Genomic DNA, 57,671 nt, shown 5'->3' with positions numbered 1-57,671 from the left:
CAAAGCGTGATCGGAGAACGTTATTAGACTTGTGATTGCGTTTTCACCCTTTCAGTTCTGTGGACTTTCAATCCCACTGAGAGGGCGATATTTTTTTATGTTTCGATTTCCTCGGACTGAGAAAAATCGATCCATTCTCTTGGTATTTCCTCCTCATTTAGAATTTCTATTTCAATCAACCATTCGCTACATTCGAAATCTAGATCATCACCCTTTTTCCCGAGGGGTCTGAGTCCTCTGATTTTACCAGAAACAGGATAACTTAAAATCGCTTTTGTGTTGATAAGAATCCCGGAAATCCGATCTGACCAATATTTATAAAAACGATCGTAAGTCTTAAGGAATACGGATTTCTTATGTATATAAATGATGTCCATCGGATAGGTAGACTCTTCATAATCCAATACCAATCGATAGTGAAATAATGAGGAAATGGACCGTAAGGCTTTTCTGTTCATTGCAGCAGTATAAGAAATTTCGATGACAGCAGAAAGACGAAAAAATGAAAATTTAAAGAATCGAACGAGGGCAATATTTAATCGAGATTCTCCGCACAGCCAGAAGGGTTCCAAACCCTCTGAACGGAAGCAGGATACTTTGCTAATTTTAGCTCCGGACGTCTAGGTCGTACAACCAACTCCCCGCCACAATTTGGGCAGATAAAATCTAGTTTAGTCCGTGCACATTGTTCGCAGAATGTGCATTCAAAAGAACAAATTCTCGCATGAGGAGAATTCGGTGGAAGATCGATGTCACAACATTCACAACTAGGTCTCAATTCTAACATTTAATTAAGTTCCTATTTTGATTCCTTATTAAAAACCAAGTTCTCTGAGATGTTTTACACCAACTAATTCTAAGTCTGCGAACACGCCATGCGTTTCCTTCAAATTTCCATGAGGCAAATATACCTTGGAGATGCCGATCCCTTGCAATTCTTTCAAACGTAGTCCAATCTGGCCCACACTTCTCACTTCACCTGACAAACCAACCTCTCCGAGAAATCCGATGGACCTGGAAATAGGTTTGTCTTGGTAAGAGGAAGCAATAGAAGCCGTGATGGCTAAGTCTAAACTAGGTTCGTCGATGGAAAGTCCACCGGCTAAATTGCTAAAAATGTCGCATTCCGATAAGGGCATCGTCAGGTATTTTTCAATCACCGCAGAAAGTAATATGACACGCCGATTGTCTAATCCCTCTGCCATTCGCCGCGCTTGGCCAAAAGCAGATTTCGCTACCAATGCTTGTACTTCCACACTGATGGCACGAGAGCCTTCCATGACAGAAGACAACACACTTCCCGATCTTTCCTCAGACTCGGGAGAAATGAAGAGTCTATGCCGGTCGAGTACTTGCTTAAGTCCATCAGAAGCCATCTCGAAAATGGCGGTGTCTCCAACGGCACCAAATCGATTTTTAACGGCACGTAAAATGCGATAATAATTGAGCCGATCACCTTCAAAGTAGAGAACGGTGTCAACTAAATGCTCTAGAACCTTTGGCCCGGCAATTAACCCTTCTTTGGTGATATGACCAATCAAAAAGATTGGCACGCCTGTTCTCTTCGCTGTTTCGAGAAATACTTGAGAAGCTTCTCGGAGCTGTGTCACAGATCCTGCTTGGTTCACCAAACTTTCTTTAAGGATCGTCTGTATCGAATCTATAAACACAACGGCAGGTTTCAAATCTGCTATCATTTGTGCAATGTTCTCCGCATAAATTTCTGAGGACAAAAGCACATTGTCAGTATGAAGACCCATCCTTCTTGCGCGCATTCCAATTTGGGAGGCTGACTCTTCTCCCGATATATAGAGCACCTTACCAGCCTTAGAGATCCCACGTGCAATTTCGAGTACAAGAGTAGATTTACCGACTCCTGGTTCTCCACCGATTAGAAGCAAGCTCCCCGGCACAATCCCACCACCCAAAACCAAATCCATCTCGGAATAGGAAGTGGAAAGCCTCTGGAAGGTCTCCTCTTCCACTTTGCTAACAGATACAGGTGTTTGGTACTTTCGAGGTGAGGAGGTATCGATTTGTTTTGCCTCAAACCTACCCCCTCCCCCAGAAATGAGTTCCTCAATGGTATTCCATTCATTACAAGTATCGCATTTTCCAGCCCAGCGTTGGAACTGAGCACCACAGACCTTGCATTGGAATACTTTGGCAGGAGGTTTTTTCGCCATCAATGCTCGAAAAGATTATAAACTTCTAAAAGATCCAGTTCCACCTGAGTTTCGATGAAATGGAAACATTTTTGGGCAATCGCAAATCGATTTTCACGTATGAGCATTTCTGTCAAAATCTGTTCAAGGGAAATTAAAAAGCGAACATCTGTTCCTGCATAGTCAACTTGGTCCTTTGTTAAGATCTTTTTTCCCCAATCGGAGGATTGATTTTTTTTATCGATATTTTCTTCAAAAAATTCTCGTATTAATTCTTTTAATCCATGTTTGTCGGTATAGGTGCGAGCAAGTTTACTTGCGATCTTTGTACAAAAAACATTTTTCAGATGGATACCAAGCCTCGCAGTCAGAAAGGTCATATCCATGCGAGCAAAATGAAATATTTTCTCAATCTCAGTGGATTCAAATAATTTTTGAAGCTTCGGTGCGTCTTTCTGTCCCGGAAGAATTTGAACAAGTGAGATTCTATTTTTGGAATCACAAAGCTGAACGACACAGAGTCGATCCCTTCTGGGATTGAGGCCCATCATCTCGCAATCGACTGCAAGTCTATCATCTTTCTTATAGGCATCAAAGAATTCATCACTCAAATCGCCTTGAAAGACAACAGGTTTTATAGTTGAACGTTTTTGGGTCATAATGGCTTACTATGGAAAAGGTTCCTCTTAAATCATCAAATAGATTTTTCCGATGAAAATTCAATACCGCATACACGACCACATTTTTCTTTCCCCATTTTTACCCTTAAAACCAGGCGTTTTCCAAAGTGAATGCAAGAAATTTGAGCTACATCTCACATCTTCTTCGCCAAGTAAGGCGGAAACGGTCATCCAGCCCAAGCTCATATGGCGTGAAACGACAAGACCCGAGGTTGGTTTTAGCGTAGATTTTTTCGAACTGGATCTATCCGAAATTCCACATGGGGAAGGGTATCAGTCTTTCCAGCATGGCTATCAGTCTTGGTCTCTCTCTAAACGCATGCAAGCATCCGAGGCGGATCGATCTCCTAGACTTGCTTTTTTGCAGTACACCCAAGAAAACATCTATTCCAAACACAAAGGCGAAGCTGGAGAAGTCATCTCGGAATATTTCACGATCCTTTATCAACAATCGAGCTCCAGAGGCCATTTGTATGCTTCCCTCGATCGCGGCGAGTTTGGGATGAAGTTTAAAACCCACATAACGCCTGAAGGTGCCATCACGAAGGTGTCTGCCATTTATGATTTTTACTGTCTACCTGATTTACGTCCGAATAGTAAGATCATCATTTCAAAGGTTCTCATTGAGTCCTTTACCGGTATTCCAGAAGTCATTCTTGCCAATTATTTCAAAAAATTGGGCGAAAAACTAGGAACCCCTACCCTCCCCAAAAAAGTGCCCACCGGATGGTGCTCTTGGTATTATTATTACACGAAAATAGACCAAAAAACTATATTTGAAAACCTAAGCAAAGTTAGAGAACTAAATCTTCCTATAGAATTTTTTCAGATAGATGATGGCTACCAAAGAGAAATCGGAGATTGGCTTGTTCCCAATGACAAATTTCCCGGCGGGATGCGCATTTTGGCGGACGAGATCAAACGGATTGGATTGAAACCTGGAATCTGGCTTGCTCCCTTTTTAGTTCGAAAGAAATCAGAATTTTTTCGTAAGTTTCCTGAGGCCATTCTTAAAGATGAAAACGGGAAACCAGTTCCCGCCATCTATCAACCATTATGGGGCAGAGGGTATACTTATGCGCTTGATATCACTCATCCCACAGCACTTGCCTACATTGAAAAAGTTTTTACTACCATTGTTAAAGATTGGGGCTACCCATACTTAAAATTAGATTTTCTTTATGCTGGTCTTTTACCTGGCGATACTTACAAAAAAAATCTTTCACCTCAAGCGCGCTATATGGAAGCTCTCGCCTTGATTAGAAAAATTGTTGGTAAAAATACTTTTTTACTTGGTTGTGGCGCACCCATGTTACCATCCGTCGGTTTTTTTGATGGGATGCGAATTTCTTGTGATGTTGCTCCTTATTGGGGACCAGAACGATTACGTGTCTTTTTGAAAGATAGAAATGCACTTTGCACTAGAACTGCACTTTTAAATGACCTAACACGTGCTTCAATGCACAGAAATCTTTGGCTGAATGATCCAGATTGCCTTCTAGTACGTAAGAAAAAGAACCAAATGACAGAAGCCCAAACTAAAATTATGGCATCGGTCATGGGAGTGTCCGGCGGCATGTTACTTGTTTCAGATGATTTGACAAAACTGGAACTCGATCGCTTAACTCTGCTTAAAAAAGTATTTCAACTCAATGCAGAATGCGAAACAGAAACTCCGATTCCACTTGGTATCTTTGAAAATGATTTTCCCCAAGGTCTATACAATCCTGCCGGTTATATCGGTATCTGGAATGTCACCGAATCACCTGCTAAAATTTCTGTCACTTTACCAAAACCAATCAAATCTAAAGGGCCATATATTGATTTCTGGACAGGTAAAATTATTGATTTGGAAATTTCGCAGAAAAAAGACAAAGTTGACATAGAGCTGCCAGCTTTCGGTTCTGTCGTCTTTGCGATCTAAACAGAAATCCCTTGAAAAAACCTTGACCGAAATTTAAGATACTCTAAACTAAATGGTAATTTATTTTTTGAGGGAAATATGAAACAAAAATTACTTCTACCAATCAGTCTCCTCCTATCACTCGCTATTGTATTCTCGCAATGTGCATCTCTCGATACAGCTTCCGGCTCTCTTTCTAGATTTGCATTTTCTGCATCCGATTCCACATCTGCTTTATTAAAATCATTGAGCACCAGCGTTTCTTCCATTTCCGATTCGATTTCAAGTGAGTCGAAAGGTGAGAAAGAAAGTGCGTATCGCCAAGACATAAAATCATCGATTGTACTTTTTCATAAACACCCTGCTACGCAGATGGATATGGAACAGGATCTTGCTATGATCGCAAAAGAACATGGCATTACGAACTGGAAAAACAATGCAAATACATATTATGGAATAGGCCAAGGATTAAAAGCAGCTAGCGCCAACCAAAAGGAATTTGACATAATTGTAGAACGAGTCGCACAGAACAATGAAACTATGGCGAATCTTTTGAAAGAAGGATATCTATCTTTAAAATAATTTTTAAACAACTCATCGTTGTTTATCTAATATCCTTTGTTACTACTTCCGTCGTAGCAAAGGATCAATCTGAACATATCTCTTTCCTGCACATCCTATCTAACTCTGGTCAATCGAGTGGTGGTCATACAGCTCTTCTGATCGGCAATAAAGTCTATCATTTCCAATACAATTTTAATGATAAAATCTTACATTTGATCAGAGATCCTTGGGAAGAATTCCGATTTCATTACACTGTCTGGGAAAATCGAAGCATCCATCTATTAGAACTAGGTATTCCTACAGAAGCAAAAGATAAATTTAAATCACACTGGGACGAGGCCTACCTGATTCAAAGAAAATGGATCGAAAATCTGGAGGACATAAAGTCAGATCTTGCCTTTATCAGCCATTTACATTCATTAGCAGAAAATGAATCAACAGACTATCCGATATCAGGACTAGGTTACTTCAATCTAGAAGAAAAAAGTGAACATGTACCGATTGATTTCACAGATAACGAATTGCAGAAGATGCAAGAGGATCTGACTCGCTTACAAAAGATATCGATAGATTTTTACAAACTTTATAAGCAGAATGAAAATCATTTTAAATCAACCGAAGTCTCGGACAGGCGTGATCTCAATGTAACTCCACCTACTAAATACAATTCGCTTTTCAAAACTTGGGAGGAAAAGGAACAAAAAAAATTTGTTCGTGAATTTTTGATTTCTGGTAAATCCTTTGAGCCTAGTGCCTTTATCATTCTCAATCAAAATGAAGTATTTTCTCTGCAAGAAAATGACAAGACCCACCTAATCTCCGTTCGTACAAATTTACAAAATCAACTTCGAACATGTCTCTTCATAGAAAATAAATGTAATGGAATGGAAGAGATTGTCCTTCTCGTGAGAAATCATGCCATAGAGGAAAGTTTAAAATTAGGCTATTTCGTGATTCCAAAAAAGGCAGTATACAATCCATTTTATTTCGAAGATGCCGAAGAGATCCCAGATCATGTTCTCGAAGAAAAAAGAAACGAGTCACTGCGGTTGTTCGAACACGCAAAGAGACAATTTTTTGGTTCCTCAGGAGATTTCGCTTTTTCAGATTGGGAAAAGGATATGGCAAAAATTGATTCTTTACAGAGAAAAAAATTCGATATCGTAAGCTTTGAGCCTTACCCTTCTTTGCCAGGCAAAAGAAAATTCGAAAGAAACCCTTCCTTTTACTTCGTAAAACCAGAAACAATCGAAATGATTCGACAACAGAACGGGAAATACGAGCAATTTGTTCAGCAAATTTACCCATATCATATCATTTTGCAGAATTGTACGGGAGAGATCTTTCGATATCACAATCAATTTTATAAAGAGGCAAGCGAACAAAAATACGTGTTTGGTGGAACCATCTCCGAAAAAACGAACACCTTCTCGTTTGTGCCTTTTCTCGCCGCCATAAAAGTAAGAAATCATTTTCGAGTGGTCCAAGAGAAAGAAATCCTATCTTTTAGATTGCAGAAACTAAAATCAAAGTCTTTATCGCCCATTATGCGGACCAAAGAGGATATCGTTCCTATCTCTAGTTATTATCAAAAAAATCCTTATGACCAGGAGTTTTTCCTTTTTACGGATGATACAGTTGCCCTTAGACCCGTCTATGGTCTCACAAATATTATATGGGGGTTGGGGCACACTACGGCAGGAATATTTACATCTCCCTGGGACCGGGGTAAAAAATTTACGAATGGTGTTAAGAGCATTTTTTTTAGTTTCCCAGAAGTTTTCTTTTTTAATATTAGAAAAGGATACTTCCCATACGTTACTGAGAAAGATTTGCCAGAAAGTTATTACGAAAAGGTATACGAATGAACCAATTTTTTTTTCTCAGCATCCCGTTTATTTTAACCCTACTCTTTAGCTTTCTTCCCACGAAACTGTGGTTTGACTATCTGGATCAAACGATCGTGATTTCGGTTACTTTGTTTTTTTTTAGCTTTCATGCTTTGACTTTCATTTTTCAACGTCCGCTTGCCAATACTCTTTCTAGCTTTGAAAATGTATTAAATCGAAATAGAACATTGGTTTTGCTTGGATTCTTCCTTTTCATGTTATGTTTCCCCTTTCGAAATTTAAACTGGGGAGATGGGATCATTCTACTAGAAACAAACCTCTTAGAGACTGAGCTCTTCGGATCCCAAATTGCAATGGATGAGATTTTAGAAACCATTTCACATAGTCTCGCATTTCGAATCTTATCGATCTGGAATTTCGATGATGACAATAGGTACGCATATCAAATCGTCTCTTTCTTGAGTGGTGCTATATTTTTAGCCTTTCTTGGTTGGAAGTTGAATTCTGGTCCTCAAAAAAGAACCAATCTATTTGAAAGCATCCTCTTTTTAGGATCGTCTGGTTTCTTGGTTTTTTTCGGATATGCCGAAAACTATAGTATCCTCAGCCTATTCATCTTTCTTTTTATCTTTTATGTCAGACAGTGGATCCAAACCGACTTATCACCAAACGTTCTCCTCATCAACTCGACTCTCCTCGTAACTCTTGGAATTTACCTACATCTTGTTTCCGGATTTTTAATCATTTCATTGTTTTATCTATGGATAGAATTTTCACCAAAAAACAAGCGTTGGAATGACTTAATCAAATGTAGCTTTATTGGAGGTATCATCCTCCTATTGGGTTTCTGTTATTTACTCTTTCTACATGATCCAACTTTGGATCGTAAAAGCAGTCATTTACTACATCCACCTATTTATCCATGGAAAAGATTAATTTCTCTTAACCATCTCACAGAAATAACGGCCGTCATGTGGTACAATTCGAGAGTCCCCCTTTTAATTCTTGCTTATTTTTATTTTTTTGAAAGATCTATTCTAAAATCGTTTTTTCAAAAAAAAGAAAACAAATTTATTTTATCGGTAATAGTCTCTTTTTTGGTGAATGGATTTATCATTAATCCAATGTTGGGTTTTCCTTCTGATTGGGATATGATCGGATTTTATTGGATTCCGTTCGCTTTTCTCGGCTACCATTTGCTAACGGAACATCGTTTTCTAATCATCAAATTTGCTAGTGTACTGCTCTTTACATTTACGATTCAGATTCTTCAGGCTCGACATCTAAACTATTTAGATGAGGCTAAAAACAAAGAGGTATTGCTCACACAAAAAATTGTTCATGAGTATGTATCCGAGAATCGAATAAAAATAAGCGGGTTACCTAGAACCGAAAAAAAGTTTTATGCAAAAACTGATTTTTTCTTTTATAAATCGATTCAGATATCGAGAAGGATTTGCGAATTTACTGGTAAAAATGAATTGATCAATACTCTCCAAGCACTTCAAAAAGAATTCCAAGAGGGAACCGACACTGGGAAATTAAATGATAAAATTTGGATTAAGGATTTTTTAACGAAAGCTACGATAACAAATACTGCTTATATCAAATCTCTAAAAGAATATAACCTATGTCATCTTGAGCTTTAGAGTACGTTTTCAGAAAATCAGTAAATGTATTGATTTCATTTTTCATTCTCATAGTCCTGTCTTCACCTGGAGCGATCTGCAACAAGGATTGTACTAAAGGATGAGAAGTTGAGCCGAGAAGCCCATCAGAATAAATGAGAAGTGTATCGCCTGCATTAGCGGAGATTTCCTTTTCAGAAAATGTAATGGAATCTAAAATTCCGAGAATTTGCCCTGAATTTTCCTGTAAAACCTCAAATTGATCAGAATCTTTCTTAAATAATATCGGAAAAGGAAAACCTCCTCTCGCATAACGAATCAGTTGATTCTTATGATCCACGAGGAGACTGATTGCCGTCATACTATGAGTACCGATTTCATGGCATAATTCTTGATTCAGTCGGGTCAGAATATTACCAGGATGGATTTGACCAGATCGAGAAATCTCTTTATGAATCGTAGTCATCAAAATACTAATTAAACCTGAAGTAACTCCGTGACCTTCTATGTCTCCCATGAGAATGAGAGTCTGATCCTCTTCAAGACCGATTACTTGATAAAAATCTCCCGACACAAAACTGAGAGGAATGATTTCTCCGAGTAGTTGATGGCTGAGTTTGGGTAAATTCATCGTTTTGGATTGGATACGAGAAGCCAACCGAAGGTCACGAGTGAGTGCCTCTTCTTGAGATTCCTTTTCTTTCAGAAAACCATAATATTCAATAGATCTGGCAATGGAATTTTCAATCGATTTTATTTCGAATGGTTTGAGTATAAAATCTGTCGCCCGATGGTAAAGAGAAGTGACAACCGTTTGAATGTCCCTTTCTCCCGTGATCATGAGAACCTGTGTTTTTGAATCAATCCCTTTGATTTTTGGCAATAGCTCAAGACCCGACATTTGTGGCATATTCACATCTAAAAAAACAATCGGATTCAATTCTCTTTCGAAATACTCAAGGCCTTGTGCAGGATTTGTAAAATAGCGAACGTAATATCCCAGTCCATTGACCAGTAGCTCAAGAGTTTCACAAATTTCCGAATCATCGTCAATGATGAGAATTTCAGGTTTAAATGAATAATCTGGCATATTTTTTTTTGCTCTATTCTGGAGTATCCTTTAGCCGGAACTTCAGTTTTTGCTTTATATCATCCACCTTTTTATAGTAACTCTCATCGAAAACCTTCTTTTCTAAGTAAATGTCCGTGCAGGATATCATTTCTCCATATTTCCATTCATAAGCTTCCCCATTTTCATAACAAACTTTGTTTTGGTGAATATGAGAAGATAGCAAACGGAGATTTACGCCTCGAAATGACTGTATCAATGCGCGAAAACTGCCTTCTTTTTCCGGATCAATGAAGCGAAATTTTCGGGCAAATAGTACGGCATCATGAAAATACTCAGGTACGTTGAAGGCACCAGAAGTTCCTAATTTTTTAGCAAGCATTCGTATAAAGTTTGTTAGTTCAGTAAAAACATTTAAACCTGGGTATTCTTGTCCAAAATAGAGTTCTTTTTTGATCTTATCCGTGGTAAAATTTAAGTTCTGAGTGAGTAGCCAATCAATATAAACCATAGGGAAATGCTCATCATCCCCTTTTAAGTGGAATTGAGAAACTTTCAATCGCATGTGAATTAAGATTTTCCCTTTTTTTGTTTTTACATAAACTCGATTGTCATAATCATTTAACACTTCGATTGAGAGTTCAGAATTTGGAAATCCTCGCGTCTGTATGGCCTTAAAAACTCCTGCCTCATTAAAAAGATCTTCAACTTCATCCTTTCGAAACCTATTGAACAATCTCGGTTCCATATTCAGTGAAGTATTTAATTCTCTCGAAACATCAACAAGCGTTAGTTCATCTAAATTTAGCCATTCAGAATTTCCTTTCTTTTTATCTGTAGATGAAAAAATTCCCATCAAATTTCACCAAAGGCAGCGATGGTATTAAAATGAATTTCGACCGTATCTCGAAAATCTCTGGCATATCCTCCTGCAAGTGTAATGACACAAGGGATATTTTGATTTGTACAGTAAGAGCGAACCATCTGGTCTCTTTCCTTTAATCCTTTCATACTGACTTTCAATTCTCCAAGGGAATCATCTTCATAAGGGTCAGCACCTGCCAAATAATAAACAATATCAGGCTGGAATGATGCTTTAATTTTTTCAAGTGAATCCCTAAGCAATGTTAGATAACGATCATCTTTTATTCCAGGCTCTAAGTGCACATCCAAATTCGAAATTTCTTTTCTAGGATATATATTTCCTTGGTGCATAGAAAATGTGAAAACATTGTCATCATATTGGAAAATATAAGAATTACCATTGCCTTGGTGTAAATCTAAGTCGATGATCAGTGCTTTATGATTTTCTGATGTTTCTTTTGATTTTTTTATTGCAATTGCGACATCATTCAAATAGCAAAAACCTTCTGCACGGTCAGGAAAACTATGATGGTAGCCTCCCCCCATATTAAAAGCAAACTTGTATTTACTGGTCAGCTCCATGGCCATGACAGTCCCACCAACGCCGTAACAGAAACTACTAACAATGTTTTGATTTAATGGCAGCTCGGAATATATGGTTCTATCGGTGTGCTCATACCCAAAGAGGTCATCGAGGTATTCCTTGGTGTGAACTAACTCCAGATCATGATCGAGAGCTCTTTCGGGTCTGAGGATATCCCAGGAGGCGAAAACCGGATCTTTTTTCACTCGATTGTAAAGATGCGAATATTTATGTGCAGGAAAAATATGCCCTGGCAGATCGAGATTGTACTGAGAGTGGTAAATTAACGCTAAGTCTTGTAAACCCATCTCTTTCATATTGAGATGAAAAAAATTTCAAGTCAACCAATCTGAGCAATTTGCTTGCAGGATCTGAAAAAAAGAGTAAACTTTGGGACATGCCTGAAGAAAGAAAGCTCCCTCTCAAACGCACGAAAATCATCTGTACCATTGGCCCTGCCTCGGCAAATCGCGAAACCATACTAAATTTAATCTATGCCGGCATGGATATGTGCCGTATGAATTTTTCTCACTCTACACATGAATACCATAAAGAGATCTATGAATTGATTCGCGAATGCGAGCAAGAGGCCGGTGTCTCCATTGGGATTCTTGCTGATTTGCAAGGTCCCAAAATACGTACGGGAAAGCTGACTCATGGACCCTTGGAACTAAAAACAGGAGACCAGATTTATATCAATAATCGAGGAGATTTTTTAGGGACATCTGAAGAGGTCGGGTGCACCTACCAATACATCTTGAATGATATTGATGTGGGACATAAACTTCTGATTGATGACGGGAAACTATCCTTTGTCGTAAAATCAAAAACAAAAGAGCGTGCCCTCCTCGAGACTGTGATAGGCGGGACTCTCAAGGATAATAAAGGCATCAACCTTCCTGGAACACCGATCTCTGCACCTGCCCTGTCAGAAAAAGATATTGAAGACTTGTTATTTGCTCTCGGGTTGGGAGTTGATTATATCGCGCTATCATTTGTTAGACGAGCGGCGGATTTATTGCAAGCCCGCCAATTCATGAAAGATAGTTTCGCTGGACTTATCGCAAAAATTGAAAGACCCGAGGCGATTCAAAACATCGATGAAATTATTGATGCTTGTGATGGTGTGATGATTGCTCGCGGAGATCTCGGGGTTGAACTCGATACACAATTTGTCCCCATCATCCAAAAGGAAATGATCACGAAACTTAACCAACGTGGCAAACCAGTAATCACTGCAACTCAGATGCTTGAAACGATGATTGATAACCCAAGGCCTACCCGCGCAGAGGCAAGTGATGTCGCCAATGCCGTCATGGATGGTACTGATGCAGTTATGTTGTCAGGTGAAACGGCATCCGGTAAGTATCCCGTTGAAACAGTTGATGTAATGACTAAAATCATCCAAGCTGCCGAAGAATCTCACATCCACCTAATTCATCTTAGACAAATGGATCGCACAGCCTTTGAAGTAGAGAGAACTGCGCTAGGAAACGCGGCAGAAAGCATCGCACGCGGGATCAATGCGAAGGCAATCATTAACTTTACTCGGTCAGGGTATTCTTCTCTGCTTTCATCTGAATTTCGGCCGATCAAACCGATTTACTCCTTCACTCCATTTCTAGGAACTTCCCGAAAGATGAAATTGTATTGGGGAGTTGTTCCTTATGTGATGCCTATCATGGAAAAATTCCCAGATATGATCGCGTTTATGAGTAAGGTTCTAAAAAGCGAGGGTAAGCTTGCAACGGGAGATCAAGTAGTAATCCTTTCTGGAGCTCCTGGATCTGTGGCCCAAACAGTAGATTTCATCCAGATTCATAAAATCAAATAACCAAAGAAGCAATGTGCTTGGCTGCGAGTGTCGCCGTTGTCCAAGCATTTTGAAAGTTAAAACCTCCAGTAATACCATCGATGTCTATCACTTCGCCCGTAAAATATAAATTTTCAATCTTTCTACTTTGCATGGATTTGAAATCAATATCCTTTCTTGAGATTCCACCCGCAGTTACAAATTCCTCTTTGAAAACGCCCTTCGCAATCATTTGAAATTTAGAACGACACAATATCTCTGTTAGACTTTTGATTTCTTGTTTGGAAACATCCGCCCATTTTTTTTCAGTCGAAATATGGCTTTGAATTAGGAACCACTCCCAGAGTCTGTTCGGAATCTCATTCAATTTTTGATTCATCACTTTATTTACTCTCGCACTTACTTTCAAATCTAACAACATCTGTTCGACTTCCACCGATGTACGATCGCCTAACCAATTTATTTCTAAGGTTACCTTATACTCGGCATCAAATAAAACTCTGGCCTCAAATGCGGAAAGTCGAAGCGCTGCGGGTCCGCTAAATCCCCAATGTGTGATGAGCAGAGGACCGATTTGTGCCTTCCCTTTTGGTAGGATACGAATGGATGCATGGGGAACTGACAATCCAGATAGTGTGATGATATCAGAGTTTTCAATTCCTAATGTAAATAGCGAAGGCACAGGCAGCGTAATGCTGTGACCTAGTGCCTCCATCCAATTCCAAACTTTCCGATTCGAACCCGTGGCAATGAGCACGATATCAAAAAATTCTTCTCTATCATCTGCAAATCTTAACCGAAACCTTCCTTTTGGATTTTCCGCATCCGTGTGAACAGATACGACATTTTCATCTAACAAAAGCTTAATGTTTCGATCCTTAATCTCTCCGATCAGGCAGTCGATTATCGTTTGCGAATCATCGGATACGGGAAACATCCTTCCATCGGCTTCCACTTTGAGAGGCACATTTCGCTGTCCAAACCACTCAATCGTATCTTTAGGTTGAAATGTTTCAAAAGCCCACCGGAGTTCTTTTTCTCCACGAGGGTATTTTTTTGCCAATTCTTCTGGATCAAAAAGTTGATGTGTGACATTGCATCTACCGCCACCAGAAACCTTTAGTTTCGAAAGTGGTTCCCTCGATTTTTCAAAAATGGTGATTCGAATATTCCCGTTTGAAAACGCATGCGCTTGGATTGCCGCAAAACATCCGCTTGCCCCTCCACCTAAAATGGCAAGGCGAACCTGCGTTTGACTTGGTTTCATTTAGTAAAAATCTTATCTCTTAAATCCGTGCCAATTTCCTGTGTGATTTGTCCCAAAGCTTGGTTCCAACCTGCTACCAAATCGCCAGCTTCTTTTGTTTGAATGTCTACTGACTTTTTATATGATTTCTTAAAAATGATATTGGGGATAGAATTTGTTTCCGTGTAGACAAATAATTCCATATTTAAAACGGCTTTCGGATTGCTTCTGAAATCTCCATATAAATCAGAAATTGAGATTTCTATATAATGAGTCGGATCTATGCGAGTGTTTTGACCTGCATCCCATTCAAAGATCTTTGAAGCCAGAAGTGCCTTTGTAAACTCTTCCCGTAAATTTGATGAAGGTGAAATGAAAAATGAATTATAGAAATCTGATTCAAAGTTAACATTATCTTTGCGATATACAAACTCTTTTCCTTCAAACCTTTGAGAGATAGAAAAGCGTCGGATTTTAAAACTAGACCCCTTAGGTGCTGAAATCGTCTGCACTGGATTTTCTACCTCGATCAAAAAATATTTCTTTTCGGGATAAGTTTTGGTCATACCAAAACATCCAAAGAACAGAATTAGATTTAAAAAAATTGAAACGACTCGAAAGATCATACGTATATTAAATTTCATTTCCATAATTTTGATTTGTTTGGTGCTTCACCAAAAAGAAGTTGGGATGGATATTTTTTAGCATTGGCAGTTACTTCTTTTAAATCTTCTGAAGCGATTCTTAAATTTTCAATCGCTGAACCGATATCACCTTGGTTGGAAGCAAGGATCGTATCAAGTCTTTTGATCGTACCTTGCAATTGCGTGATCGTCTGGTCTAATTTTTTAGGAGTGTTCTGAAGTTCGGGTTGGGCAATCAAACTCTTAACTTCCTGGTTGGTTTTTCTTAAATCCGAGAGTAACCCAACGGCCTCTTTAGAAATCGCCCCAAGGTTTGCTTGCGTGACTGTAGCATTTAAATTTTTGATGAGGTCATCTACACCCTCTAAAATTCGACTGACATCTGCCTTCTCAAGTTTGTCAAAAAATTTATCAACCGAGGCCGTGAACCGAGAAATCGTACTTGGGGCAGAGGGTATGTAAATTGTTTTTGGTGTCCATGATATAGCAAGCGGAGGATTTTTTTCAGGATTTAGATAATCCACTTCAAGATAAGCTGTGCCCGTTAGCCCTTGAGATGCCAGCCGGACTCGCAAGCCAGATTGAATCATCCTTTCAACAGTATGTTTCATATCGTCGCCAGATGTTTCTTTAACAAAATCTGGAACAGACATTTTGATCACGACATACCTTCCATAGAGTTCTGATTGTTCCTCATTTAATTTACTTTTATACTCATTTTGAACAAAAGTGATCCCTTCTACTGATCCCACTTTCACTCCTCGATGTTTGACGGGGCTCCCGATATCTAATCCCTGGACTGATTCGTCGAAGTATGTTTCGAGCTTCACAGATCTTTGAAAGAAGGCACTTGCTGTAAAAGTAACTATGAAACCTATTAAAATAAAAAAACTTGCGAGCACAAAAATGCCCACCTTCAAGTAACTAGAATTAGCTGAACCCATCCTAAGCTTCCTCCTGCGGAATACGATTAAAAAATCTATAGACAAATGACCCTTTGGCTTTCGCTTTCAAATCTTTCGGTTTTCCTTCGGCGATAATCCCTTTCGATTCTTTATCAAGCACGATGACTCGGTCTGCCATAGTAAAGATGGAGGGCAATTCATGAGTAACAATCACAAACGTCACACCTAGTGTGCGTGAAAGTCTTATGATTAAATGATCCAGATCCACGCTGGTGATTGGATCTAGTCCTGCCGAAGGCTCATCCAAAAAAAGAATATCAGGATCCATGGCCATCGCACGAGCTATCGCAGCTCTTTTTTTCATCCCACCAGATAACTCCGCAGGCATTAAATCGGCATATGCCTCTAAGCCAACTAATTTTAATTTCATCTTGGCGATCGTATCCATGGCTTCAACTGGTAAATTGGTAAATTCTTCCAGCGGTAGTTTAATATTTTCGAGGAGTGTCATGGAACCAAATAAGGCACTTTGCTGGTACATCACCCCAATTTTATTCCAGATATGAATTCGTTTCACTCCACTAGCTTTGACGATATCGTCTGATTCGATAAATATACTGCCAGACATCGGTGGAGTTAGACCAATCATATTTTTTAAAACGGTAGATTTGCCACAGCCTGAGCCACCCAAAATTCCAAAAATTTCGCCTCGATTTACTTCAAAGGAAATGTCATTCATGATTACAGAATTTCCATAACCTGTTGTTAGATGCTGAACTTTGATGATGCTTTCAGCCATTTTATATTCCCATGTAAAAATAAAGCACCGAGAATACTCCATCTAACAGAGAAACTAAAATGATGGAACCGACAACGGCAGCAGTGGTTGATTCACCTACGGCTCCGGCACCTGTTGTTGTCTTCAAACCCCGGTAACATCCAATGGCTGCTATGATCATACCAAAAAAATATGACTTGAGCATACCACCCGCAATGTCATTAAAACCGACCGCTACGTTTACTTGGTTGATGAATGTGACCAAAGGAAAACCAAAGCTCATTAGTACAACCGCACCGCCAATCAGACCAAATAAGTTAAAGATGAGAGTAAGCAGTGGAGTCATAATCAAAGAGGCAACTAACCTAGGTACGATGAGAAACTGAACTGGGGGAAGACCCATCGTAGTAAGAGCATCAATTTCTTCTGATACCTTCATGGTACCAAGTTCTGCGGCGAAAGCAGACCCAGATCTTCCTGAAAGGATGAAGGCAGTCATTAAGGGGCCAAGTTCACGGAACAGGGACAGACCTACTAGATTTGCGACGAAAATCTCGGCGCCGAATCTTCGCATAGGGATAGCTGATTGGAAAGACATGATGAGACCTAGCAAAAATCCAATCATCGCAATGATGGGAAATGCATTCACACCCATGGATTCGGAGACACGAAAGACATCTTTCCAGCGAATCCGCGAAGGGTGAAGAACACTTTTCCAAAAAGAAACCGTAAGTTCACCAGTGAAGGCCACAAGAAAGGTAAATTCCTTGAACCAATCTATGGTATATTTTCCTACTTTTTCAGAGTAGCCAAGTTTATATTGAGAGGATTCTAGAGTTTTACTTTTACCAGTCGCCGCTTGGTACATAGGGGCGAATTTCTCACCTAACTCAAGTATTTCGAATCTATTTCCATTTGAATCTTGATTTTTTTTTAGAAACTGCAAAAATGCAAATCCAGAACTATCCGCCACTTTAAGTTCGGATGCAAATACTCGTATTAAGGAAGGAGACCGCCCTTTTAGCTCAAAAACCGAGCCTTTCCAAATAGCGGGAGTTTGGCGGAATGTCAAAATAGTCGGTAGGTAAACTTCTAATACGCTACCCTCCCAAAGGAGTCGAATCGATTTACCAGTTTCTGCCACAGGGATAGCCAAAATCATACGTGTGATATGAAATCTGGCAAGTGATTTTATTTTGATTTTCACGAGAGCGGCGCATTGTTGATTGTAGCTAGCAATGAATCCATTTTTTCTTTATTTCATCGCGTTTTCAGCCGCCCTTGCACTTCTCTTTACTTTGGGTGAACTCGTAGTGAAGGAAAAATCTTCCCAAGCCTATATCCAGGCTTGCCTTTTCTTCTTAGCGGCCATATTTCAGTCTCATACTTTTTATATTGCAAGCGGGAGTTATGTCCACTTTCCATATTTTTACATGCTCCATTTGCCATTCACTTCTCTTTTTGGTTCTGTTCTATTTCGCTACTTTTCTATTTTTTGGACAGAAGGAAAAAACACTGTTAAATTTAGAATTTATGAATCATTGCCTCCTTTTGCTGTAGTCTGCCTATTGCTACCTTTCTATTCGCTCTCGGGAGCTGAAAAGATTGAAACCATCACAAACTTTCCGACTCTGGGAGTTCCTTTCCTTGTGAAACTTGCAATCACCATCGCAGTATGTCCCATTTTTATTGCGAGCATCATCGTATTCGGTCAGCTGTTCAGATACTTGCGCTGGAAGACCGTAAGAGAATCAGCTCACCTAAGACTTGTTCTCTATGTCATTTTCCTAGGCACACTTGCCTCAGTGATCGGCCTCTTCACGCTTTACTATCACAAGAGACACGGGCTTGATCTTGTCTCTGGAATCATTGGCATCATCCTCATCTTAGTATTTTTACTCAGACAAAGAAATCCCGAGATCCTAGGTGAAATCAATCGAATCGTCATTGAAGAAAAAAAATACCAGATCACTCAATTAAAATCGGTAGATGTAACGGATCTTGGCCTCAGACTGACTCACCTTATGGAAGAGTCCAAGATTTACAGAAATGATGAAATCAACTTGGGGGAACTCTCTGCAGAACTTGCTGTCTCCCAACACCAGCTTTCCGAATTTTTAAACCAGCATTTAGGAAAGAATTTTTTTGCCTACATCAACCACTACCGCATCCGCGAGGCGAAAGAACTCTGCAAAAATGCTCCAGAAAAGACGATTCTTTCTATTGCATATGAAGTTGGATTTCCCTCCAAATCTACGTTTTACGATGCCTTCAAACGCGAAACGGGTATGAGTCCCACGGAATATCGAAAATCCATACGTCCGAATGGATAGTTTCGGAATCTTTTTTTCTTCCGAATGGATACACTCGGTCGAATCCAGTTTCATTACCTGATACACTGGTTTCAAATGTAGGAGGCTCTTATGGGTCCAGTGCAATGTGAACTCGTGATGGATTGCATCACAAAAGTATCTACCATCCAACTGACGTTAAATTTCATTCGGTATTATCCGATTGCAGGTTTTGCTTTTCTGTTGCTCTATCTTTGGAAAAAGGATTATTTTGAGCCCTTTCGCATTCAGAAAACCTTTCCGAAAATGGACAAAGTATGGAAGGAATTTCGGCAGTCTGCCATTACGCTCATCGTCTTCACTCTCGTTGCTACTACAAACATTACCCTGGCGAAAATGAAGTTGATACCAAATCGTGTTTATTTTGGTGAAATCAACGGACTTGCTGCCTGGGGGTATGTTACATTAAGTTTTATCCTCATTACCATCTGGCATGAGACTTGGTTTTATTGGATGCATCGATTTGCCCATATCAAAAAGGTTTATCCTCATGTCCACATTGAGCACCACATGTCTGTGAATCCTTCTCCTCTGGCAGCATATCGTTTTCAGATCACAGAGGCATTTTTAGAAAGTATCTACTTAGTGCTTTTTGTAACAGTGGTCCCCATTCACTTTTATGTAATTCTCTTCCATACGTTTTACGCGATGGTATTGAATATATGGTGGCATCTCGGGTATGAATTTTTTCCCAAAGGTTGGGCGACACATCCCATCACGAAATGGATCAACACCTCGACTCACCACAACCTTCACCACCAGAAGTTCCAAGGCAATTACAGCCTCTATTTTAATGTTTGGGACCGTCTCATGGGCACAAACTTCCCTTATTACGAGAAATACTACCAGGAAGTGACCGAAAATCGGGAGAAAAAACTTGCCGAGAAGGGACATAAAGTGCTTATCCCGGCAGGAAAAACGGCCGAAACTTAGACCAAGAGGGAATCTATGTTTGCAGAAACGCATTTCATGAAAACGCAAGATCTATTGGAAAGAGGCTTAAACGCTGGGATGACCAAAAGAAAGGTGTTAACAGATAACATCGCCAATGCGGATGTCCCTCATTTCAAGCGATCCGAGGTGGTATTTGAATCAGCACTCAAACGAGCTTTTGAATCAGAAAAGATTGAAAAAGAAAAGGCTGTCCCCACCAAAATCACAAACGAAAAACACATAGAATTTTTTAAACCCTTAGATTACCGGGATGTAAAACCTAAAGTAAATACAGATTATCTGACAACCATGCGACCTGATGGAAACAATGTGGATATTGAAAAGGAAATCGTAGAAGCTAACCAAAACCAGATGACTTATAATTTGATGATTGAGCGTCTCAATCAAAACAATCGACTCCTCAATATCGTCATGAGAAGTACTTAGGAATATAGGATTTAGGAATAATATATGGGCATGTTTGATTCAATCAATGTTTCAGCTACTGGGCTATCGGCCCAAAGACTTCGTATGGATGTTATCTCGAATAACATTGCTAATGCGACGACGACTCGTAATACAAATGGAGATGGCCCTTTCCGAAGAGATCGGGTCATCTTAACCCCAGTCAACTTGCGACCAAAATACAACAGCCCTGTTTATCCTTTTGGAGTTTCTCCTGGCGAAGGCAAAGGTGTAAAGGTCATGAAGATTGAAAAGGATATGAGCCCTCTTCGGCTTACCTATGACCCCACTCATCCAGATGCCATTCAGACAGGGCCCAAAAAAGGTTATGTGGAATTTCCAAATATCAACATTGTAACAGAAATGACAGATATGATTTCTGCATCCAGATCCTATGAGGCCAATGTGCAAATGATCAATGGAACCAAAGCGATGTTCAATAAAGCGATGGAGATCGGAAGGGCCTAAATACTCGGATCATTGTTTGATTTATTGCGAAATGAAATTCTAAAACTTTGATTTTTAATTGCAATCTATGACTTCCTTGCATGTTATTCCCTTAGGGACAACATCACAGCCATGAAATCGAGATTTATTTACCTTTTCCTTGGGTTTACCATCGGTCTGTGCCTTTTTTTTTGCAATCCCTCCGATCTACGAAATTCTGGAGATACCAGGTCTGAGGCTAGTCTCGAGCGCTTGTTATGGCAGGAGTTCATCCGTCCCCTTGCCGTTTGTGACACGACTCAATTTGAATATGAACCCGCCTACCGGTCTGTTACGGTAAGGGAGGCACTCACTCCGATCCAAATCATTCAGACGAGAGACAAGTCGATCTATGTCTTCGGCATCTCTACTTTCAAACCGGAAAAGAATCTGGACGCAGACGCTTTTATCGGGACTGAAGATTCAACAACCTCACGCAACGCGGCCCTTTTTAAATTTACTGCGAATGGTGCGCTCGAATGGACGAGAACGATCGGACTAGCCAATACAGCCGGAAATGCGATCGGACTCATCGAATCAGATTCCGGGGTCTATTTGACCTTCTCAGCATCCTCATCGGTGGGATCACCACTCAATAATTTTATCAGCGGTTTTACCAATGTTGCCGTTTTCCATATGGCAAAAGATGGCAGTATCTTATGGAATACTTACTTTGGTAGTAACACTGGAAATAATAAAGCATACTCAATCGCCAAACTAAGCAATGGTGATCTTGTTGTAGGTGGAGAAACTAATTCCAATGGATTCTCATCCTTTACCGGTTCCGTAATCAAATTATCTTCTACTATCCCTGAAAATGCATCTTTTGTCATGCGATTAAAACCCACAGGGACCGGAACCTGGGTTCATTTTTTTGCAGGCTCCACATCGACTCAGATTCGCACAGTTGAGAAGGTTTCTGTCTCGTCAACTGACACGATTTACACTTATGGCTTTGAGCGAGAGCCATTGGATGTCGGATACAACCAAGTGGTCCAAAATCATACGGGAACGACTCCTAGAAAAGAATTTTTGATCGCACAATTTGATTCCGACGGGAAATATTTGCGACATACGTTTTTACTTTCGGGCAGCTCGCAAGCAAGTCCCATCCTTCCCATCCCTAAAGAATCAGAAATAGCCAATGAGATGATCTTTGCAGGGGTGACCTCGGCACAATTTGTAGGTCTAGATTCCGTGCGGGTGCGAAACTACCAGGGGAGTTATGATCAATTTGTGATTAAATTAAACTCTACATTAAATGCCAGTTATGTGACTTACCTTGGCGGACCTGGTGCCGACCAAGGCTCGATCTATAAAATTTTCCAAGACTCTAGAAAAGATGGATATTTTGTTTTCTCACCCTTTTTATTTGATCCAGGTTACGACACAAGCTTCCCGGGACGAGCTGGATACCCGACGCTTGGGCTCATACGTTTGGATAGTACAGGAAATTTATTGGAATATGGATTTAAGGCTGAAACAGAATTTAATGTGCCATTGACGTATACAGACACTTGCGATGGGGGCTCTTTGATCGGCTATTATGTGGGAGATGCCATTGACTTTTCCATAGCCAAGTACGCGAAATTTCGTCTATCTAAAACGCGTCCCCAGATTCCAATCTACCGCACCTACCAGGATCCTTTCGGTCAATACCCGGGAAAATAATTCTGTGACATAATATTTTTGACTCAAGCTTTTCCCAGACTTCCCGACATTCTAAGGGAAGGATTTTAAAACCTATGGCAATCGACCCTATCTCTTCTTTTTCCTCTATGCGTGGCATCAATTCTGCGGTCCGTCCGCATTCCCTTCTCCCCCAGGGCGACAAGGTTTCTGTACAACGAACGGATGCTAGGCATTATGGAAAAACTGATATTGCGAAATCTCCCGATGAAGTGGCGGGCACATTTGCGAATGCCATGAAAAAAGCATTTGAACAAGTAAACGACCAACAAGTAGAAGCCGATGAGATGACGCAAAAAATTGTTTTCGATCCAAATTCGGTGGAGCTTCATGAGGTGATGATTGCGGCTGAAAAAGCAAGGATATCCCTAACCTTCGCCAAAACCATGTCTGACGGATTCATCCGTGCTTACAGAGAGCTAACACAACTAAGATAATTTTCTAGTCTTTAGATTCCTCGTGTTTGGTAGGAATACCAAACACGCGTTCTGTTGCCTCCAACCGAATTTCCAATTTATCCTTCTCACCGACCCGGACCCCTTTTTTTAAATCTTCAGAAGAAAGAAGTTGCCCATTTAAATAGATATGCCAAGCCTCCTTCCAGCTCGTTCTCCTTCCATTTACTTCCATAATCTCTTCAGTCTGGTTTGTGGAAATGAATCGGATTGCTGGATTTTCTTTTAAAGAAAGTTCGGCAAGCACAGTGAGAAGGTCCTTTCGTTCCATGAGAGGTGTTGGATAATAAAATGTATCATCAAACTCATCGCACTTCACTCGCAATTGGATCCTATGGCTCGACCGATCAATCTCGCTAGGTGTCATGCAGGAAAAAATAGACACGATGGTAAAGAAACAGAATATAACAAATAAAATACGAATCATTTAGAAATTTCGGCCCATAGCAAAAACTAAACCTTGGGCATTTAAATCGACATCTAACCCAAGTAAGCGCCAATCATTTTCCGATAAAGTAACTTTCTGGTCTTCCGCCAATGTTGAAATCATATCTTTCACTGTTTCCACGAAAAATAAATACACCTTATCTCTATTAGAACCATTTTCTGATGGAAATATTTTTTTTGCATGATCTATGGCTTCTTGGCACTGAAGGATTCCCTTTCTTAAATATTGCGATTGTATTTCAAGATTCTGAATACTTCCAAAATGAGTTAGGTAGGCTGTCGTTGCTCCCGTGCCCAGAATCAGCCCAAGGGAACGTATTGCCTCCTCGGAATGAAAATCGGTAGGAGTGGTCGTCGGAAAAATAAACCTGCCACCTTTCTCCATTGCAGGATAGGCGATGCCAAAACTATCTCCTGTAAATATCGAATTTGATTTTGAATCATGGATGCAAAAGTGATGGTTGGCATGCCCCCGTGTATACAAAAACTTCAGACTTCTCTCACCCCAGACGAGAGTCTCACCATCTAACATGACCCGTACTCGCTGGGAAGGTATGGGATTGATTTCCCCATATAATTTTTTAAAATTTTCTTCCCCATAGACCTGCATGCTACTGGCAATCAGTCTCTCAGGCGTGATCATATGTTTTGCGGCCTTTGGATGCGCAAGGAGGGTTGCATTGGGGCAAGCTTGGAGTAAGGCAGAGGCACCACCCGCATGGTCTAGGTGGACATGCGTGATGATGACATAGTCTACATTCTCTTTAGGGATTCCGAGCGCCTCTAATTTTGCGAGCAATAAGGGAACAGCAAGAGTTGTGTTTGTTTCTATGAAGCTTGCTCGGTCACCTTCTACCACAAGGTAGGCACAGGCCACGTCTAAAATCCCAGCATACTTGCAATCAATGGTATAAATCGAGTCCACTTCAAAAGAATCGTCCGCAAGGCTTGGGATCGCAAGAGAAAATCACGAAAAATACTTGTACAAAAATGACCAAAGCTGGCATTATGTCCCATTATAGGATGATGCCACAAGTATGCCTGAGCCACTGCAAAAAATTATCGATAACATCAAAGATCTTTTCAACAAATTAGACAAGACCAAAAAAATGATCTTAGGCGGTGTCCTTCTCGTCATCGTGGCAGCCGTTGTGATTCTCTCCAATGTCTCTTCGACTCGGAATCGCATCGTATTATTTAAAGACTTAGATCCAAAAGATTTCTCGGAAGTAACAAAAAAACTTGATGCGTTAGGTTATAGTTACGGTACAAGCGAAACGTCAATGATCACTGTCGATCCAGATGTCAGACAAGAGATCGTAACCAAACTCGCCCAAGAAAATTTAATCCCAGCTGGCGTGAGCGGATGGGAACTTTTCGATATTGAAAAATTCACAGAAACTCAGTTCGACAAAGACATCAAAAAATACCGTGCTCTTAAAGGTGCGATCGAAAAATCCTTAATGACCCTAAGGCCCATTGAAAAGGCAGATGTAAACATCGCAATGCCAGAGGCAGATCTATTTGAAGCAAATGCCTACCCTGTTAAAGCGAGTGTCATCTTACATTTTAGACCAGGCGTTGAAGGCTTAAGTAAAAAGGAAGTGAAAGGGATTGTGAATTTGGTAGCGCGCGCCGTACCAAAGTTAAAACCTGAAAACGTAAGTGTTGCCGATCCAGACGGAAAGATCATTTCTGATTTTGAAGAAGATTTAGAAAAAGAAAGATTAGAATTACGAATCGTCCAAGAAAAATTACGCATTGAAGAAGAAGAGCGTGTCAAACGACTCATTGATATTCGAAATACCCTTCGCTGGTACTTAGGTGGTGAAGATAGGGTTGATATCACGAGATTCGAATACGTTCTCAACTGGGACCAAGAGTCACTGACCGAAAACGAAGTTATGCCTGTTGTTGCTGAATATGATAACCCTGACACACCTTATTCAGAACGAAAATTAGTTGATGGCTACTCTCTTAAAGTTTCCTCAAAAGAAACAAAGGAAGCATTCAAAGGAAGAGGATTCACTCCCGATGGTCCAGCCGGGACAGAACCAAATTTACCACCAGGTTATAAAGACACGGACTACCAAAAAGCTGAGTATTCGAAAGATGAAAATATAAATAATTACGAATTTAATAAACGTGTCAAAGATATCAAACGCCAGCCTTGGAAAATTGATAAGATAGGTCTCTCTGTCGTTGTAGATGGGGTCTGGGATAGGAAAGAAAGAGAAGATGGAATGGGGTATGATCGAAAGTACATTCCAGTTGCGGAATCTGATTTAAAATTAATCCGAAAAAACTTGGAAGCTGCGATTGGTTATACGAGACCTCGTGGTGACCAAATCAGTGTCATTACAATCCCTAAGGATAGAACGGAACAATTTCGTGCCGAAGATGAAGAGTTTCAAAAACAAAGAGCCATTCGTAATATGGTCATTGCTTCACTTATCATTCTCATTTTACTTATCCTAGCAGTTCTTGTCTACCGAGCGATCAAGAAAGAGATGGCACGAAGAAGAAGGCTCAGAGAAGAAGAACTCGCTGCGCAACAGCAGATGATGCGCGAAGCAGCACTTCGAGTGATGGACGAAGGGGGAGCAGAAGTCGAGCTCTCTCTAGACGAAAAACTCAGAAGAGAACTTCTCGAAAACGCGATCAATCTTGCCAAAGAGAAGCCCGAGGACGTGGCTCAACTTTTGCGCACTTGGCTTGCAGAAGAGGAAGCAAGCTAATCTTTGTTTTGATGTTTCCATTGAACAGTGGCACCTGCATGAATCTTTGCATAGATATCGCGAAAGAGTTTGTTAGGTGCCTTGCCCTCAGGATCTTGTGAATACCTTGGTTTTAAACGATGGAGAAAATACATATCCATTTCTCCTTTGTTTTTACCATGAATTTTCCCCCGATATTCCGTTTCAAAAAAATATTTTATTTCTTCGTGAGTTGCTGAGGATATATTGATCTTCCCCGTCTCACCACCTGATTCCATACGAGAGGCAGTGTTTACCGTATCTCCCCATATATCGTAGGCAAATTTAAATCTTCCCACAACACCCGCAACCACGGGACCCGTATGAATTCCTAATCTCAATTCCCAAAACGGGAGACCCAATCCGATTTTAATTTCTTTCAATTGATTCATAAAACTTTGAATTTCTAAGGCGGCTATACAAGAATCAATCGCATTGGTCTTGTTGGATACTGGCAGACCGCCGGCACACATATAAGAATCTCCGATTGTTTTTAATTTTTCTAAATTGTTTCTCAATATAATTTCATCAAATTGAGTGAAACTGGCATCTAACTCATGCAAAAGCTCTTGTTCATCCATACCTTCGGCTACTTTCGTAAAACCTTTAAAATCAGTAAAAAGAACGCTTACTTTTTCGTATCTAGCAGGTGTTACAGATCCCTTTTCCTTCAACTCTTGTGCAACTTTATACGGAAGAATATTTAGAAGCAATTTCTCTGATTCTTCCATGGCGATCTCGGACTTATCCTGAGCAATGAGCGCCTTCTCTCTTTCTTCATCTGCCTTCTGTTTTTCTAAATCTAACAAAAAGTAACTGATATCAAGTTCTTCCGCCAGAGGTCTCGACATGATATAGATGACTAAGTAATTAAACAAAATGAGAGGTAATACGATCATCATTAGGTGAAACGCTGATTCGCCCATACCATACTGATCTCGAATGAGTGGAAAATAAAGAATACCGGCAATCCCCATAGTTACCAGACCTAGATTGGCTAGTTTTTGGCTGAGCTGAATGGTCCGACCTTCTAAGGATAAAGCACCATGCCTTAAGACCGAATAACCCAAGATCAGTGCAGGAATAAATTGAAAATCACTAATCGGATAAAGGGGGATGCCATGAGACGGAAGTAATGCAAATAAAAACAAACCTGCTGAAAGTAGAAAAGAACCAACGATCCACTTTGATGCGGAATTCAAATAATCACGATGTTTTAGGAAAGTAAAAAGCACTAGTAAAAAAGCAAGTGCACCATTAAAACCAATCAATATTTCCGCTGGTCCTCCATGATGGACTCTTGACCATGGATATTCAAAAAAGCCGACGAATAAATAAGGTGATGGTGCAAGCAGAGCAGCGATTACACATAACACATCGATGTACTTTAACCAGACTGGATCCTTTTTGGCGATAGCCTGAAAGACTAACCTTACCATAATGGACGGGGCAAAAGAGAAAGCTACGAAGGTTATTTGTGAAATGCGAAGTTGAACCACATAAGAGACGTTCAACTTTAATGGTACTGATTGTATGACATAAAATCCCATAAGTATTAAGGCAAAGGCACACAGCTGGTTCAGACGAGCAGATGGATTGGCCCCGGCAACAAGTATAGAAAGAAAAACGGATGCAAAGACACTTACGACAGGGGGAAGCCCCCAGGGATACCATTTTGATGCCTCATAAGAGATGGGAGAAAGACCAAAAGATACACCAAAAGAGATAAAAATCAATACGAATGACAATAAGGCAAAAAGGAAGTAGAACATTCCGTTTTTCTGAAATAGAAGCTCATTGACATCGAAGAAGTCAGACCGAAAAACTCCGTAGGCAACCATCAACATGGGGATAAAGAGAAAAAATCCACCCGGATAAAATTTATAGCCTAAGATACTTGGAGCATTGAAGACCACGAGTAAGAATAATAAATTAACTCCGTGGAACAAAGACAGATGGTAGTTTTGACGTATATGATCATAGTGTTTAATAAAAGCAGGTACAATCTGAAAAAAATAGGCGATAGGAGCAAGCAGTCCCCAAGGTTTGATAAACATACTCCCCTTGGGATATTTTCCAAAAGTATAGGTAAAAAAATCTCTCTCAAAACCTTTTCCGATCAGGATTCCGAAATATAAAAAAAGGGAAGCGAACCAAAGTAGATAAGACCAGTATAGCAGAAGTTTGCTCTTTCTGCCAGTCATGTAGTATGCTAAATACAAACCCGAAGGTGCCAGCGGCGCTACCAGAAAATATAAAACATCATTCCAAAATATAAGTGTGTCAATGTTCTGAATCCAAGCTCTAAGAGTCAGTACAAGTCCTGTTGTCCCAAAGCTGATGAATGCGATTACCAAATTTAAATGAAATTTACGATTGTCGTCATTAGATGTTTTAAACTTTTGAAAGGCAAAATAACTTAAGAATATCCCAACAACAAAGGTAAGTAATCCTGGCGCTCCATAGGGGAACTGGTACCAAAAATAATCCCAATCTGACATGAGTCCATCTGGCACATAAAAGTATTTAATAGGATATAAAGACATCTGACTAAGCAGGATATTTAAAAGTTACACTGTCAAGCCCTTAAAGAATTACAAATTGATTGACATAAACTGAGATATACTGATTCACTTTTAACCATGACTCAAGAAACAATTCCAAAAAGAAATGCGACAGAATGGCTTGCAAGTGGGAAGTTCTTTGATTACCATAAACATCAAATATTCTATATTAATGAAGGAAGAGGAAATCACTTACTTTTGTTACATGGATTCCCAACATCGTCCTGGGATTATTCAAAAATTTTTGCAGGTCTGAGCCGCCATTTTAATACATATGCGATCGATTTTCTAGGATTCGGATATTCATCAAAACCAAAAAATCACACATATAGCATCCTCGAACAAACTGATATCATTGAATCCTTTATTGAGAAGAATGCCCTAAAAAGAGTGAAATTCGTTTTTCATGATTATGCGGTTAGCGTTGGTCAAGAGCTCTTAGCACGAAACTTGGAATCTTCAACCAAAAAGTTTGAGATCGATGGTGCCGTATTCCTTAACGGAGGACTAATCCCAAGTCTGCATAGACCCACCTTTACTCAAAAACTTTTAACATTACCAATTCTTGGACCGATTCTCTCCAAAGGATTCAATCCAAAAAAGTTTGCTAAGGCATTCAGTGAAGTATTTGGTCCGAAAACTAAACCAGAAGCTGGTGAATTGAATACTCTTTGGAAACTTATTACCTATCCTGGAAACATTCGAATCGCACATAAGCTGTTACACTACATCAAGGATAGAAAACAATATCAGGAACGTTGGGTAGGAGTTTTAACAAAGACAGATGTGCCACTTCTTTTTATCAATGGGGGAAGCGATCCTGTGAGCGGGAGACATCTCATAACCGAAATCGAAAAAATGCCCATCAAAAACGGAAAGATCATCAAATGGGAGGAAATCGGTCATTACCCTCAATGGGAAAATCCAGAAGCTTGCTTTAAAGAAATATACGATTTTTTAAAACAAAACTAAAAGCTAACTAAGATTTACTAGCACCAGGCCAATGACTTGGATCTTCAAGACCACTTCCTTCTTCTGGGTCAGATCCGTCGTTCCCTGGTATATCGATGCCTTCTTTGATACGATATCTAATTTCAATTTTTTCTGGATTGGTCTGAAGAATTTCAATTCCCTTAAGGTCCTTATTTTTTACGACTCTAACTTTCGCTATCTGGGGCTGGAGTTCTGGAATGATCTTTTTTTTGATAGGATCATAGATGTAATTGCAAGGCACTTGAGCTACAATCCCTGTTAGGATTTGTGCAGAACGAATGGGCTTAAGCGAGAAATATCGGATCGCCAATTGTTCCTCTGAGAATTCAGCTTCCAGCCTCGGATCAAGTCCTGAACATATGATAGGAATACCCGCTGCAGTCTGTTCACCCGTTTTATAGGAAAGTGGAATGATGTTTACATTTACCGTCACATCTCGTGTCCCTAAAACGTTAAGCCCTTTAGGTAAATCTGGAATTCTCACGGTTTTCGCGAAAGGCTCTCTTCGTTCATTCAAACTAATTTCAGGAAGCGTAACCTTCGAAATTTTCTCTAAATCTTGTGGCTTTCCACTAATGGTCACGCGAGAGGGGCTCAGGATTTGAGTCAGCTTCTCAAAGTTTGGTGGTGGATTCCCTTCAAAAACAACTTCTACTGGAACAACTTTTAATCCCCGAGATTCTATTTCGACTGGAACCGTTTTTTTAAGTTTCGTAACTTTGACACCATTCGGAACACCGACGATTTTTTTGATCGGAACCTCAGTGACTCCAAATTGAACATCCTCAGCTTCAATGACTGCCTTCATAAACTGAGAGTAATAATTGACAACGTCCTTAAGGCCTTCAACTCGAACGGGAATCGTTTTTTCTGGATTCTTAGCATAAGATAAATTTCCACTTAACTTAGGATATTCAACGGGAACATTTATCGTTTTTATAAGAATTTTCGAATTTTGTAAATTTATATAAAAGAACGCGGCAATTAATAAGGAGAGGAGCTTCGCTTTCCAGTTTCGGAATATTTTTTCCATGATACTTTTAATCATGAGTGACTCCGATTTCCCGCTCTTTGTTTCTTTTTCTTTCATCGTCTTTGGCAGTTTTTTTTGTTCCCGACATCAATCCGCTCACAAGTGCTTTTAACTCCAGAGGTTTTACCGGATGAAACATTTCACCAGCAAAACAAACCGTGATTTCTCCAGTTTCCTCAGAAGTAACGATGATAATAGAATCAGACTCCTCACTAAGACCAAGCGCTGATCTGTGCCTTGCACCCAAAGTAGAGATTTCAAGATTGCTACTCATTGGTAGATAAGAGGCAGCAGAAATAATTCGATTTTGTTCGATGATGACGGCTCCATCATGCAGAGGGCTATTTTTAAAGAAGATAGTTTGAAGCAATTCAGAAGAGACAGCTGCATCAATATTAACAGCATTTTCAGAAATTTCTTTTAAGCTGATATCTTTGACAAGTACGATGAGGGAACCAATCTTTTGCGAGGCCATACTCCTCACAGCATCTATAATCGGGTCTAGATCAAAGACTGGCTTGAGAAAAAACAATCTGAGCAGTCTGATGCGAGCAAAATCTCCAGTGATTCGTCTTAGCTCAGGCTGTAAGAGGACTATGATCGCAAAGACCAGAGCAGGTCTGATATTTGTAAGAATCCATTCTAATAATTCAAAATTTAAATACTCTGCGAGACTTCCCGAGATCCAAATTATCCCAACTCCAAGTAACAGTTGCAAGCCTCTCGTCCGACGTAATGTCGTATAGGTTTTATAAATAATGAAAGCAACTATGAGTATATCAAGTCCTATCGAGACGTAATTTTTACTCCAAGGAATGATATATAGACCACGAAGAAAATCCAATCTAAATTCCTAAGACATCGAACATATTATATAATCCCTTAGATTTATCCGACAAAAACTCCGCTGCTTTCACCGCACCGACTGCGAATGTTTTACGGTCCTGGGCTTTATGTGAAATTTCAATCCTCTCCTCTGGGCTTAAAAAAAAGACCGTGTGGTCACCGATCACTTCCCCCGCTCGCATGGTATGGATTGCGATTTCTTTTGGATCTCGCTCTGGATACATCCCGTGCCTTCCATAAATGACATTTTCTTCTTTTCGATCAAAAGCGCGCAGTAGAACTTCCTTTAGGTGCTGAGCCGTACCTGATGGTGCATCCTTTTTATGCCTATGATGGATGTCTAAGACCTCAACATCAAAATCCTCTTGCAAAACTTTTGCAGCGATTTCTGTGAGCTTAAATAATAAATTTACACCTACAGACATATTAGGTGAGAACACAATAGGTATTTGTGTGGAAGCTGTTTGGATTTCCATTTTTTCAGCTTCTGTAAGTCCCGTTGTTCCAATTACGATGGGTTTTTTCTCAGCGACCGCGATTGATAAGTTTTCAGAGAAACCTGTATGAGAACTAAAATCGATGAGCACATCAGAACCTTTACAAGCAGCCACTAAATCTGAATCAAAAATAACACCCGTTTCCTTGATGCCCGAATGAATCCCAGAATCAAAGCCGATATAAACGGACCCTGCTTTGACTGTTGCAGAACTCAAACTTGATTTTTGTGATTGGGCAAGAACTTGTATTATGGCTTTGCCCATTCGCCCATTCGCACCTATCAGGCCAATTTTTAACTTAGACAATGCCTTCCTCTTTCAATTGAAATACAATCTTCTTGAAATTATCCGCCCCAGGACCGCTTGTGATTGATGTCATGGGTAGTCTTAAATCATTTTGGCAATATCCAAACCAACTCATGGCAGCTTTGATGGGTATCGGATTTGTTTCGATGAAGGCATTTATGAAGACAGGCAATAATTTATAATATATCTTTCTGCTCGCGGCAACGTCGCCTCTCTGAAAAAGGGCGACCATATCCACACAGGCTCTGGGAAACAAATTTGATACAACGGAAACGACTCCCATCCCACCTATGGAAAGAACAGGTAAGGTCAAATTATCATCACCAGATAATAGAGTAAATTCTGGCTTGGTGAGGGATATGACTTTGGCCATCTGACCTAAATCGCCCGTTGCTTCTTTAATGGCTGTTATGTTTGACAATTCGGAAAGTCTTTGGACAGTTTCAGGCAGCAGATTGACATTCGTCCGACCTGGAATATTGTAAAGCATGATGGGCTTGTTTGCATGCTTGGAGATTTCCGAAAAATGCAGGAACATACCTTCCTGCGTCGGTTTGTTGTAATAAGGATTTACCGAGAGAATGCCATCCACACCGTCCGCACAGGCACTTTCGGTAAGTTCGATGGCTTCCGTCGTAGAATTTGAGCCAGTTCCAGCAATCACCTGGATCCGTCCTGCCACTACCTCGACAGTTTTTTGGATGAGTTCTTTGTGCTCCTCGTAGGAAAGGGTCGGGGATTCTCCTGTCGTGCCGCAAGGTACAACCCCTGCCACACCGGAATTGATTTGGTTTTCAAGGATTTTGAAATAACTCTCATAATCAATTTTGCCGTTACGAAAGGGAGTGATGACTGCAGTATAGACGCCTTGAAACATAAATTTAAAACTGGAATGGGGACTCATTTTTGCAATAAAAAACTGCCAAATTGAGGCCAGTTCGGAAACTTAGAGGAAATGGAGTTCGCATTTTCCGTCATTCTGGCGATTTTAGCCTTAATTAGCCTCATTTTGCATGCTACTTATGTTTTTGGCTCCTTCGGCATCAAGGATATCCCCAACGAACGAAGCCTACACTCAGAAATCACAAAAAAGTCGGGCGGAATGATCTTTGTTCCCTTATTTCTCTTTTATCTTCTCGTTACTTATTATCTCTTCCCTGGAGCTATTTCGAACGCATTTCATCTAAAACTCCTGATACTCGGATCTATCTTTTTTTGTATGGTTGGTTTTTTAGACGATCTCTACCATCTTTCGCCTAACATAAGGCTCCTACTTGAATTTGTTTTTTGTTTCGGTTGGATTCTATGTTTAAATCCAAGCATTAGTCTGCTCGGACATTTGATACAAAACCAGATAATTTCAATTTTGTTTTGTGGGTTCCTTCTGGTTTTTATTGTAAATCTTGTCAATTTCATGGATGGTCTCGATCTTTATCTTGTGGGGACCATTTTTGTGACTTTAATTTTTTGGATGATAATTTTTTCACCTGCCTTTGCACCTAAGGGAAGTTATTTTTTACTGTTAACTTTGTTACTTTGTGCCCTTTCTGGATTCGCCTTTTTTAACTATCCAAAGGCAAAGTTATTTATGGGCGACAGTGGTTCTCTCGTTCTTGGATTTCTTCTGGTATCCTTTCCTCTTTTGGTGAGCAAAGAATCAGACGAATCCTTCGAACTTTTAAAATTATTTTTCCTCTTCCCTGTATTCTGGGTTGATGGAATTCTAACAATCATCATACGAATGTGTCAGAAAAAGAATCTTTTTTTAGCGCATAGGGAACATCTCTATCAGTTGCTGACGGAAACTTGGCTTGGAAAATCTGGAACAACTCTTTTTGTGATACTTGCAAATTTACCAGCGACAATTTTTTACAGTTTGTACAAATTGAAGTGGATTAAAAACTTTCCTACCGAAACGATTTTTATTCTATTTATTTTGAGCCTCTATATTGCGGTCTATTCCCTTCTCCGGTTTGCGCTTTTTTACTACAGAAAAAATCTTGCCTAGAGATTTAGTTTGTAAACTCTTTCTCCTATGCCACTAACTAAAAAAGAAATTCTATTTTGTATCCTTAATGGATTTTTGATCGGAATTGCCAATTTGATACCCGGAGTGTCCGGTGGAACTTTTGCTCTCATACTCGGTCTTTACGATCGATTGATTACAGCGATTACATCGATCAATGGAATCACAGTTTCAGTTACTATTCAATTTCTCATAGGTTTTACAAATCCTACGAAACGAGAACATTTCAGAAAGGAGATGAAGCGAATTGATTTTTGGTTTTTAGCCTTTTTAGGCTTCGGATTGCTGCTCTCCGTAATCTCCGGCGCAAAATTAATCCAATTTCTATTGCAAAATCATCCGGCAGCCACCTTGGCTTTGTTTATCGGACTCATCATTCCCTCTTTATCTGTTCCTTATAAATTAATAGAAAATCACGGCATCAAAGAATGGATCTATCTGATTCCAGGCATAGCTCTTACCATCCTTCCAAGTTTGTTTATGGGCGATACAACTGGTTCAGAAAATCCGCTCATAGCCTTCCTTACAGGTATGATCGCGATCTCGGCAATGATCCTTCCGGGTATCTCTGGTTCTTATATTATGCTAGTTTTAGGCGAGTATCAAATCGTGATCGGCAAACTTTCCAATATTCTAGAGCTAGATTCTATCTTTTTCCTTGTTGCCTTTGCTCTTGGATGTTTGGTGGGTCTGATTGTATTTACGCACTTTGTTAAATGGTTATTTAAAAAATATAAATCGCACACGATGACTTTTTTACTCGGCCTAATCCTTGGTTCCTTTTTCATCCTCTGGCCCTTTAAAGACTATGCCAATGGACAAGCCATCGTTGGCAGAAGTGGAGAGGTGAAACGAGACATTCAGATTGCGACAGCAAAAAATATTTTGCCTGCGAATTTCGATGAAACAGTGATCCCTGGACTTGCTTTACTTATCGGGATTGCACTCGGTTTTGGCTTAAACCAATTAGAAAATCTAAAAGAAGACTAAGAAGAAAATTTGGTGTAGAGAGAAATTCCTCTACACCAAAAAGCAATCTAAACGAAAAATACGAAAGTAATCAGTATAAATACAGGAATTAATACTCCCATAGAATAAGCTAAGTAACCACCGAACGAAGGCATCTTTACTTTGTTTTCTTCAGCGACTGACTTCACCATAAAGTTAGGTGCATTACCAATGTAAGTGTTCGCACCCATAAATACAGCCCCGACCGAAATTGCTTTTAGTAATCCTTCTAACTGAGGTTGCGTGAAAGTAGAAAGTGCCTTCAACTGTTCGATCGCATCTGGAGTCGTGTGTGTCGCAAAATAATAGAAGTTTTCAGTCGTGAGACCAGAAAGACCTGCCGCTAAAGAACCGAAAGTTAGATAGGTGGGAGCATTATCAAGGACAGAAGAAAAAATTCCCGCTGCCCAATAGAAATGCCAATCTGATGTCACACCCAACTCTTTTCCATGAGCCTCGAGAAGAACGAGTGCAGGAATCATGGTGATGAAAATACCGATAAACAAATAGGCAACTTCTTGTATCGGATGCAGCGTAAAGTTATTAAACTTTCTAAATTCTGCTTTGGAAGTATACTTCGATGCTGCAATCAGACCGAGTAACACTGCTTCTCGTATAAATCCAAGAAATGGATTGGCTTTGATCGCTGGAATGTAATTGCTATTCAAAAACGCAACAGAGAGAATTACACCAAACAACCAAACGAAGTTTACCTGTCCACCGATGGAAAAAGGAACTGCAGATTGAATGTCTTTTTTTATATCTTTTTTAGTTTCCTTTTTATACGCAATTGTATCCCAAACAAAATAAACAGTAAGCAAAATGACCGCTGCAAAAAGCATTTCTGGTAAGAGACCAAAGGTCCAAGTAAATGGAACACCCTTTAGATAACCTAAAAATAAGGGAGGGTCACCAAGTGGAGTGAGCGAACCACCGATGTTTGATACGAGAAAAATGAAAAATACAACTGTATGAACCACATACTTACGTTCACTATTCGTTTTCAATAATGGTCTGATGAGTAACATGGAAGCACCTGTCGTTCCAATAAAAGACGCGAGGGATGCTCCAATGAAAAGGTATATCGAGTTATTGAGAGGAGTGGCCTGAATATCCCCCTTGATCACGATACCACCTGAGATATAAAAAAGAGAGGCTAGTAGGATGATAAAAGGCACATAATCGAAGACGACGGTATGAAAAATGGCATGGCCATAACCATAAACGAGAAGCACGATAAACGAGATCGCTCCAAGTCCGACCGCAACCATCAATTTGTTATTGTTATTTTCCCACCAATGCTCTGTTTTGTGTGAGGCAATGGGCAGAATTGCGATCGAAAGCAAGATTGCGACAAACGGAATCACGGACCAAAATGGTAACTCAGCATGTGCTGCTGCATCATGTGAGGAGTGACCTGTGTCTTCTTGTACTGTCGGTTGACCTGTGGTCGCTGGGCCTTCGGCAAATAAATTCGCAGAAAGAAAGCAAATGCAGGCAATAAATACGAATAATGTTAGGAGCTTTCGTAACATGCTCACCATCCTTTTTTCTTGCTAGCATACGCGAATCGCCATGGTTCTGGAACTAAAAAAACCTAATTCCATAGATTTTTAACCGAATCAGCCGACGAATCACCAAAATTTGAGACGAAAATCACTCTCTTGTTCTGGATATACGTTGAAGTTGCGGGATATTCCGAGGAGCAGCATCCGTAAGAAGAAAAGAAGAGCGAAATGTTGAGGTACTCTTGCCAGAATCCTTCCCTCTTTTCCTTTTGATGCATGGACCCTATCTTCTTTTTCTTTTCTAAAGTTCTCTCGATTTTTATCTATCCCTTCTCCCTCTTTTTTTTATTGGGAATTTACGCCCTACTAAAAGTAAAGGACCGAAGATCAAAATTCATTTTTAGTTCCCTACTTCTATTTTTATATTTTTTTTCAAACGCATTCATAGCCGCAAAACTTGTCGCATCACTCGAAAAAAATTATCCTCCTATAGAAATTGAAACTCTACCTGAAGTTGATGTCGTGGTTGTATTGGGTGGAATGATACACACACTTGCTATTCATCCTGGTAGGCCAGAATTAACAGATGCAAGCGACCGTTTGGTGGATGCTGTTAGAATCTACAAAGCAAAAAAAGCTAAAAAAATATTATTCACTGGTGGGTCTGGTTCGCTATTTGCTGGTGAAATACGAGAAGCAGATCTTGCCGAAAAAATCATACTTGGATTAGGAGTTCCAAAGTCCGACCTCCTTCTTGAGCGTGAATCTCGGAATACGAGGGACAATGCTGTTGCCTCGGCTAACATTATAAAAACCAACCACCTTTCAAAAATGATACTTGTTACATCCGCGTTCCATATGAAGCGCGCCGAAGCCTTGTTTCAAAAAGAGGGATTGGATTTCATAAACTTTCCCACCGATTATAAAACACCTTCGTTTACAAACCCAGCACTTGAACTTTGGATCCCATCCCCAAGTTATCTTGAAATCACAAGCCTTGCCATTAAGGAATGGGTTGGGATATTCGCGTATAGAATTAAAGGCTATCTTTAATCAATTTTTTAATCTTTGTGGCCTTTTCAAAATGATCTAACCTATGAGTGAGTATCCACCATTGCGCGACTTCCATGAGAAGTTCGGGTTCATCGTTGCGATTGGAAAAAAAAGCGTAAAACGATAACCCTACATTCGGTCCTTTGGCGTTAATTTTCTGATCGCAGACAGCGATGATTTTTGATTTAATCTGTTTTCTCATACTATAAAAACCTGGACCTCACCTTACTTAGAATAAGTGATAAGTTTGTCCCGAACAAAAAGATTAAAATACTAAAACATAGATTCCTGATTGGTTCATACCAAAACTCCCAAAAAGAATTGATCTTCGAGTAACTAGGATTATCTATTGAATAATATAATTCAACTTCTTGCCCTATTTGGTACTCATCTCCCACTTCACCCTTGATTTGTCCAACAACTTCAAATGTTTCACCATTGATGTTGTATTTGATAATGGGCCTTTGGATGTAATGAGAGGTACCATAACTTTTACCTCTTGTTTGCGTCGTATAATCGAACTCTTTATAAGAGGACACAACTTTACCCAGCGTGATAGCACCGGTTCTTACTATGATTACATTGCCTGTGATCGCATAAGCACTCGTGAAAAAAAGATACAATGCAAAGAGCTGGAGGAGACGTGAGGTAATTTTAGTTTTCATCCGAGGACTTTCAGGTTTTTTAATGGATCGATTATGTCAAAAAGATAAACATCCCGAGCCTAAGAGTCGTTCCTAGCTTGGCTTGCACTTTGTATCAGACATTCTTAAAACTGGGATTCCGCATCCAATAAAATCGCAGGTTGGACTTGACTCAGGTTTGTACTTTTGGAAGCCTGAAGGAAGACGATTGAATTTCGTCTAAAGATTGGTATGAATACAAAATTTATCGCGCTTCTCGTCGTCATAGGTGCCTCACTGGGGGGAATTGCCTACTTTTCATCCACGGAGACGTCCTTTTTGCTTCTGGACGCGTCTGAACTCGCGGCTAGTTCGGCAAAGTATGCGGATCAAAACCTGAGAGTTCGGGGTTTTGTAAAGGTTGGTTCTCTCATTCGGGAAGGCAAAAAAGCTAGGTTCACATTGGAATTCAATGATAAAGCTATACCCGTTTATTTTACTGGAGATACCCTTCTGCCAGATGCCTTCAAGGAAGGAGCAAGGGCTCGAGTGGATGGAAAATTTGAGAAGGGAATTCTTGTTGCAAGTCATGTTGAGGCAAAATGTGCCTCAAAATATGAAGCAGGGTATGCGGAAGAAAAATGAATAATTTAGGAACCATACTTCTCGCATCCTCTCTCGCAGTACTTTTATTTTCGATAATCCAGACTACCTATGGGATGATCAAAGGAGATAGAAAAGGAATTGAAATTGGTCGTTTGGCTTTGATGACAAATCCCGCGGTCATCTCTCTAGCCTTTTTAGTTTTACTGACACAATTGATGCGATCCGACTATAGTAATCATTATGTGGTGATGCATTCAAGCGAACACTTACCGCTATTTTATAAGATGACTTCCATTTGGTCAGGATCATCTGGTTCCTTGTTATTTTGGAATTTAATTCTCAATCTGTTTACGTTTATCGTGCTATGGCAAACAAGAAAGTCGATACAAGATCGAATCCCTGTCATGAACATCATATTAGCCGTGTTATCTGGATTCTTTAGTTTTCTAGCAGTTTTTTACGGTGATGCGCAACCCTTCAGAGAATTTCAACCTGAAGCAGTTGCTGGACGAGGTCTGAACCCGTTATTACAACATTGGGCTATGATCATTCACCCTCCGATTCTTTATATCGGTTATGTTAGCATATCCATTCCTTTTGCCATTGCCATGTCAGCTCTAGTATCAGGACAGTTGTCAGAAGATTGGATGAAATTCATTCGTAAATGGACTCTATTTTCCTGGTTCTTTCTCGGAACTGGCATTTTACTTGGTTCAAAGTGGGCCTATGAAGAGTTAGGTTGGGGTGGTTATTGGGCATGGGATCCTGTTGAAAATGCCTCCCTTATGCCTTGGCTCCTTACTTCTGCCTTTGTCCACTCTGTAGTCATTCAAGAACGGAGAGGGATGCTCAAGTTTTGGAACATGTTGCTCGTAATTTTAGCATTTCATTTTAGTCTTTTAGGTACTTGGATCACTAGATCTGGTGTATTAGAAGGCCCCCATAGTTTTTCAAAATCAACCATTGGGACGCCTTTCATCTGTTACATCATTGCAAGTTTCCTTTTCTTTACTGGTTTTGTCATTTATAGAAAAAAAAGCCTAAGCCCAGAAAGAAATTTAGAAGCCATCACATCAAAAGAAGGAAGTTTTTTACTAAACAATTTTTTACTCGTTCTCTCAACGGCTGCCATCCTTCTCGGTGTTTTTTCTCCACTTTTATATGGAAAAGAATTCAAAGCACCTTGGTTCAATTCTTGGGGGGTCCCAGCAGGAATTTTCTTATTATTGCTCATGGGATCTGCGCCCCTTCTTGCCTGGCGAAAAGGAGCGGGAAGCGTCTTCTTTGCTACATTGTTAAAACCTTTCCTAGCCGGCATATTTGGGGCAATAGCATATATTCTTTTTTATTCGCAAGTGTATACAAAACCAAGTGCAGGGTATGGAGATCTACTCTCAGAAGTTTACTCCGTGCTCACGGTAGGGATTGGGATCTTCACCTTGGCTGGAATATTTCAAGAATACTACAGAGGGACCAAAGCGAGAAAAGAGCAAAACCCTGAGGAAAGTTATCCGCTTGCGGCATTTAATCTGCTCATCAAAAACAAACGCAGATATGGCGGATATTTGGTGCATTTTTCTTTAGTATTGATATTTATCGGTTACGCAGGAAATGCATTTAAACAGAATACATCGATAAAATTTTATTACGAGTTAACACCACCCACTTCTGAAGAAATCGTTTATTCATCCATTGATAAGGGAATATTAGGTGGATACCAAATAGAGGCATCTACACTTAAGATTAAGCCTGTTTTGATAGCGGGTGCTGGTACAACTCCAAATATACAAAACGTAATTGTTTCTCAGGAAGGAACGTATGCGATTTATAGAGGCACGAATAAAGAAGCGGAACTAGTAACAGAAAGAAGATTCTATCCACAAATCTCCCACCTAACGGGCGATTTTGAAACACACATTCCGACAAGTGAACCTGCTATACTGTCTTTGCCTAAGGAGGATTTTTACATCCAGCTTGGTGCCATCGAGAAAGCAGATATGAGTTCTGAAAATCCCGATCTTCCTTTGATGTTTATGAATTATTATTTTACGGGAAGCACCCAGGCTGAAAAGCTTTCCCTCTACCTGCAATTTCCAAAACAAATAGTGGCAAATCTTGAAATATGGATCAACCCTTTAGTAAAATTAATCTGGATAGGGTCGGGTCTATATTTTATTACAGGATTATTTTTGCTCCTGCCTATCGGTGAACGTAAATCCAAGAAATCGGAAGCACTTGTATGAGAATAAGAATTTTCTTAAGAAATTCACTTTTTCACATACTTCTTTTTGGAGCATTGCTTATAAGTAACCGCCTTCTTGCGCAAAGTACAACCACTACATTAAAAGATCCAAATCACATTGAGATATTTCTAGATGTTACATCAAAGATTAGATGTATCTGTTTGCCTAGCCTTCCGATTCAATCATGCTCTTTCAATATGTGTACCGCCTCAGCATACTTAAAAAACTTTATAGAAAATCGCATTAAAGATGGCATGCCAGGTGATGAAATTATTTTCAAAATGGAACATGGGTTTGGTGAGGCTATCTTAAATGATTCCATTGTTCTACACTTTCAGAAAGAGGGCAATCAAGGAATGGTTGATTCTCTGGTTTATGGCTTCGGTGATAAAATTCTAGCCAAACCCGATTCCACTTGGATCAACGGTACTTTATTTCTATTTGGTCTTTTGGGACTAACTGGAATTTTTTTGTATTTCAGAAAGAATCGTAAAATCATGATACAAAACGAAACTAATAAGGGAAAAACAGATCTTTCAGAACTTCAAAGTAGGATCAGGGCATGGGAAAACCGGGAATAATTTTCGCGCGCGGATTTTAAATCCCCCGCCCTGTTTTGGGTGGGGGGTGTGGATCTGAGGGCGACCCGTTCTCCGCATTGACCACATAACTCAGGTTCCCTTTTGGCGCCAGCCAACATAAAATTTATGGCAGATTTATTCGTCTTTCTGCCCACTTATTTCCTGCCTTGTTGCAACCAATGCAAGAACCAAACTTTCAATCATCGAAATGCTCATCTCTGCATTTAGGCTGATCCGAAGTCGAGAATTTGGAACTGTCGGAGGTCGAATCGCACGAATATCGAAACCTCTTTTTTTCAAAGCTTCAGAAAAAGATAGAGCCTCCCTTTCGGAAGGCATCAGTACAGGAACTATATGCGAGGTAGTGGGAGAAATTTGAAATCCTTCGGCAATCAGTCTGTCTTTAAACAACTTTGCTATTTTGTGCAAATGGTATCTCTTATCATCTGCGGCAGCTAACATATCCAATGCGCCTATCGCTGTCAAAGATATCGCCGGGATTGGTGCCGTGCTAAAAATAAATGCACGCATTCGATTGACCAAATAATCTCTACCAATATTCGAAGTTGCAATAATACCACCCTCTAAACCTAGAGCTTTACCGAGGGTATAGACACGATAATCTATTTCATCAACATCTTCTTCTGTTAATGTTTCAAAGCATAATCCTCTACCATTCTTGCCAAAAACACCTAATGCATGCGCTTCATCCAATATAAGAACACATTTGTTTTTTCTTTTGATCTCAATTAATTTTTTTAAATCAGGAGAGTCTCCGTCCATACTGAAAAGAGTTTCCGAAACGATAATCCGTTTCTTGTTCGTCTGGCTAGAGTTTGCTTCCAACTTTATCAATTGAGATTCTAAATGATCTAAATCTAAGTGATTATAGTATTTTTTTTGTGCCCCGGATATCCTTATCCCATCTAAAATCGAAGCGTGATTGAGTCTGTCCGTAAAAATATATGTTTGTGAATCGGCAATCGTATCAATCAAACCCATATTTGCCACATAACCATTTGCGACTAACAAGGAATTTTCCGAATGGACAAAATTAGAAAACTTAGCTTCAAAGTCTGACATCGATTTCCGATGTCCTCTCACTAATCGCGAGGCTGTTGATCCTGTGGAACTTTGAAGTACATTTCGTGAAAACAGTTGGATGAGTTCTGGCGAGTTTGCTAAGCCGAGATAATCATTGGAACAAAAATCAATTTCGTCTCTTTGTAAGCACTCCCGAAAAAGGTTTTTTTCACGAATCTGTTCTAAATTATTTTGTAGTTCATCCCAATGTTCGCTCATTTTAACAGTTTCTATAGAAAACTTGAATTTTCCGAATTCTTTTTCATTGGAATTGAATTTCTGAAACGAAGTCAGGAAATTGTTCTCATGCTGACAATTTTACTTCTCATTTTCTCCAATCTATTCATGACTTTTGCCTGGTATGGGCATTTAAAGTTCGCAAAAACAAATAACCTTTTTTACGTCATAATGTTTTCCTGGGGTTTGGCTTTCTTCGAATACGTGCTCATGGTTCCCGCAAATCGAATCGGCTACATACATTATAAAATGGAAGGTTTTCAACTCAAAATCATCCAAGAGATCATCACAATCATTGTCTTTATGGGATTTGCCGTCTTTATATTGGGTGAACGCGTTCGTTGGAATTATTTAGTTAGCTTTGGACTCATTTTACTGGCAGGATATTTCGCTTTCGGGTTTGGAGAAAAATCAAATGTTCAATAAGAACTCTACAATTTGTTCTGCAATCAGTTCTTTTGGAAAGGGACCAATTTTTTTTACGATCCCATCTGCATTATAAATAATCACAGAGGAATCTATTTCACCGAATCCGATATTATGACCTACGTAATTTCCAATAATGTATCCTATGCCCTTTTTCAAAATTTTAGCTTTGGCATTTTTATCTAGGTCTTGCGTTTCGGCTGCAAAACCCACTCTCATCACATTATGAAGATTATTACCGAGTATATGATCTGTAACACTAACGAGTACATCAGGATTTTCTTCCAGCTCAAGAAGTAAGCCGTTTTTTGTACCTTCCTGATTTTCCTTCTTTATTTTATGTTTGGCGGTCATGATCGGGCGGAAATCAGCAGGAGCGGCAGCCATAACAAGAAGAGTATCATTTGTTATTTCACTGATTACGACATCTCTTAACTGTATCGTAGTATCTACTGCGATATTTTTGGTAACATTGGGAACATTTGCATATTTTTCAAGGGTATTGCCATGAATATAAACAATCTCTACATCTACTTTTCGAGCGAACGATTCTGCAATATGATAACCCATTTTTCCAGACGATGCATTTGAAATGTATCTAACTGGATCAAGCCATTCACGTGTTGGACCAGATGTAATGATGATTTTTCGAAAGGAATTCAAAATATACTACTTGGCCAGATTATGAAGGGTCAAAATTTCCTCTTCAATTTGATCCAGGGAAGCAAGCTTTCCATAGCCTTCATCTCCACAAACAACGATTCCTTTTTCTGGAGATACAATGTGAACTCCATCCTCTTTTAATAGCTTCAAATTTCTTTGAACGGATTTATGTAAATACATTCCAGGATTCATTGATGGAGCGATCAATACGGGGCTTGTATTTGCCAGGTAAGTTGAAGTTACTAGATCATCGGCGATTCCATTTGCCATTTTGCCAATGATGTTCGCAGAGGCAGGTACAACTGCAAATACGGAAGCAAGATTTTTGATCTCGATATGTGCCATACCCGTATCATATTCATTCAGTCTAACTGGTTTCCCAGTAAGTGCCTCAAAAGTTATACGTCCAACGAAATGTGTGGCATTTTCAGTCATGATCACCCTTACTGGATAATTTTTTTTTGTAAGGCTACGAACTAGGTCACACGTTTTATAGGCGGCGATGGACCCTGTCACAGCAATGATAATCTCCTTATCCGACACCTAACGATCCTCCGTATGATCTCGATCGTTCTCAGGATCTTCTTCTGCTAAGATGTCTCCTTTCGGCGTAAAGGAGATGGAGACGATTTTATTTCCGTCCATTTTTTTTACTTTAAGAATCCCTTTCTTAATATGTATGATACTTCCTTCTTTGGGCATATCTTCATTTTTATCTAAGAAAAAACCAGCGATTGTCCTTACCTCTTCTAAATCATCAGGCTCTTCACCCTCTAAAATATAGCGCAAACTATCTATTTCCGTTTCACCATCTAATACAATTGTTTTTGCTCGTTTAACGAGTGGCGTATCTTTCTCATCCGTGTCTGTCTCGTCTCGAATCTCGCCAAAAAACTCTTCGATTATATCTTCTAGTGTTAATAAACCTGCGACGCCACCATATTCATCGATTACGATTGCCATATGCTGTTTCTTTTCACGTAACTTCTTCATGACTCGCTCAATAGACATAGAATCAGGAACGAAAGGAAAATCCTTTTGCATAATCGAGGTAATTTTTTCCTTCTTACCCTTGCTAGATGTATGTTCCGCTTGCCACTTTAAATATTTTTGAACATGCACAATGCCTGTAATTTTATCTAAAGTTTGATCGTATACCGGATATCTGGAGAAATTATGTTCGGCAATCAGCGGAAGTAGCTTATCAATCGTAGAATCTTGTGGGATACCAACGATAGATAATCTATGCGTCATGACATCGCGTGCAATATGTTCCGAAAAATCAAAAGTTTTCTGTATAAGTCGCATCTCTTCATTATCGATACGTCCTTGTTTCCGCTGTTCCTCAATGATGATCATTAGTTCTTCGGCAGAATGTACATATTTATCTCCAGTTCGCTGCAAACGAAATAGAGTCAGAACACCACCTGACAGACGATTCATGACAAAGGTGACAGGGAAAAATAAATAATAAAATAGCCACATTGGAGCAGCGACACCCAAGGCAATACTTTCAGTATTTTGTATCGCCAATGTTTTCGGGACAAGCTCTCCTAGGATTACGTGAAATAGGGTAATTAGCGTAAAGGCCACTCCGATCGAAATACTATGGATTGTTAGTGGTTCTGCATCTAGTGAGAATAGTTTGAACATGCCCGCGACTATGTGCGAAAAATACTCCTCACCGATCCAACCGAGCAAAAGGGAAGCGATCGTAATTCCAACTTGGCAAACGGAGAGCATGTCATCTAGCTTTGAGACAGCCTTTTTTGTGAGCAAGGCCATCGATCGGTTCTCTTTCACCAATTCCTCTAAACGAGAGGGCCTGAGAGAAACCATAGAAAATTCAGCAGCTACGAAAAATCCATTTACAAAGACGAGAAGGAAGATTAAAAAAATGCCAATCAATTCCACGGTTAATAACAACCATGCGAAGAAGGAGCGAGAGGGAAAAATGCTGCGAAAATTTTACTGTCTGGGTCCATTGCGGATGTAGAAAACTTCCTCCAAAGAAGATGAATCACAGATAACATAAAAGAGGTCTCCGTTGATGTCAGCCCATATTTTTAGAAAAATAAACACCAAAGGTGCGAATTTTTGAATTATGTCCCGACTATTGGGGGGTCTGGCTGATGAAGACGCCTTCTTCCCGATAAAAAGCAGGATCAAGGAGGAAGTTCCCTGCATTTATGTCTGAATACGACCATTTGGGTCTGTAGATGATAGAGCGAACTCCAGCTTTAAACCAAAAATGCATCCAAGCAGTGTGAAAAGAAAATCCGTCAGGTAGACCTTTTCCGAGCACTTTCTCAGAATACACGATCGTTTTAGGCACCGTCCGGTAATCAATGCGCCTGATCAATCTTGCGGTTGAAATCTCTTCATAGGAACCGGATTTATTTTTACAAGACCAAGTTAATTCCATAAAATTCCCATCCCTTCTGGTTTCATTTGGGAAATCCCAAAGATGTAGGCGGTCTTTATCTTTTAAGATTCTAGAACCTTCAAAATAGCTACGATCAACAGGTATGAACCCTTTCGCAGTTTGTATGTTTTCTGTCATGGGACAGTCCCAGGTAACTATCGTTTGTGGCTTTGTTACCTCGAGTGCCGGATACATAAAATAAAATAAGGATATATCTTTATCTTTCACATCTTTCTTTAAATTTTTATGAGCAATGTATCCCGCTTCGTTCATATAAAATTGTATCGACTCCGAATCCTTAACTAAGAAATAAAAATCCTTTATCGACTCTGTAACTTCTATTGATTCCAATCGGGTAGTTCTCACCTCTTTCCAAGTGAGTGCATTTTTTTTATTTTCTTTTGGGTTATAGAAAAAGATATAAATCGAATCCTTTTGAGGTAGAAGAACAACTGTCGGGTGTTTCGCAGCTTCAAGTGACTTAACAACAGACTCTTCTTCCATTTTCGAAAGATACTGAGATTCGGAATTGCGTGAATCAACATAAGTGGAATCAAAAAACTTGGATTCTCTTGGGGATTGAAATCCAGAAAGATATTTTAGCTGTTGGTCAATAAATTTAACCTGCGAGAGAGAATGAGGACGATTTTTATCGTTTAACGTTTTCCGAATGCTGTCCTGTCGGAATAAAACATCGAGCAATCCCCAATGATCTGATTCGTCTTTTAAAAACTGAATGGAGTGTTCAAAAAATTGTTCGGTGGGGAAAGACATGGGACGATAGTTTCTTATGAAAAACAAATCTTCATAAACTACCTGATTTTGAAAATCATGAATTCCTTCGCGTATATTTCCACTGATGGGACCTCTCTTGCCGGAGGCCGTATGAGCAAAAACGAATCCAAAATTTCGAATGAATTCGGAAGCATAAAATGCATTTTCCGGATTCAATATCCCCCTGCTCTTTGTAAGTTCAATGGTCGACCGTCGGAACTCCTTTCGATAAATCTGAGTATACCCTTGTAAGACAGTGGCTGCATATTCGAGCCGACGCCACCCCTTCCCTTGGGCCATATAAATGATTTCATCCGTAATTCTCGATGAAAGTTCTGGATTCTGATCAATGAGAATTTGCGCCAGGCGGAGTTTAGGCCAAATGTCATCCTCCGTCAATTTATCTGGATCTTGTATTTTTTGTAGGGCACGAATTGCCTGATCGGCTCCCAATAACTTCCAAATCGTAACGGAGACCAAATCTTTAGCGCCCGTAATGCTGAGAGGCTCGTTTAAAATGGGATGGAGGACATTTGTAGACCAATTGGCAATATCGAGTTTCAGGTAATAATCGTTCGATTTTTTATAATTTTTCTGAAGATAGGCAAGGACACCCAATTTTACATAAATCCGATTTGTAAAAGATGATTTTTTCCCTTTGGTAATGTTCAAGTATTGTATGAGAGAATCTTCGGCTCCCATATAATCGCCAGCAAGTACCTGAAAGAAAGAATATCGTTCAATTGAGTTTTCTGAAACATCACCGTCGCTCACTCTTTCCAAATCCATGATCATTGCTTGAAAATAATTCGCTTCGCGGATGAGTCCAAGAAACGCCATTTTTGCCGGGAGATCTTGATCTATCCAATCCAATAATGGGATCCACTCGAGGAGAGGATCTTCGAAAAAGGGAGATGCCACACGCATGATGTTAACATAGTGTTTATGTAACTCTTTCTCTTTCCCGCTTGCGACATCAATATAGTACTGCAATCTGAAAACTCTGCATAATGAATAATAAGGCTTTGATTTAACACAATCCATACGAATCATTGTTTTCTTTTCATCTTCACCTTCTTGGTAAAGATTCACTCGCATGTTTTTTGCCAAATTTCGAAAATAGGTATTTGGTTCTTTTTGAATGAACGTATCCAATATTTTTACTGCCTGCGTATCATCACCCTGAGCCTGTTTCCAGAGAGAGGTCAAAATTGCATCTGCAAATGCATAATCTCCTTTTTTGATTCGGAGATCATACAAAATGTTAGCAACTCCCACCTTATCCTTGCGTCGGAGATAAAGTTCCCCTAGCGAAAGATAATAATCTATTTCTTGGTTAGGTGTTAAATTAGAAGGTGATTGGAATCGGAAACCATCTTTAGAGTTGATCATTTCCCTTCCCGCGATCATCAGGCTGTAAATACCTGAGGAAAGTGACCAGCCTTGCCCACGTTTTGTTTGGGCGGTAAGCTCCACCGAAAAAGTAATGAGCAGGATGATGAGAGTGAGTAGCCAATTTCGAGTCATGGACACATTCAATTTCCTGTATTTATGCTTTTTGGTCAAGTGACATAACTCTAAGGTGTTGCTTTTTGGGTGAAAGTTGCCATTTTGGTAAACTAGGACGAAAGGATACTACATTGCTACTCTCCCTCTCAAAACTGACAAAGATCATCGGCGAAAAAGTTTTATTCAAGGATTTGGACTTCAGCATCTCGGAAGGAGAAAAAATCGCAATTGTGGGCGTCAATGGCGCGGGTAAATCCACCTTGTTAAAAACAATTCTTGGGAGAGAGGAACTCGACTCGGGTTCCATAGTACCAAACAAATCCCTCAAAATTTCCATACTGGAACAAAATCCAACCTTCGATCCAGAGGAGCGGATCCTAGATCATATCTACCAGAGCGGCGGGAAGTTAGTAAAATTATTGCATGATTATACCGAAGCTTGTGACAAACTTGAAGAGGGAACCGAAGAATCCGAGGCAAATTACACGCGTTTGATGCAAGAAATGGATCGTCTCTCTGCTTGGGATTATGAGGCACAAATAACTTCTATTTTACGAGAATTGGGCGTTGAAAAACTGGAACGAAAAATGTCGGAACTTTCTGGGGGCATGCTCAAGAAAGTTGAACTTGCAAAAGCATTGATTGAAGAGAGTAATTTGCTAATCCTTGACGAACCTACAAATCACTTGGATGTCTCTTCCATTCAGTGGCTGGAAGAATTTCTTATGCAAAGCGATAAAGCCATCATTCTCATCACGCATGATCGCTATTTTTTGGACAGAGTCGTTGGGAAGATTCTCGAAATCGACAGAGGAAAATACTTTCTCTATGAGGGAAATTATTCAGAGTATCTAACAAGGAAAATCGAAAGAGAAGAAACACTTCTGAAACAAGAAGACAAGGCCAGACAACACTTAAAACAGGAAATCAAATGGCTAAAAAGACAGCCCAAAGCCAGAAGCACTAAACAGAAAGCGAGAATAGACCGAGCCGAAGAATTGAGCAATCGGGAAATTTTTGAGCTACAAAAGGAACTCGAACTGAGTGTCATTGGGAAGAGACAAGGAAAAACAATTCTTGAGATTCATGCACTTTCAAAATCATTTCCTAGCAGAACGATTGTTAAAGATTTTAGTTACTTCTTTAAGGCGAAAGAAAGGCTAGGAATCATTGGTCAAAACGGAATCGGTAAATCCACACTCCTAAACTTATTTGCAGGAACACTCGCACCGGATTCAGGATTTGTGAAACCTGGAATTAACACAAAGATCGGATACTTTGACCAAATCAGTAGAGAACTGCCATTGCACCTAAACGTTCTGGATTACATAAAGGAGTATGCTGGAGAATATATTTTAAATGATGATGGCGAGAAAATTTCTGCATCCAAAGTCTTAGAACGATTTCTTTTTGATGGGAAAACGCAATATACTCAAATTGCAAAACTTTCTGGTGGCGAAAAAAGGCGCCTATATTTGGTTCAAATCTTAATGTGTGGCCCCAACTTTCTTATACTAGATGAACCAACAAATGATTTAGATATACAAACCTTATCTATTCTCGAAAACTTTTTAGAGGAGTTTCCAGGAACAGTTGTTACCGTTTCTCATGATAGATACTTTATGGATAGAGTAGCAGAAACACTTCTCATTTTCGAAGCGAATGGGGAGATCTCAACTTATATTGGCACATTCTCCTCTTATCTTGAAAAACAAACTGAAAAAAAAGAGAAACCTGTCAAAGCGATTTCATCGGAAACTGTGGTTTCCAAAGAAGTAAAAACCTCGTCCAAAAATGAAAAAGAAAGAAAAAAATTAGAAAAAGAAATCGAACTTTTAGAAAAAGAAAAGGAAATTAAGAACCAGGAATTAGAGTTCTTTTCGCACGATCATAAAAAATTAACTGAACTTGGCATTCTTCTGACAGATCTTGAAAAACAAATCGCCCAGAAATATGCAGAATGGGAAAATCTTTCCTAAACAGAATATTTTTTTAGGCTAACTTTCTCGGAAGCAAGAAAGTGTCGACGATTCGATTGGCATATCGATAAATTGAAGACACCGTGAAAGACTTTTATACGCCAAGGGCTTTGCTAGCTACATTTTTCTTGCCTATTGGATACGTAATCTGCTCAAAAATAGGTTTCCAGCTCGCATTTTTAAACAGCCAAGTTTCACCCGTTTGGCCTCCAGAAGGAATGGCGCTGACCGCACTTTTACTTTTGGGTCGTGCTGCGATCCCTGGGATTTTTTTAGGTGCCTTTCTTGCTAACTATCTAAATAACCCACACATTCCTACGGCTTTACTCATTGGAATCGGTAATACACTCAGCTCTTCCCTTAATTTTTATTTTCTTTTGCGAATCACTGGCAATAAGGATCCCCTATACTCCGTTAGAGGGCTAATTTATTTTATCACAATCTGTTCGATTTCTGGCTCTGCCTTATCAGCGTCCATTGGCGTCACGAGCCTGTTATACTGGGATTTTTTACCAAGTGAGGCTTATTGGAATGTATTGTTTACCTGGTTTTCTGGAGAAATGCAGGGTTTTCTAATCGTTGCACCCTTACTTTTTGTATGGTTAAATCCTGATGAAAAAATGGGAGTCCGATGGTTTAAAAAAATAGAACTGATGCTCTGGTGTTTAATGATTTATATATCTGGGAGAATTGCCTTCTCCGATGAATTGCCGCTTCTATTTTTGCCGATTCCATTTGTCATTCTCACAAGTCTTAGATTTCGTCAATATGGCGCAACACTCGCCAGTGTGATTTTGTCTTTCACCGCCGTCACACAAACCATCCATGGAATGGGCGTTTTTGCGATGAAACGTTCAGGGAATCTTTCCATTAATGACTCTCTAATATACCTAGATGCATTTCTTTTTAGCATCAACGGGATAGCATATTTTCTCGTGGCAGTCTCGCGGGAGCGCGAGCGAGCCAAACAAGATGCAGTCGAATCCTTGGAAGTATTGAATCGTCTGAAAGAGATAGCGAATGAAGAACTAGAAAAAAAAGTATTTGAACGAACGAAAGTCATCGAGGCACAGAAACTTGAAATTGATAAGCAATTAGATGTAGCCAAAAGAATCCAGGAGTCGCTATTCCCAAACAAAGAAATCAATCCGGAGCCCTTCGAGGTCTGTTTTCGTAATGTTCCCATGATGAAAGTTGGAGGTGATTTATTCGATATCCACTGGAACCCAGATACGAAGGAACTTGGAGCCTTTATTTGTGATGTATCGGGGCACGGGATTCCTGCCGCTTTTTTATCTGCGCTTGTAAAAATGTCATTGGACTTTTGGGTGCGAAGTCCCTATTTACTTACTCAAAGCATAGAACACATTCGAAATCAAATTACTCCAAATCTTAAAGATCACTTTGTGACAGCTAGTTTCATTCATATTGATACAAACACCGGTAAGATCAAGTTCGCAAGAGCAGGACACTTTCCTCTATATATCATTAAGTCAAGTGGAGAGCTCGTTACGATTAATCCATCTGGTCGTGCGATTACTGCATATTTCCCGACAAACTCATCCGAATCATTCTACCAACTGAGTCCAGGCGATCTGATCGTTTTACTAACTGATGGCTTAACGGAAGCCTCGATTCCTGGCGAAATTCAATTGTATGGCGAAGAGCAGCTACTTGATCTCATCACTATAAATCGAATGAGGCCTTTAACTGAGATTCGTGATATCGTGTTTGATATCATTCTGAAATATTCTGGCGGAGAAGAAATGATTCAGGATGATCTTACCCTAGCTTTGATTCGATTCAAATCAAATCAATAATAGAAACTATATTGAAAATCAGCTCTTAGGTGACTTGGATCATAAGATCTAAACATACCTATGGGCATATCAGGCGTTATACCGAAACTAATTTTATTTGTGGAGGAATCAGAATACTTCCTCAAATGAGCTGTTACCATGATATGCAATATCGATGTTAAATAGACGACTCCTACTGCACCTAATGAGTTATTCAGTCGATTCGCCTGCTCACTTATCTTTCCTGCCTTCGAATTGATAAGTGTAGGTACCAATAGGTCGTCAGGATTTATTGCTCGTGCGGCTTCTGCATTATCTTCCATTGTTCGATAGTCTGCTACTTTCGCTCTATAAACATAATTTTGGTAACCGAGATTGAGTGCCGTACCGCCAAGTAACCCATAATAGGTGTATGCTGTGGCATGATCACCAATCAATTGATGACCCCAACCCGGAAGCACTGCCTGTCGCCATAACATCTCAAAAAAACTATGTTTTCTTGTCCCGAGTGAGTTTTTCGTTCCCGTGTAAATAATATGTGCAATCGCAACCGCGTAAATTCCGCCTATAGCAGAAACGGAATTGTTCAATCGATTTCTCTGTTCATCCACTTTTGTTTCTAATGTGTTCAAATAAAAGGGAATGCTCACACCGATGGGATCAATGGCTGCACGCATCCCTTCCGAATAGTCTTGTGCCGTTCGAAAACTAGCTACTTCCGCCTGGTAATGAGTATATTGCGCGGAAGCATTGACAACTGAAACACCGAGTAGACCAAAATAGGCATAGGCTGTCTTATCGTGATTGATATAAGCATGACCCCAACCTGGAAGAACTGCTTGTCTCCAAAACATAGACCAAAACTTAATTTTTGATTCTGGCTGGAAATCAGATTCTCCAGAGGGTGTGGAATCATTGTTCTTGGCTTGGATGTGCTCAGGAGGATGACTGACTAACTCTCCTGAGATGGATACTTGTATGGGATCAAACTTTGGATTTTCAAGAATCACAGTATGGTCTTTGTTTGGATCTACAAATTTTTTATCTACTGTGACTATACTTGTTTTGCCATCTCGACTGGTTTCAATCTTTGCTGGAATGCGTTTTCCGTTTTGTACGATGAAGGCCTTTGTCCCCTCATATAAATTTTCACCACTAAAGGTAATTTTTTCTTTATTCCCTTCTGTCTGCACCATCGACGTATCAGAGTCAACGACAGGTGGAGCGACCGCTTTCACTTCGAGTTCTCGCCATTCAGACCATTTTTCAACTACATTCAATTTATTCAATAGAGCAATGCGATAGGAATATTTGCCTCTCGCCATTTTCAAAGTAAGGCTCGATTTTTTTGTAGCTTGTGTGATGACCTTACCTGATTCATCCTTAATTTCCACCGAATAACCCAGTGCAGATGGGATTGCCTTCCAACGTATCGTATGGAATGCATCTGAAAATATATTTATACTCCAGAAAAGAATTAACGTGCCTGTAAGAAGATGTATTCTATTCATCATACTGAATGTCCGGTGAAATGATTTCAATTTCTTCTTTGATGGCATCAAGATCTACTTTAAAGGTGGAGGAGGACTCCTTCCCAGAATTTTTATCATCCATGGGTAAGACACTCCAGCGGAACTGCTTTCTATCCAATAGTTCTAACTTCGAAAATCGAATTTCTGGTTTTGTGGTCACTGTTGCATAAATTTCTTTTTTCTCATCAAAAATTGAGAATTTATATTTCTTAATCCCATTTACAGGCGTCCATTTGAAGGCAATCTCATTCAACGGGGATATATTTATGGTTTGGCCATCTAGTGGAGCCACAAGCACAACGGACTTCCCTGGAGAATCCGTTTCTGTGTTATTTTCAATTGCTTTCTCGATCACTTCTGGTAGCACTTGAAATTTCGAAAGTGTTACTGAGCTTTTTTGACCGCCGTCGCCAATTCCCGCAATACTCCACTCATAAAATCCAGCTTGTTGGATATCGGCTTTCTCAAGCGTAATCTCATTTGTGGCAACAGATCGATTGAGTATTTCTTTGAGTTTATTTTCTTCCTTTAAGAATAATTTAAATTCATAGTTTGGCGTGTTCCCTTTCGTCCATTGAAACTTTATTTGAGACGTCGCAAAAGGGATGTTAACATTTGGTTTCGGAGCAAGAATCTTGGGTGCTTCTGGTAGATAGCGCACACTAAAATTTTGAGTGCTGGATGTTAAATACGCCTCCCCTGTATCGGAGAGTAACGAAACTTTCCAAAAATAGTTTCCTGCTTCGATCTCTTTTAGGAGGTACCGATTGCCTTTCGCAGTCAGATTCTTTTTAACTTTCTGGAAACTAGAATCCTCAGCGATCTGAAGCGAGTAGTTTCCAACGATAGGAAGTTTTTCCCAGGTGAACAAAATCCCTTTGGATTCCACTTCCGGTGCACTCATTGATAGACCAGACTCAGGTCCAAATGTGCGAAGGGAGGAGATATCCTTTTCTTCAAAAAAAGATATAGAGGAGTGATCGGTAACCACTCCATCTTTGGTCTTCCCATTCACTCGCCAGAAATATTGGCCCGAACTTAATTTCTCTTTAAGCTCAATAAAATTAGCGTTTGTTGTTTTTTTAATCAAGATCGGATCAAATTTTGCGTTGGTCGATAGCTGGAATTCATAACTATCTAAATTGTTGTCTTTTGACCAATTAAATAGTACACCTTTCTTTTCGCTGATGATGGAGTATGTCACGGATTTGTTTGCAGGGTTGAATAACGTGGGAGGTTTTCCTTTCTCTGGATCTGTGATTTCAAATATCCGATTGGCAGAATAAATATAAGCGAAATTTCCCTCACCCGATGGAAGGTTTGCCCCAACTCTCCAATAATACTTTCCCTTGGCGATCGGAAGAGAGATGTAATTTGAAGAAGAAACAGAGCTCTGAACATTACTAGAATAATCGGCCACTGGAGAAATATCAAGTTTATAGTTGGAAGCTAAATCGCTTTTGTTCCAAGAAAAATTAATATAAGTAGTGTTCGACGCTGTAGAGGTCTTAAATCCATTCGCAGGGGCAATAGGTCGAACGGCTCTGTTTTGTAATACACTAAATCGTCTCGAAGGACTCACATCTTTCCCAGACGAAACACGCCAATAGTAAACGCCTTCTTTAAGAGAAATGGATATCTGTTTATCAGAAATCTTTTTCGAGATAATAGATTTCTTAAAATCGCTTGAACCTGATATTTCAAAATTTACAGCTTTTACAGATGCATCACGTGAAAACTCAAAAGCCACTGCATAATTTTGATCTGGCGAAAAGTAACGCGCATTATCTGGAGGCGAAATCAACTTCAGATCAACCTTTTTGATTTCAACTTTTTCAGCGTTGGCACCAACAAGAGCCTTCTCATCAGCCCCAATTTTCTGTCCTTCTTTGCCAAAAGAAAAAATCTCTGCGATTCCTTTTTCAACCGTTACATTCAAGTCTTTGTTTTCATTTTTAGAAAGTTTGACATCCCCTTTGCCAATGGATACGGAACTATCGCCTGATTTGATACTAAGCGAATTCGCACCTTCCCCACCTTCATTTTTCGCCGATACGGAACCGTAAGCAAAATCGATACTCGTCTTTTCTTCATCCAGATTGAGAAGGATCATACTATTTTCACTTAGATTGATTTTGGTTCCATCATTCAAGGTGATTTCAGCATCGGCTTCTGTTGCCGTACGAATTGAATCTTTATTTCTTAATGGGAAATTTTGTTCTAAATCCTCCCAAACGACATGACTCGCGTATTTACGCTGGACCGTTCGTTGCTTAAATGTGATCGAACCAATCACCTTTTCTCCTTCTACCTGGATGCGTCGGTTTACATCATAGTAGAAAATACCTGACAACGAAGCCAAAGTTGCCAACTGCAAGCCAATCCAAATCTTTTCTCCAAAGCTATAATTCATAAAAATTATTTATGTGTTCTTGTAAATACTCCATCCCAATCATCATCGGGAGGAGAAGCCTTATACTCTTCACATCTTTCGATAAGCATCAAGGCTGCCTTATCTTTACCAAATTTCTGTTTCTTGATGCTATTCGCGTCTTTTAATGTAGAAATTGCGGTCGTAAAATTTCTCTTCAAATATAATTCAAATCCTCGCTCGTATGCTTGTGCGCTCTCCTTTATGATGGGATCGACATCCGCAATCGAGTCAATTAACTCAAACAATACGACTGGCTCATTCTTACCTTTCACTCTTACCAAATCCATTTTTCGAGTAAAAAGTTCATGGTCTACCTTGGCTTTAGTAGATTCACTAATCAGAATATTGACACCGTAATCTTTTCCCGCTGCCTCAAGTCTGGCTGCCAAGTTGACGGTATCACCCATCATTGTGTAGGAAGCAAGTGCATCGGTTCCCATAAACCCAACCTTTGCAGGTCCAGTATTGAGACCGATCCTAGCATCCATTTCCCTTGCTTCCTTCGAATAGAGTTGGTTAGCGGTCCAATACGCACGAAGGTCTGCCAATTTTCGAACCATTTTGATGGATGCTCTGGCTGCCTTTAACGGATGCTCATCTACATCCACAGGGGCATTAAATATACCGACGATCGCATCTCCAATGTATT

At 39.7% G+C, this 57,671-nt stretch carries 53 protein-coding genes (2 of these 53 running past the window's edge); 23 read left to right on the top strand and 30 right to left on the bottom strand.

The features are described from left to right. A protein-coding gene (locus tag EHQ58_RS09055; protein ID WP_135623568.1) for an aldo/keto reductase crosses the window boundary here: on the top strand, nucleotides 1–27 show its 3' portion. The gene continues 924 nt to the left of window position 1, outside the view; the window shows 27 of its 951 coding nt (coding positions 925–951); its start codon lies off the left edge, out of view; its stop codon occupies nucleotides 25–27. Nucleotides 28–95: 68 nt separating this feature from the next. Here the strand turns inward: EHQ58_RS09055 and EHQ58_RS09050 are convergent, their stop codons facing one another. The 4 genes from EHQ58_RS09050 to EHQ58_RS09035 are packed head-to-tail and all read right to left on the bottom strand — an operon-like array spanning nucleotide 96 to nucleotide 2,824. Beyond that, the gene (locus EHQ58_RS09050) at nucleotides 96–572 is read right to left on the bottom strand and encodes a hypothetical protein (protein WP_135623567.1); all 477 of its coding nucleotides are present in this window, start codon (nucleotides 570–572) and stop codon (nucleotides 96–98) included. Continuing rightward, the gene (locus EHQ58_RS09045; RefSeq protein WP_135623566.1) at nucleotides 536–787 is read right to left on the bottom strand and encodes a DUF1272 domain-containing protein; all 252 of its coding nucleotides are present in this window, start codon (nucleotides 785–787) and stop codon (nucleotides 536–538) included. The genes EHQ58_RS09050 and EHQ58_RS09045 overlap by 37 nt, the downstream gene beginning before the upstream one ends. 28 nt (nucleotides 788–815) lie before the next feature. Next, nucleotides 816–2,186, bottom strand: coding sequence for a DNA repair protein RadA (gene radA, locus EHQ58_RS09040; protein ID WP_135623565.1), 1,371 nt, complete (start codon nucleotides 2,184–2,186; stop codon nucleotides 816–818). Beyond that, entirely contained in the window at nucleotides 2,186–2,824 is a 639-nt protein-coding gene (locus EHQ58_RS09035; protein ID WP_135623564.1) for a ribonuclease D, read from the bottom strand. The genes radA and EHQ58_RS09035 overlap by 1 nt, the downstream gene beginning before the upstream one ends. A gap of 52 nt (nucleotides 2,825–2,876) precedes the next feature. Between EHQ58_RS09035 and EHQ58_RS09030 the strand changes: the two genes are divergently transcribed. The 4 genes from EHQ58_RS09030 to EHQ58_RS09015 all read left to right on the top strand — a co-directional run bounded on the left by EHQ58_RS09030 (nucleotide 2,877) and on the right by EHQ58_RS09015 (nucleotide 8,811). Continuing rightward, nucleotides 2,877–4,769: a glycoside hydrolase family 36 protein gene (locus EHQ58_RS09030; protein ID WP_135623563.1), complete on the top strand. Its 1,893-nt coding sequence runs from the start codon at nucleotides 2,877–2,879 to the stop codon at nucleotides 4,767–4,769. 78 nt (nucleotides 4,770–4,847) lie between these two features. Next, complete coding sequence (locus tag EHQ58_RS09025) at nucleotides 4,848–5,330, top strand: putative lipoprotein (RefSeq protein ID WP_135623562.1); 483 nt, start codon at nucleotides 4,848–4,850, stop codon at nucleotides 5,328–5,330. Nucleotides 5,331–5,524: 194 nt separating this feature from the next. Beyond that, nucleotides 5,525–7,180, top strand: coding sequence for a GPALPP1 family protein (locus tag EHQ58_RS09020; protein WP_135623561.1), 1,656 nt, complete (start codon nucleotides 5,525–5,527; stop codon nucleotides 7,178–7,180). After that, the gene (locus EHQ58_RS09015; RefSeq protein ID WP_135623560.1) at nucleotides 7,177–8,811 is read left to right on the top strand and encodes a dolichyl-phosphate-mannose--protein mannosyltransferase; all 1,635 of its coding nucleotides are present in this window, start codon (nucleotides 7,177–7,179) and stop codon (nucleotides 8,809–8,811) included. Before EHQ58_RS09020 ends, EHQ58_RS09015 begins: the two co-directional genes overlap by 4 nt. Here the strand turns inward: EHQ58_RS09015 and EHQ58_RS09010 are convergent. Genes EHQ58_RS09010 through EHQ58_RS09000 form a run of 3 tightly spaced genes read right to left on the bottom strand, consistent with a single transcriptional unit; the run spans nucleotide 8,768 to nucleotide 11,614 of the window. After that, nucleotides 8,768–9,880, bottom strand: a complete 1,113-nt coding sequence (locus EHQ58_RS09010) for a SpoIIE family protein phosphatase (protein ID WP_135623559.1) — start codon at nucleotides 9,878–9,880, stop codon at nucleotides 8,768–8,770. The genes EHQ58_RS09015 and EHQ58_RS09010 overlap by 44 nt on opposite strands. Nucleotides 9,881–9,893: 13 nt before the next feature. Then, nucleotides 9,894–10,715 carry a hypothetical protein gene (locus EHQ58_RS09005; protein ID WP_135623558.1) on the bottom strand — a complete coding sequence of 274 codons (822 nt, stop codon included), beginning with the start codon at nucleotides 10,713–10,715 and terminating at the stop codon, nucleotides 9,894–9,896. Then, entirely contained in the window at nucleotides 10,715–11,614 is a 900-nt protein-coding gene (locus tag EHQ58_RS09000; protein ID WP_135623557.1) for a histone deacetylase family protein, read from the bottom strand. The genes EHQ58_RS09005 and EHQ58_RS09000 overlap by 1 nt, the downstream gene beginning before the upstream one ends. An 89-nt stretch (nucleotides 11,615–11,703) precedes the next feature. Between EHQ58_RS09000 and pyk the strand changes: the two genes are divergently transcribed. After that, nucleotides 11,704–13,140, top strand: a complete 1,437-nt coding sequence (gene pyk / locus EHQ58_RS08995) for a pyruvate kinase (RefSeq protein WP_135623556.1) — start codon at nucleotides 11,704–11,706, stop codon at nucleotides 13,138–13,140. Here pyk and EHQ58_RS08990 read toward each other — a convergent pair. The 5 genes from EHQ58_RS08990 to EHQ58_RS08970 are packed head-to-tail and all read right to left on the bottom strand — an operon-like array spanning nucleotide 13,133 to nucleotide 17,899. Continuing rightward, nucleotides 13,133–14,386 (bottom strand): BaiN/RdsA family NAD(P)/FAD-dependent oxidoreductase, encoded by a 1,254-nt coding sequence (locus EHQ58_RS08990; protein WP_135623555.1) that lies wholly within the window; start codon nucleotides 14,384–14,386, stop codon nucleotides 13,133–13,135. The two genes, pyk and EHQ58_RS08990, sit on opposite strands and share 8 nt — an antisense overlap. Then, nucleotides 14,383–15,009 (bottom strand): ABC-type transport auxiliary lipoprotein, LBF_0736 family, encoded by a 627-nt coding sequence (locus tag EHQ58_RS08985; RefSeq protein WP_246047268.1) that lies wholly within the window; start codon nucleotides 15,007–15,009, stop codon nucleotides 14,383–14,385. Before EHQ58_RS08985 ends, EHQ58_RS08990 begins: the two co-directional genes overlap by 4 nt. Then, complete coding sequence (locus EHQ58_RS08980; RefSeq protein ID WP_135623554.1) at nucleotides 15,006–15,953, bottom strand: MlaD family protein; 948 nt, start codon at nucleotides 15,951–15,953, stop codon at nucleotides 15,006–15,008. Before EHQ58_RS08980 ends, EHQ58_RS08985 begins: the two co-directional genes overlap by 4 nt. 1 nt (nucleotide 15,954) lies before the next feature. After that, a complete protein-coding gene (locus EHQ58_RS08975) occupies nucleotides 15,955–16,713 on the bottom strand; it encodes an ABC transporter ATP-binding protein (RefSeq protein ID WP_135623553.1) in 759 nt (252 codons plus the stop codon). Between the two features lies 1 nt (nucleotide 16,714). Further along, entirely contained in the window at nucleotides 16,715–17,899 is a 1,185-nt protein-coding gene (locus EHQ58_RS08970; protein WP_246047266.1) for an MlaE family ABC transporter permease, read from the bottom strand. A gap of 31 nt (nucleotides 17,900–17,930) precedes the next feature. Here EHQ58_RS08970 and EHQ58_RS08965 point away from each other — a divergent pair, with 31 nt between their 5' ends. The 6 genes from EHQ58_RS08965 to fliE all read left to right on the top strand — a co-directional run bounded on the left by EHQ58_RS08965 (nucleotide 17,931) and on the right by fliE (nucleotide 23,053). Further along, nucleotides 17,931–19,025, top strand: a complete 1,095-nt coding sequence (locus EHQ58_RS08965; protein WP_135623552.1) for an AraC family transcriptional regulator — start codon at nucleotides 17,931–17,933, stop codon at nucleotides 19,023–19,025. A 90-nt stretch (nucleotides 19,026–19,115) separates the two neighbouring features. Next, nucleotides 19,116–19,976 (top strand): sterol desaturase family protein, encoded by an 861-nt coding sequence (locus tag EHQ58_RS08960; protein WP_135623551.1) that lies wholly within the window; start codon nucleotides 19,116–19,118, stop codon nucleotides 19,974–19,976. A gap of 15 nt (nucleotides 19,977–19,991) precedes the next feature. After that, the gene (gene flgB, locus EHQ58_RS08955; RefSeq protein WP_135623550.1) at nucleotides 19,992–20,423 is read left to right on the top strand and encodes a flagellar basal body rod protein FlgB; all 432 of its coding nucleotides are present in this window, start codon (nucleotides 19,992–19,994) and stop codon (nucleotides 20,421–20,423) included. A gap of 24 nt (nucleotides 20,424–20,447) precedes the next feature. Continuing rightward, nucleotides 20,448–20,909 (top strand): flagellar basal body rod protein FlgC, encoded by a 462-nt coding sequence (flgC, locus tag EHQ58_RS08950; RefSeq protein ID WP_135623549.1) that lies wholly within the window; start codon nucleotides 20,448–20,450, stop codon nucleotides 20,907–20,909. A 111-nt stretch (nucleotides 20,910–21,020) separates the two neighbouring features. Next, nucleotides 21,021–22,598 carry a hypothetical protein gene (locus EHQ58_RS08945; protein ID WP_135623548.1) on the top strand — a complete coding sequence of 526 codons (1,578 nt, stop codon included), beginning with the start codon at nucleotides 21,021–21,023 and terminating at the stop codon, nucleotides 22,596–22,598. Between the two features lie 74 nt (nucleotides 22,599–22,672). Then, nucleotides 22,673–23,053 (top strand): flagellar hook-basal body complex protein FliE, encoded by a 381-nt coding sequence (fliE, locus tag EHQ58_RS08940; RefSeq protein WP_135623547.1) that lies wholly within the window; start codon nucleotides 22,673–22,675, stop codon nucleotides 23,051–23,053. A gap of 4 nt (nucleotides 23,054–23,057) precedes the next feature. Here fliE and EHQ58_RS18920 read toward each other — a convergent pair whose 3' ends face one another. Then, nucleotides 23,058–23,498, bottom strand: a complete 441-nt coding sequence (locus tag EHQ58_RS18920) for a hypothetical protein (protein WP_246047264.1) — start codon at nucleotides 23,496–23,498, stop codon at nucleotides 23,058–23,060. Further along, nucleotides 23,499–24,443: an MBL fold metallo-hydrolase gene (locus tag EHQ58_RS08930; RefSeq protein WP_135623546.1), complete on the bottom strand. Its 945-nt coding sequence runs from the start codon at nucleotides 24,441–24,443 to the stop codon at nucleotides 23,499–23,501. Nucleotides 24,444–24,555: 112 nt separating this feature from the next. Between EHQ58_RS08930 and fliF the strand changes: the two genes are divergently transcribed. After that, nucleotides 24,556–26,256, top strand: coding sequence for a flagellar basal-body MS-ring/collar protein FliF (fliF, locus tag EHQ58_RS08925; RefSeq protein WP_135623545.1), 1,701 nt, complete (start codon nucleotides 24,556–24,558; stop codon nucleotides 26,254–26,256). On the opposite strand, the gene EHQ58_RS08920 is transcribed toward fliF, so the two are convergent. Beyond that, a complete protein-coding gene (locus tag EHQ58_RS08920; RefSeq protein ID WP_135623544.1) occupies nucleotides 26,253–28,820 on the bottom strand; it encodes an adenylate/guanylate cyclase domain-containing protein in 2,568 nt (855 codons plus the stop codon). The genes fliF and EHQ58_RS08920 overlap by 4 nt on opposite strands. A 96-nt stretch (nucleotides 28,821–28,916) precedes the next feature. Here EHQ58_RS08920 and EHQ58_RS08915 point away from each other — a divergent pair, with 96 nt between their 5' ends. Beyond that, complete coding sequence (locus EHQ58_RS08915) at nucleotides 28,917–29,810, top strand: alpha/beta fold hydrolase (RefSeq protein WP_135623543.1); 894 nt, start codon at nucleotides 28,917–28,919, stop codon at nucleotides 29,808–29,810. A 7-nt stretch (nucleotides 29,811–29,817) separates the two neighbouring features. Here EHQ58_RS08915 and EHQ58_RS08910 read toward each other — a convergent pair whose 3' ends face one another. Genes EHQ58_RS08910 through dapA form a run of 4 tightly spaced genes read right to left on the bottom strand, consistent with a single transcriptional unit; the run spans nucleotide 29,818 to nucleotide 33,390 of the window. Further along, a complete protein-coding gene (locus EHQ58_RS08910; RefSeq protein ID WP_135623586.1) occupies nucleotides 29,818–30,879 on the bottom strand; it encodes a CdaR family protein in 1,062 nt (353 codons plus the stop codon). Next, nucleotides 30,872–31,708 (bottom strand): diadenylate cyclase CdaA, encoded by an 837-nt coding sequence (gene cdaA / locus EHQ58_RS08905; RefSeq protein WP_135623542.1) that lies wholly within the window; start codon nucleotides 31,706–31,708, stop codon nucleotides 30,872–30,874. Before cdaA ends, EHQ58_RS08910 begins: the two co-directional genes overlap by 8 nt. A 1-nt stretch (nucleotide 31,709) precedes the next feature. Continuing rightward, complete coding sequence (dapB, locus tag EHQ58_RS08900; RefSeq protein WP_135623541.1) at nucleotides 31,710–32,513, bottom strand: 4-hydroxy-tetrahydrodipicolinate reductase; 804 nt, start codon at nucleotides 32,511–32,513, stop codon at nucleotides 31,710–31,712. Beyond that, the gene (gene dapA, locus EHQ58_RS08895; protein ID WP_135623585.1) at nucleotides 32,506–33,390 is read right to left on the bottom strand and encodes a 4-hydroxy-tetrahydrodipicolinate synthase; all 885 of its coding nucleotides are present in this window, start codon (nucleotides 33,388–33,390) and stop codon (nucleotides 32,506–32,508) included. The genes dapB and dapA overlap by 8 nt, the downstream gene beginning before the upstream one ends. Before the next feature lie 78 nt (nucleotides 33,391–33,468). On the opposite strand from dapA, the gene EHQ58_RS08890 reads away from it, so the two are divergent. Further along, nucleotides 33,469–34,521, top strand: a complete 1,053-nt coding sequence (locus EHQ58_RS08890; RefSeq protein WP_135623540.1) for an MraY family glycosyltransferase — start codon at nucleotides 33,469–33,471, stop codon at nucleotides 34,519–34,521. A gap of 27 nt (nucleotides 34,522–34,548) precedes the next feature. Continuing rightward, nucleotides 34,549–35,529, top strand: coding sequence for a DUF368 domain-containing protein (locus EHQ58_RS08885; protein ID WP_135623539.1), 981 nt, complete (start codon nucleotides 34,549–34,551; stop codon nucleotides 35,527–35,529). Nucleotides 35,530–35,576: 47 nt separating this feature from the next. On the opposite strand, the gene EHQ58_RS08880 is transcribed toward EHQ58_RS08885, so the two are convergent. Continuing rightward, nucleotides 35,577–37,082, bottom strand: coding sequence for a sodium:proton antiporter (locus tag EHQ58_RS08880; protein WP_135623538.1), 1,506 nt, complete (start codon nucleotides 37,080–37,082; stop codon nucleotides 35,577–35,579). Nucleotides 37,083–37,331: 249 nt separating this feature from the next. Between EHQ58_RS08880 and EHQ58_RS08875 the strand changes: the two genes are divergently transcribed. Then, nucleotides 37,332–38,108, top strand: a complete 777-nt coding sequence (locus EHQ58_RS08875) for a YdcF family protein (RefSeq protein WP_135623537.1) — start codon at nucleotides 37,332–37,334, stop codon at nucleotides 38,106–38,108. Here EHQ58_RS08875 and EHQ58_RS08870 read toward each other — a convergent pair. Together EHQ58_RS08870 and EHQ58_RS08865 are read right to left on the bottom strand one after the other, a co-directional pair. Beyond that, nucleotides 38,092–38,310 carry a DUF6500 family protein gene (locus tag EHQ58_RS08870; RefSeq protein WP_135623536.1) on the bottom strand — a complete coding sequence of 73 codons (219 nt, stop codon included), beginning with the start codon at nucleotides 38,308–38,310 and terminating at the stop codon, nucleotides 38,092–38,094. The genes EHQ58_RS08875 and EHQ58_RS08870 overlap by 17 nt on opposite strands. Before the next feature lies 1 nt (nucleotide 38,311). Further along, nucleotides 38,312–38,773 carry a DUF3592 domain-containing protein gene (locus EHQ58_RS08865; RefSeq protein ID WP_135623535.1) on the bottom strand — a complete coding sequence of 154 codons (462 nt, stop codon included), beginning with the start codon at nucleotides 38,771–38,773 and terminating at the stop codon, nucleotides 38,312–38,314. A gap of 210 nt (nucleotides 38,774–38,983) precedes the next feature. Between EHQ58_RS08865 and EHQ58_RS08860 the strand changes: the two genes are divergently transcribed. The 3 genes from EHQ58_RS08860 to EHQ58_RS08850 are packed head-to-tail and all read left to right on the top strand — an operon-like array spanning nucleotide 38,984 to nucleotide 42,161. Continuing rightward, nucleotides 38,984–39,376: a cytochrome c maturation protein CcmE domain-containing protein gene (locus EHQ58_RS08860; RefSeq protein ID WP_135623534.1), complete on the top strand. Its 393-nt coding sequence runs from the start codon at nucleotides 38,984–38,986 to the stop codon at nucleotides 39,374–39,376. Next, nucleotides 39,373–41,580, top strand: coding sequence for a heme lyase CcmF/NrfE family subunit (locus EHQ58_RS08855; protein WP_135623533.1), 2,208 nt, complete (start codon nucleotides 39,373–39,375; stop codon nucleotides 41,578–41,580). Before EHQ58_RS08860 ends, EHQ58_RS08855 begins: the two co-directional genes overlap by 4 nt. Continuing rightward, the gene (locus EHQ58_RS08850) at nucleotides 41,577–42,161 is read left to right on the top strand and encodes a cytochrome c-type biogenesis protein (protein ID WP_135623532.1); all 585 of its coding nucleotides are present in this window, start codon (nucleotides 41,577–41,579) and stop codon (nucleotides 42,159–42,161) included. Before EHQ58_RS08855 ends, EHQ58_RS08850 begins: the two co-directional genes overlap by 4 nt. Before the next feature lie 135 nt (nucleotides 42,162–42,296). On the opposite strand, the gene EHQ58_RS08845 is transcribed toward EHQ58_RS08850, so the two are convergent. After that, nucleotides 42,297–43,463 (bottom strand): aminotransferase class I/II-fold pyridoxal phosphate-dependent enzyme, encoded by a 1,167-nt coding sequence (locus tag EHQ58_RS08845; RefSeq protein ID WP_135623531.1) that lies wholly within the window; start codon nucleotides 43,461–43,463, stop codon nucleotides 42,297–42,299. 87 nt (nucleotides 43,464–43,550) lie between these two features. Between EHQ58_RS08845 and EHQ58_RS08840 the strand changes: the two genes are divergently transcribed. Then, nucleotides 43,551–43,907: a DMT family protein gene (locus EHQ58_RS08840; RefSeq protein ID WP_135623530.1), complete on the top strand. Its 357-nt coding sequence runs from the start codon at nucleotides 43,551–43,553 to the stop codon at nucleotides 43,905–43,907. On the opposite strand, the gene EHQ58_RS08835 is transcribed toward EHQ58_RS08840, so the two are convergent. The 4 genes from EHQ58_RS08835 to EHQ58_RS08820 all read right to left on the bottom strand — a co-directional run bounded on the left by EHQ58_RS08835 (nucleotide 43,893) and on the right by EHQ58_RS08820 (nucleotide 49,296). Beyond that, a complete protein-coding gene (locus EHQ58_RS08835; RefSeq protein ID WP_135623529.1) occupies nucleotides 43,893–44,570 on the bottom strand; it encodes a phosphopantothenoylcysteine decarboxylase domain-containing protein in 678 nt (225 codons plus the stop codon). The genes EHQ58_RS08840 and EHQ58_RS08835 overlap by 15 nt on opposite strands. 6 nt (nucleotides 44,571–44,576) lie before the next feature. Then, the gene (locus EHQ58_RS08830) at nucleotides 44,577–45,113 is read right to left on the bottom strand and encodes a phosphopantothenoylcysteine decarboxylase (protein ID WP_135623528.1); all 537 of its coding nucleotides are present in this window, start codon (nucleotides 45,111–45,113) and stop codon (nucleotides 44,577–44,579) included. Continuing rightward, entirely contained in the window at nucleotides 45,114–46,484 is a 1,371-nt protein-coding gene (locus tag EHQ58_RS08825) for a hemolysin family protein (protein ID WP_135623527.1), read from the bottom strand. A 199-nt stretch (nucleotides 46,485–46,683) separates the two neighbouring features. Next, nucleotides 46,684–49,296 carry a hypothetical protein gene (locus EHQ58_RS08820; protein WP_135623526.1) on the bottom strand — a complete coding sequence of 871 codons (2,613 nt, stop codon included), beginning with the start codon at nucleotides 49,294–49,296 and terminating at the stop codon, nucleotides 46,684–46,686. A gap of 65 nt (nucleotides 49,297–49,361) precedes the next feature. Here EHQ58_RS08820 and EHQ58_RS08815 point away from each other — a divergent pair, with 65 nt between their 5' ends. Both EHQ58_RS08815 and EHQ58_RS08810 read left to right on the top strand, forming a co-directional pair. Then, on the top strand, nucleotides 49,362–51,257 hold the full coding sequence (locus tag EHQ58_RS08815) for an ABC-F family ATP-binding cassette domain-containing protein (protein WP_246047261.1): 1,896 nt from the start codon (nucleotides 49,362–49,364) through the stop codon (nucleotides 51,255–51,257). A gap of 83 nt (nucleotides 51,258–51,340) precedes the next feature. Next, a complete protein-coding gene (locus EHQ58_RS08810; RefSeq protein WP_135623525.1) occupies nucleotides 51,341–53,077 on the top strand; it encodes a SpoIIE family protein phosphatase in 1,737 nt (578 codons plus the stop codon). Here the strand turns inward: EHQ58_RS08810 and EHQ58_RS08805 are convergent. The 3 genes in view from EHQ58_RS08805 to EHQ58_RS19090 are tightly spaced (at most 5 nt apart) and all read right to left on the bottom strand, a layout consistent with a single transcriptional unit that may run on beyond the window. After that, nucleotides 53,071–54,567 carry a DUF5683 domain-containing protein gene (locus EHQ58_RS08805; RefSeq protein WP_135623524.1) on the bottom strand — a complete coding sequence of 499 codons (1,497 nt, stop codon included), beginning with the start codon at nucleotides 54,565–54,567 and terminating at the stop codon, nucleotides 53,071–53,073. The two genes, EHQ58_RS08810 and EHQ58_RS08805, sit on opposite strands and share 7 nt — an antisense overlap. Further along, nucleotides 54,560–57,001, bottom strand: coding sequence for a FecR domain-containing protein (locus tag EHQ58_RS08800; RefSeq protein ID WP_135623523.1), 2,442 nt, complete (start codon nucleotides 56,999–57,001; stop codon nucleotides 54,560–54,562). Before EHQ58_RS08800 ends, EHQ58_RS08805 begins: the two co-directional genes overlap by 8 nt. A gap of 5 nt (nucleotides 57,002–57,006) precedes the next feature. Beyond that, nucleotides 57,007–57,671, bottom strand: partial view of an adenylate/guanylate cyclase domain-containing protein gene (locus tag EHQ58_RS19090; RefSeq protein ID WP_135623522.1) — the 3' portion only. The gene runs 1,333 nt beyond the window's last position; the window shows 665 of its 1,998 coding nt (coding positions 1,334–1,998); its start codon lies beyond the right edge, outside the window; the stop codon is at nucleotides 57,007–57,009.

Source organism: Leptospira ognonensis, assembly GCF_004770745.1.
GTDB classification, from domain to species: domain Bacteria; phylum Spirochaetota; class Leptospiria; order Leptospirales; family Leptospiraceae; genus Leptospira_A; species Leptospira_A ognonensis.
Note: the sequence above shows the minus strand (reverse complement) of the source record. Positions and strands in the feature narration are given on the sequence as shown.

Coding starts and splice junctions, on each gene's coding strand:
- EHQ58_RS09045 (WP_135623566.1), bottom strand. CDS start 787: ATGTTAGAATTGAGACCTAGTTGTGAATGTTGTGACATCGATCTTCCA.
- radA (WP_135623565.1), bottom strand. CDS start 2,186: ATGGCGAAAAAACCTCCTGCCAAAGTATTCCAATGCAAGGTCTGTGGT.
- EHQ58_RS09035 (WP_135623564.1), bottom strand. CDS start 2,824: ATGACCCAAAAACGTTCAACTATAAAACCTGTTGTCTTTCAAGGCGAT.
- EHQ58_RS09030 (WP_135623563.1), top strand. CDS start 2,877: ATGAAAATTCAATACCGCATACACGACCACATTTTTCTTTCCCCATTT.
- EHQ58_RS09025 (WP_135623562.1), top strand. CDS start 4,848: ATGAAACAAAAATTACTTCTACCAATCAGTCTCCTCCTATCACTCGCT.
- EHQ58_RS09015 (WP_135623560.1), top strand. CDS start 7,177: ATGAACCAATTTTTTTTTCTCAGCATCCCGTTTATTTTAACCCTACTC.
- EHQ58_RS09010 (WP_135623559.1), bottom strand. CDS start 9,880: ATGCCAGATTATTCATTTAAACCTGAAATTCTCATCATTGACGATGAT.
- EHQ58_RS09005 (WP_135623558.1), bottom strand. CDS start 10,715: ATGGGAATTTTTTCATCTACAGATAAAAAGAAAGGAAATTCTGAATGG.
- EHQ58_RS09000 (WP_135623557.1), bottom strand. CDS start 11,614: ATGGGTTTACAAGACTTAGCGTTAATTTACCACTCTCAGTACAATCTC.
- pyk (WP_135623556.1), top strand. CDS start 11,704: ATGCCTGAAGAAAGAAAGCTCCCTCTCAAACGCACGAAAATCATCTGT.
- EHQ58_RS08990 (WP_135623555.1), bottom strand. CDS start 14,386: ATGAAACCAAGTCAAACGCAGGTTCGCCTTGCCATTTTAGGTGGAGGG.
- EHQ58_RS08985 (WP_246047268.1), bottom strand. CDS start 15,009: ATGAAATTTAATATACGTATGATCTTTCGAGTCGTTTCAATTTTTTTA.
- EHQ58_RS08980 (WP_135623554.1), bottom strand. CDS start 15,953: ATGGGTTCAGCTAATTCTAGTTACTTGAAGGTGGGCATTTTTGTGCTC.
- EHQ58_RS08975 (WP_135623553.1), bottom strand. CDS start 16,713: ATGGCTGAAAGCATCATCAAAGTTCAGCATCTAACAACAGGTTATGGA.
- EHQ58_RS08965 (WP_135623552.1), top strand. CDS start 17,931: ATGAATCCATTTTTTCTTTATTTCATCGCGTTTTCAGCCGCCCTTGCA.
- EHQ58_RS08960 (WP_135623551.1), top strand. CDS start 19,116: ATGGGTCCAGTGCAATGTGAACTCGTGATGGATTGCATCACAAAAGTA.
- flgB (WP_135623550.1), top strand. CDS start 19,992: ATGTTTGCAGAAACGCATTTCATGAAAACGCAAGATCTATTGGAAAGA.
- flgC (WP_135623549.1), top strand. CDS start 20,448: ATGGGCATGTTTGATTCAATCAATGTTTCAGCTACTGGGCTATCGGCC.
- EHQ58_RS08945 (WP_135623548.1), top strand. CDS start 21,021: ATGAAATCGAGATTTATTTACCTTTTCCTTGGGTTTACCATCGGTCTG.
- fliE (WP_135623547.1), top strand. CDS start 22,673: ATGGCAATCGACCCTATCTCTTCTTTTTCCTCTATGCGTGGCATCAAT.
- EHQ58_RS18920 (WP_246047264.1), bottom strand. CDS start 23,498: ATGATTCGTATTTTATTTGTTATATTCTGTTTCTTTACCATCGTGTCT.
- fliF (WP_135623545.1), top strand. CDS start 24,556: ATGCCTGAGCCACTGCAAAAAATTATCGATAACATCAAAGATCTTTTC.
- EHQ58_RS08920 (WP_135623544.1), bottom strand. CDS start 28,820: ATGTCTTTATATCCTATTAAATACTTTTATGTGCCAGATGGACTCATG.
- EHQ58_RS08915 (WP_135623543.1), top strand. CDS start 28,917: ATGACTCAAGAAACAATTCCAAAAAGAAATGCGACAGAATGGCTTGCA.
- EHQ58_RS08910 (WP_135623586.1), bottom strand. CDS start 30,879: ATGATTAAAAGTATCATGGAAAAAATATTCCGAAACTGGAAAGCGAAG.
- dapA (WP_135623585.1), bottom strand. CDS start 33,390: ATGTTTCAAGGCGTCTATACTGCAGTCATCACTCCCTTTCGTAACGGC.
- EHQ58_RS08890 (WP_135623540.1), top strand. CDS start 33,469: ATGGAGTTCGCATTTTCCGTCATTCTGGCGATTTTAGCCTTAATTAGC.
- EHQ58_RS08885 (WP_135623539.1), top strand. CDS start 34,549: ATGCCACTAACTAAAAAAGAAATTCTATTTTGTATCCTTAATGGATTT.
- EHQ58_RS08880 (WP_135623538.1), bottom strand. CDS start 37,082: ATGTTACGAAAGCTCCTAACATTATTCGTATTTATTGCCTGCATTTGC.
- EHQ58_RS08875 (WP_135623537.1), top strand. CDS start 37,332: ATGGACCCTATCTTCTTTTTCTTTTCTAAAGTTCTCTCGATTTTTATC.
- EHQ58_RS08870 (WP_135623536.1), bottom strand. CDS start 38,310: ATGAGAAAACAGATTAAATCAAAAATCATCGCTGTCTGCGATCAGAAA.
- EHQ58_RS08865 (WP_135623535.1), bottom strand. CDS start 38,773: ATGAAAACTAAAATTACCTCACGTCTCCTCCAGCTCTTTGCATTGTAT.
- EHQ58_RS08860 (WP_135623534.1), top strand. CDS start 38,984: ATGAATACAAAATTTATCGCGCTTCTCGTCGTCATAGGTGCCTCACTG.
- EHQ58_RS08855 (WP_135623533.1), top strand. CDS start 39,373: ATGAATAATTTAGGAACCATACTTCTCGCATCCTCTCTCGCAGTACTT.
- EHQ58_RS08850 (WP_135623532.1), top strand. CDS start 41,577: ATGAGAATAAGAATTTTCTTAAGAAATTCACTTTTTCACATACTTCTT.
- EHQ58_RS08845 (WP_135623531.1), bottom strand. CDS start 43,463: ATGAGCGAACATTGGGATGAACTACAAAATAATTTAGAACAGATTCGT.
- EHQ58_RS08840 (WP_135623530.1), top strand. CDS start 43,551: ATGCTGACAATTTTACTTCTCATTTTCTCCAATCTATTCATGACTTTT.
- EHQ58_RS08820 (WP_135623526.1), bottom strand. CDS start 49,296: ATGACTCGAAATTGGCTACTCACTCTCATCATCCTGCTCATTACTTTT.
- EHQ58_RS08805 (WP_135623524.1), bottom strand. CDS start 54,567: ATGAATAGAATACATCTTCTTACAGGCACGTTAATTCTTTTCTGGAGT.
- EHQ58_RS08800 (WP_135623523.1), bottom strand. CDS start 57,001: ATGAATTATAGCTTTGGAGAAAAGATTTGGATTGGCTTGCAGTTGGCA.